The sequence below is a fragment of the Micromonospora sp. NPDC004704 genome, assembly GCF_053601675.1.
This window is the reverse complement of the sequence record NZ_JBSGCD010000047.1, coordinates 1-48624: the sequence shown is the minus strand read 5'-3', so window position 1 is coordinate 48624 and position 48624 is coordinate 1. Positions and strand designations below refer to the sequence as shown.

General features: G+C 71.5%; 37 protein-coding genes. 18 read left to right on the top strand and 19 right to left on the bottom strand.

Features of this window, described 5'->3' with window-relative positions:
• Both ACWEFB_RS34920 and ACWEFB_RS34915 read right to left on the bottom strand, forming a co-directional pair.
• Positions 1 to 139, bottom strand: a 139-nt coding sequence (locus ACWEFB_RS34920; protein ID WP_452292368.1) for a glycogen/starch synthase, incomplete at its 3' end; no start/stop codon positions are given.
• Positions 140 to 426: 287 nt separating this feature from the next.
• Positions 427 to 2361: an amylo-alpha-1,6-glucosidase gene (locus ACWEFB_RS34915; RefSeq protein WP_452292360.1), complete on the bottom strand. Its 1935-nt coding sequence runs from the start codon at positions 2359 to 2361 to the stop codon at positions 427 to 429.
• Positions 2362 to 2414: 53 nt separating this feature from the next.
• On the opposite strand from ACWEFB_RS34915, the gene ACWEFB_RS34910 reads away from it, so the two are divergent.
• From ACWEFB_RS34910 to ACWEFB_RS34890, 5 genes are all read left to right on the top strand, one after another.
• Complete coding sequence (locus ACWEFB_RS34910; protein WP_452292358.1) at positions 2415 to 5138, top strand: MGH1-like glycoside hydrolase domain-containing protein; 2724 nt, start codon at positions 2415 to 2417, stop codon at positions 5136 to 5138.
• Positions 5139 to 5307: 169 nt separating this feature from the next.
• Complete coding sequence (locus ACWEFB_RS34905) at positions 5308 to 5844, top strand: (2Fe-2S)-binding protein (RefSeq protein WP_452292356.1); 537 nt, start codon at positions 5308 to 5310, stop codon at positions 5842 to 5844.
• Complete coding sequence (locus tag ACWEFB_RS34900) at positions 5841 to 6833, top strand: FAD binding domain-containing protein (RefSeq protein WP_452292354.1); 993 nt, start codon at positions 5841 to 5843, stop codon at positions 6831 to 6833. Before ACWEFB_RS34905 ends, ACWEFB_RS34900 begins: the two co-directional genes overlap by 4 nt.
• Entirely contained in the window at positions 6830 to 9037 is a 2208-nt protein-coding gene (locus ACWEFB_RS34895) for a xanthine dehydrogenase family protein molybdopterin-binding subunit (protein WP_452292352.1), read from the top strand. Before ACWEFB_RS34900 ends, ACWEFB_RS34895 begins: the two co-directional genes overlap by 4 nt.
• Before the next feature lie 24 nt (positions 9038 to 9061).
• Positions 9062 to 9658, top strand: a complete 597-nt coding sequence (locus ACWEFB_RS34890) for an HD domain-containing protein (RefSeq protein WP_452292350.1) — start codon at positions 9062 to 9064, stop codon at positions 9656 to 9658.
• A gap of 46 nt (positions 9659 to 9704) precedes the next feature.
• On the opposite strand, the gene ACWEFB_RS34885 is transcribed toward ACWEFB_RS34890, so the two are convergent.
• Genes ACWEFB_RS34885 through pdhA form a run of 3 tightly spaced genes read right to left on the bottom strand, consistent with a single transcriptional unit; the run spans position 9705 to position 13404 of the window.
• Positions 9705 to 11138 (bottom strand): dihydrolipoamide acetyltransferase family protein, encoded by a 1434-nt coding sequence (locus tag ACWEFB_RS34885; RefSeq protein ID WP_452292348.1) that lies wholly within the window; start codon positions 11136 to 11138, stop codon positions 9705 to 9707.
• Positions 11135 to 12175, bottom strand: a complete 1041-nt coding sequence (locus ACWEFB_RS34880) for an alpha-ketoacid dehydrogenase subunit beta (protein ID WP_452292346.1) — start codon at positions 12173 to 12175, stop codon at positions 11135 to 11137. The genes ACWEFB_RS34885 and ACWEFB_RS34880 overlap by 4 nt, the downstream gene beginning before the upstream one ends.
• Positions 12175 to 13404 (bottom strand): pyruvate dehydrogenase (acetyl-transferring) E1 component subunit alpha, encoded by a 1230-nt coding sequence (pdhA, locus tag ACWEFB_RS34875; protein WP_452292366.1) that lies wholly within the window; start codon positions 13402 to 13404, stop codon positions 12175 to 12177. Before pdhA ends, ACWEFB_RS34880 begins: the two co-directional genes overlap by 1 nt.
• 72 nt (positions 13405 to 13476) lie before the next feature.
• Here pdhA and ACWEFB_RS34870 point away from each other — a divergent pair, with 72 nt between their 5' ends.
• A complete protein-coding gene (locus ACWEFB_RS34870; protein ID WP_326557093.1) occupies positions 13477 to 13983 on the top strand; it encodes an Lrp/AsnC family transcriptional regulator in 507 nt (168 codons plus the stop codon).
• 122 nt (positions 13984 to 14105) lie between these two features.
• Here ACWEFB_RS34870 and ACWEFB_RS34865 read toward each other — a convergent pair whose 3' ends face one another.
• From ACWEFB_RS34865 to ACWEFB_RS34850, 4 genes are all read right to left on the bottom strand, one after another.
• Positions 14106 to 14735, bottom strand: coding sequence for a DUF4291 domain-containing protein (locus ACWEFB_RS34865; RefSeq protein WP_452292343.1), 630 nt, complete (start codon positions 14733 to 14735; stop codon positions 14106 to 14108).
• A 114-nt stretch (positions 14736 to 14849) separates the two neighbouring features.
• The gene (locus ACWEFB_RS34860) at positions 14850 to 15839 is read right to left on the bottom strand and encodes a HoxN/HupN/NixA family nickel/cobalt transporter (RefSeq protein WP_452292341.1); all 990 of its coding nucleotides are present in this window, start codon (positions 15837 to 15839) and stop codon (positions 14850 to 14852) included.
• Positions 15836 to 16510 (bottom strand): hypothetical protein, encoded by a 675-nt coding sequence (locus ACWEFB_RS34855; RefSeq protein ID WP_452292339.1) that lies wholly within the window; start codon positions 16508 to 16510, stop codon positions 15836 to 15838. Before ACWEFB_RS34855 ends, ACWEFB_RS34860 begins: the two co-directional genes overlap by 4 nt.
• Before the next feature lie 58 nt (positions 16511 to 16568).
• Positions 16569 to 18260, bottom strand: coding sequence for a metallophosphoesterase family protein (locus ACWEFB_RS34850; protein WP_326557097.1), 1692 nt, complete (start codon positions 18258 to 18260; stop codon positions 16569 to 16571).
• A 256-nt stretch (positions 18261 to 18516) separates the two neighbouring features.
• Between ACWEFB_RS34850 and ACWEFB_RS34845 the strand changes: the two genes are divergently transcribed.
• The 6 genes from ACWEFB_RS34845 (at position 18517) to ACWEFB_RS34820 (ending at position 30712) form a co-directional block, all read left to right on the top strand.
• Positions 18517 to 19020 carry a hypothetical protein gene (locus tag ACWEFB_RS34845; protein WP_452292336.1) on the top strand — a complete coding sequence of 168 codons (504 nt, stop codon included), beginning with the start codon at positions 18517 to 18519 and terminating at the stop codon, positions 19018 to 19020.
• 391 nt (positions 19021 to 19411) lie between these two features.
• Positions 19412 to 21529, top strand: a complete 2118-nt coding sequence (locus tag ACWEFB_RS34840) for a hypothetical protein (protein WP_452292334.1) — start codon at positions 19412 to 19414, stop codon at positions 21527 to 21529.
• Positions 21529 to 24447: a hypothetical protein gene (locus tag ACWEFB_RS34835; protein ID WP_452292332.1), complete on the top strand. Its 2919-nt coding sequence runs from the start codon at positions 21529 to 21531 to the stop codon at positions 24445 to 24447. Before ACWEFB_RS34840 ends, ACWEFB_RS34835 begins: the two co-directional genes overlap by 1 nt.
• The gene (locus ACWEFB_RS34830) at positions 24447 to 26027 is read left to right on the top strand and encodes a hypothetical protein (RefSeq protein ID WP_452292330.1); all 1581 of its coding nucleotides are present in this window, start codon (positions 24447 to 24449) and stop codon (positions 26025 to 26027) included. The genes ACWEFB_RS34835 and ACWEFB_RS34830 overlap by 1 nt, the downstream gene beginning before the upstream one ends.
• Before the next feature lie 13 nt (positions 26028 to 26040).
• A complete protein-coding gene (locus tag ACWEFB_RS34825; RefSeq protein ID WP_452292328.1) occupies positions 26041 to 27576 on the top strand; it encodes a vWA domain-containing protein in 1536 nt (511 codons plus the stop codon).
• 37 nt (positions 27577 to 27613) lie between these two features.
• The gene (locus ACWEFB_RS34820) at positions 27614 to 30712 is read left to right on the top strand and encodes a tubulin-like doman-containing protein (protein WP_452292326.1); all 3099 of its coding nucleotides are present in this window, start codon (positions 27614 to 27616) and stop codon (positions 30710 to 30712) included.
• 101 nt (positions 30713 to 30813) lie between these two features.
• Here ACWEFB_RS34820 and ACWEFB_RS34815 read toward each other — a convergent pair whose 3' ends face one another.
• Positions 30814 to 31386: a snapalysin family zinc-dependent metalloprotease gene (locus tag ACWEFB_RS34815; protein ID WP_326557104.1), complete on the bottom strand. Its 573-nt coding sequence runs from the start codon at positions 31384 to 31386 to the stop codon at positions 30814 to 30816.
• 262 nt (positions 31387 to 31648) lie between these two features.
• Between ACWEFB_RS34815 and ACWEFB_RS34810 the strand changes: the two genes are divergently transcribed.
• The gene (locus ACWEFB_RS34810) at positions 31649 to 32323 is read left to right on the top strand and encodes an AMIN-like domain-containing (lipo)protein (protein WP_452292324.1); all 675 of its coding nucleotides are present in this window, start codon (positions 31649 to 31651) and stop codon (positions 32321 to 32323) included.
• A gap of 71 nt (positions 32324 to 32394) precedes the next feature.
• Here ACWEFB_RS34810 and ACWEFB_RS34805 read toward each other — a convergent pair whose 3' ends face one another.
• The 3 genes from ACWEFB_RS34805 to ACWEFB_RS34795 form a co-directional block, all read right to left on the bottom strand.
• Positions 32395 to 32673, bottom strand: a complete 279-nt coding sequence (locus ACWEFB_RS34805) for a hypothetical protein (RefSeq protein ID WP_326557106.1) — start codon at positions 32671 to 32673, stop codon at positions 32395 to 32397.
• A gap of 46 nt (positions 32674 to 32719) precedes the next feature.
• Positions 32720 to 33154 (bottom strand): hypothetical protein, encoded by a 435-nt coding sequence (locus tag ACWEFB_RS34800; protein WP_452292364.1) that lies wholly within the window; start codon positions 33152 to 33154, stop codon positions 32720 to 32722.
• A gap of 757 nt (positions 33155 to 33911) precedes the next feature.
• On the bottom strand, positions 33912 to 35825 hold the full coding sequence (locus ACWEFB_RS34795; RefSeq protein WP_452292321.1) for a chorismate-binding protein: 1914 nt from the start codon (positions 35823 to 35825) through the stop codon (positions 33912 to 33914).
• Positions 35826 to 36166: 341 nt separating this feature from the next.
• Here ACWEFB_RS34795 and ACWEFB_RS34790 point away from each other — a divergent pair, with 341 nt between their 5' ends.
• From ACWEFB_RS34790 to ACWEFB_RS34780, 3 genes are all read left to right on the top strand, one after another.
• Entirely contained in the window at positions 36167 to 37537 is a 1371-nt protein-coding gene (locus ACWEFB_RS34790) for an FGGY family carbohydrate kinase (RefSeq protein WP_452292319.1), read from the top strand.
• 140 nt (positions 37538 to 37677) lie between these two features.
• A complete protein-coding gene (locus tag ACWEFB_RS34785; RefSeq protein WP_452292317.1) occupies positions 37678 to 40248 on the top strand; it encodes a sensor histidine kinase in 2571 nt (856 codons plus the stop codon).
• Complete coding sequence (locus tag ACWEFB_RS34780; RefSeq protein ID WP_396816306.1) at positions 40245 to 40667, top strand: roadblock/LC7 domain-containing protein; 423 nt, start codon at positions 40245 to 40247, stop codon at positions 40665 to 40667. The genes ACWEFB_RS34785 and ACWEFB_RS34780 overlap by 4 nt, the downstream gene beginning before the upstream one ends.
• A 27-nt stretch (positions 40668 to 40694) precedes the next feature.
• Here the strand turns inward: ACWEFB_RS34780 and ACWEFB_RS34775 are convergent, their stop codons facing one another.
• Positions 40695 to 41702 carry a phosphotransferase family protein gene (locus tag ACWEFB_RS34775; RefSeq protein WP_452292314.1) on the bottom strand — a complete coding sequence of 336 codons (1008 nt, stop codon included), beginning with the start codon at positions 41700 to 41702 and terminating at the stop codon, positions 40695 to 40697.
• Between the two features lie 103 nt (positions 41703 to 41805).
• A complete protein-coding gene (locus ACWEFB_RS34770) occupies positions 41806 to 42513 on the bottom strand; it encodes an SDR family oxidoreductase (RefSeq protein ID WP_452292312.1) in 708 nt (235 codons plus the stop codon).
• Positions 42514 to 42633: 120 nt separating this feature from the next.
• On the opposite strand from ACWEFB_RS34770, the gene ACWEFB_RS34765 reads away from it, so the two are divergent.
• Entirely contained in the window at positions 42634 to 42999 is a 366-nt protein-coding gene (locus tag ACWEFB_RS34765) for a MerR family transcriptional regulator (RefSeq protein WP_452292310.1), read from the top strand.
• Positions 43000 to 43048: 49 nt separating this feature from the next.
• On the top strand, positions 43049 to 44785 hold the full coding sequence (locus ACWEFB_RS34760; protein ID WP_452292308.1) for a protein kinase domain-containing protein: 1737 nt from the start codon (positions 43049 to 43051) through the stop codon (positions 44783 to 44785).
• A gap of 41 nt (positions 44786 to 44826) precedes the next feature.
• Here the strand turns inward: ACWEFB_RS34760 and ACWEFB_RS34755 are convergent, their stop codons facing one another.
• The 4 genes from ACWEFB_RS34755 to ACWEFB_RS34740 form a co-directional block, all read right to left on the bottom strand.
• Positions 44827 to 45624 carry an SDR family NAD(P)-dependent oxidoreductase gene (locus tag ACWEFB_RS34755; RefSeq protein WP_452292306.1) on the bottom strand — a complete coding sequence of 266 codons (798 nt, stop codon included), beginning with the start codon at positions 45622 to 45624 and terminating at the stop codon, positions 44827 to 44829.
• A 183-nt stretch (positions 45625 to 45807) separates the two neighbouring features.
• Positions 45808 to 46404, bottom strand: coding sequence for a TetR/AcrR family transcriptional regulator (locus ACWEFB_RS34750; RefSeq protein ID WP_452292304.1), 597 nt, complete (start codon positions 46402 to 46404; stop codon positions 45808 to 45810).
• A 61-nt stretch (positions 46405 to 46465) separates the two neighbouring features.
• On the bottom strand, positions 46466 to 47002 hold the full coding sequence (locus ACWEFB_RS34745) for a hemerythrin domain-containing protein (protein WP_452292302.1): 537 nt from the start codon (positions 47000 to 47002) through the stop codon (positions 46466 to 46468).
• Positions 47003 to 47131: 129 nt separating this feature from the next.
• Positions 47132 to 48553, bottom strand: coding sequence for a GH1 family beta-glucosidase (locus tag ACWEFB_RS34740; RefSeq protein WP_452292362.1), 1422 nt, complete (start codon positions 48551 to 48553; stop codon positions 47132 to 47134).
• Positions 48554 to 48624: the final 71 nt, after the last annotated feature.

Genomic DNA, 48624 nt, shown 5'->3' with positions numbered 1-48624 from the left:
CGGCGGCGAGGGCGACGGAGAGGGCGTGGACGTGTCGGCCGAGTCCGCCGACGAGGACGGGTGGGTATTCCCAGGAGAGCATCAGAATCCGCTGCTTACGAGCCGACCGGATGTCTATTACCTCGGCGTTCGGTGACATGGACCGGCCCTCCAAGTCTGTTTCGGCGCAGGCTCCAGCGGACACCTGAGCGGGTGCCGTGGCGCGTCCTTTTGGGTTGGCCCAATCCTGCCGGTACGGAGATAACCAGCGAAGACGCGGCCGTTGCGGTCATGTAACGGCGATCGGTCAGTTTTGTCCAGCGGACCAATGAGGTTTTGCTCGACGGTATGAAATATGTGCGTCGGAACGTGGAAGATGCGCGTGAACCGGAAGTCGTGGGCGTGGCGATCGGATGACGCGGGTGTGAATTTGCCGGCCGTTCGCGCTCAGTGCCGGCGGACCCGCAGCACCTCGGCCACCGACCATGCCTGGAACGGGCAGCCGGTGGCGGTGTGCGGCGGTAGGCCGTCCGCCGTCTCACTGACCGAGCCTAGGCCAAATTCGGGCAAATGTGAATCTATGCCGATCAACATATCGCCGGTTGGCATACCCGCCCGGCGGGCGGCGTCCACGTACGGGCCGATCAGCCAGGGCCAGACCGTGCCCTGGTGGTACGCCCCGTCCCGCTCGGCCGGTCCGCCCCGGTGCCGGCCGAGGAAGCCGGGACCGTCCGGGGCCAGGCTGCGCGGGCCGAGCGGGGTCAGCAGCGCCGCCCCGAGCAGCCGTACGGTCGCCGGGTCCGGGTCCAGCGGCGCGTACGGCAGCGACCAGGCCAGGAGTTGGTTGGGGCGGACCAGGTCGTCGTCGTGCAGGACGGCCCCGCCCAGCGGGTAGGTCGGTGCGGGTGCGTCGACCACGTCGTAGAGCCAGCCCGCCGGGGTCGGGAACCGCTCCCGGAACGAGGCCAGCGCCCGCTCGTGTGCCCGGGGCGCGGCACCCGGATCCTGCCCCACCAGGTTCGCCAGCTCGGTGACCGCGGCCAGCCCGTTGACCCAGAGGGCGTTCACCTCGACCGGCTTGCCCGCCCTGGGCGTCACCGGGATCCCGTACACCCGGGCGTCCATCCAGGTCAGTGCCTCACCCGGGGCGCCCTGGGTGAGCAGACCGTCGACCGGGTCGGCGCCGATCCCGTACCGGGTGCCGGCGAGGTGACCGTCGACCACCGAGCGCAGGGCCGGCAGCAGCTCGTCGGCGAGGTCGGTGTCCGAGGTCAGCTCCACGTGCCGGGCCACCGCGTGCAGGAACCAGAGCGTGGCGTCGGCGGTGTTGTACTCCACCCGACCGGTGTCGGCGGTGTTCGCCAACATGCCCTCGGACAGCGTCGCCGCGTACGACCGCAGCAGGTCGCGCCCCTCGTCGGCCCGCCCGGTGTGCAGGAACAGCCCCTCGTACGAGGTCATCGTGTCCCGCGACCAGGCACCGAACCACGGGTAACCGGCCACCACGTCCGGCCCGGTACGGGTCTGCACCACGAACGCGTCGGCGGCCAGGGCCAGGGTCGCGTCGACCGGGTCGGCCGGCTTGGCCGCCGCCACCACCCGACGGTTGCGCGCCCGCGCCTGCGCGACGATCTCCACCGCCGGTGGCGGCTGCTCGCCCAGGTCGTCGGCCCAGGCCAGCACCGACACCGTGTCGCCGGGGCCGAACAGCTCGGCGGAGAAGGTCCCGGCGTGCCACAGGTCCTCCTCCGGGTGCAGTCCCCGGACGGCCTCCTCGCGGTGGTGCACCCCGTGCCACCACTGACCGGTCGGCTGCCAGCCCGGCCCGGACAGCCGGTACGCCCCCTCGACGACCGCCCCGTCGGCGACCTGCTCGACCCGGGGCGCCGGCCCGTCCGCCCGCCGTTCGCCGTGCGCGTCGCGCCAGGTGCAGGCGGCGGCCAGGTTCAGCCGTACCGGCCCACCGGAGATCAGCCGGTGCACCACGGCGACGCAGGACCGCCCGTACGCCATGGCCAGCTCGCGTTCGATCACCAGGTCGCCGATCCGCCACCGCCAGCGCGGCAGCCCGTCGACCAGGTCGAAGCGTTCGAGCAGTTCGAAGCCGCGCGGGTCGACCACCCCGGAGTGCCACTCGTGGGTGGCCAGCCGGACCTGGGTGCCGGTCGGAAGGGTGATCGCCGCGTCCAGGCTGGCCAGGCCGAGCCGCCGGACGGCCGGGGTGTCCCCGGCGACCACCAGCAGCCCGTGGTAGCGGCGGGTACGCAGCCCGCTGACCGTGCCCATGGCGTATCCGCCCCGACCGTCCGGTACCAACCATTCGCGGCTGGCACCCGCGCTCAGTTGGCCACAGACCTGCGGACCGAAGCCGATCTCGATCAATCTTCCTCCCGATGCACGCCCCACGAGGGTGTCTGTAACACGCCCCAGGAACAATGGCGAGTGTGGTCAAGTTCGTGCGAGGGATCTTCCAACGGAAGATCGAGAAGGTGGAGGTGATCAGCGACGTGCCGGCCGCCGCAGAACCGGGCAACGACGCGGAGCGGGCCCGGTTGGCCCAGGCCGACTCGGGGGAGCAGGCCTGGCGACAATGGGGTCCCTATCTGTCGGAGCGGGCCTGGGGAACGGTACGCGAGGATTACAGCGAGCACGGTACGGCCTGGGACTACTTCCCGCACGATCATGCGCGCTCCCGTGCCTACCGGTGGAACGAGGACGGCATGGCCGGCGTCTGCGACGATCGGCAGACGTTCTGCTTCGCCCTCGCGCTGTGGAACGGCGCCGATCCTATCCTCAAGGAGCGGATGTTCGGGCTCGGCAGTGACGGCGGGAACCACGGCGAGGACGTCAAGGAGTACTGGTGGTACCAGGACTCCACACCGACCCACTCCTTCATGCGCTGGCGCTACCACTACCCGCAGGCGCGGTACCCGTACGACGACCTGGTCTCGGTCAACGGCCTGCGGGGCCGCGACGAAACCGAGTACGAGCTGGTCGACACCGGCATCTTCGACGACGACCGCTACTGGGCGGTGACGGTCGACTACGCCAAGGCGTCGCCGACCGACATGTGCGTCCTGATCACCGTGGCGAACCGGGGTGACCAGGCGGCCCGACTGCACGTCCTACCCACCCTCTGGTTCCGCAACACCTGGGCCTGGGGACTGCCCGGCCGCGACGCCGTACCGACGATCACCGGCGCCGACGCCCGGCTGGTCGGCCAGCACGGCATCCTCGGTCAGATCGTCCTCCAGGGCGACGGCGACCCGACCGCCCTGCTCTGCGACAACGAGACCAACGCCGAACGGCTCTGGGACCTGCCCGGACGCAGCCTCTACCCGAAGGACGGGATCAACGACCACGTGGTCTCCGGCGCGGCCACGGTCAACCCGGCCGGGGAGGGGACCAAGGGGGCGCTGCACTACGTGCTCGACGTACCCGCCGGTGGGCAGGCGGAGATCCGGGTCCGGCTCACCCTGACCGCCCCGCCGCCGGGCACCGCCCCGGCCCCGGAACTCGACCTCGGCACGGACTTCACCACCACCCTGGCCGCCCGCCGGGCCGAGGCGGACGACTTCTTCGCCCGGATCATCCCGGCAGAGGTCCCGGCCCACGAGGCGGACGTCGCCCGGCAGGCCATCGCCGGGCTGATGTGGGGCAAGCAGTTCTACCACTTCGACGTGCAGCAGTGGCTCGACGGCGACCCCGCCTCGCTGCCGCCGCCACCCGGCCGCCGGCACGGGCGCAACAGCGCCTGGTGGCACATGAACAGCTTCGACGTCATCTCCATGCCCGACCCCTGGGAATACCCCTGGTACGCGGCCTGGGACCTGGCCTTCCACTGCGTCACCATCGCCCGGGTCGACCCGGGTTTCGCCAAGGCCCAGCTCGTCCTCCTGCTCCGCGAGTGGTACCTGCACCCCAACGGGCAGATCCCGGCGTACGAGTGGGCGTTCGCCGACGTCAACCCGCCGGTGCACGCCTGGGCGGCGCTGCGGGTGTTCGAGATCGACGGCGGGCGGGACCACGACTTCCTCGCCCGGGTGATGCACAAGCTGCTGCTCAACTTCACCTGGTGGGTCAACCGCAAGGACATCAACGGCAACAACGTGTTCGAGGGTGGCTTCCTCGGGCTGGACAACGTGGGGCCGTTCGACCGGTCGGCCGCGCTTCCGGTGGCCGGGGTGCTGGAGCAGTCCGACGGCACCGGCTGGATGGCCATGTACGCGCTCAACCTGCTCGACATGGCGCTCGCCCTGGCCCAGCACGACCCCACGTACGCCGACATCGCGACCAAGTTCTTCGAGCACTTCGCGTACATCGCGGGTGCGGCGTACAAGCAGGGGCTCTGGGACGACGAGGACTCCTTCTTCTACGACCAGCTCCGGCTCCCCGACGGCAGCAAGGTGCCGTTGAAGGTCCGCTCGGTGGTCGGGCTGCTCCCGCTCGCCGCGACCACCCGGCTGAGCGCGAAGACCCTGCACCGGTTGCCCGAACTGGCCGCCCGGCTGCGCTGGTTCCTCACCCACAAACCCGAGTACGCCGACGTGCTCGGCGCCCGCCGGCTCGCCCCGGACGGCCGCCAGCAGCGGCTGCTGTCCATGGTCGGCCCGGACCAGGTGGTACGCCTGCTCGGCCGGATGCTCGACGAGGAGGAGTTCCTCTCCCCGTACGGGCTGCGCACGCTGTCCCGACAGCACCTGGACAAGCCGTTCACGGTGTCGCTGGGCGGGCAGGACTTCACCGTCGGTTACGAACCGGCCGAGTCGACCAGCGGGCTGTTCGGCGGCAACTCCAACTGGCGCGGCCCGATCTGGATGCCGACCAACTACCTGCTGATCCACGCGCTGCGCGACTACGCGGCGTTCTTCGGCGACGACCTGTTGATCGAGTACCCGACCCGGTCCGGGACCAAGCGCACCCTGAGCGAGATCGCCGACGACCTCTCCAACCGGCTGATCTCACTGTTCGTACCGGACGACTGGGGGCGGCGGCCGATGTACGGGGCCTGCGACCTGTTCCAGCGCCACCCGGACTGGAAGGACCTGATCGCGTTCCCGGAGTACTTCCACGGTGACAACGGCGCCGGCCTGGGCGCCTGGCACCAGACCGGGTGGACCGCCCTGGTCGCCGACCTCATCCTCACCACCCGCCGCTAGCGAAGGACGCCGTCGGCAGCGAAGGGCACCTTCCGGCACAGAAGGTGCCCTTCCTGAGCGGTTCGGCCCGTCCTCGGCGGCCGACACCGGTACATTCCCGGCAGGGCGTTCGTCGTCCGTGCGCCTCGTGGACACCACCCCCCGAGCAGCACGCGGAGGGGTCGTATCCATGGCAGCCGGACATTCCCCGGGCATCGAGGTGACGTTGCGGGTCAACGGGCAGGCGCGGCCGTTTCGCCTGGAGAGCCGGGTCACCCTGCTCGACGCGCTGCGCGAACACCTCGGCCTAACCGGTACGAAAAAGGGCTGCGACCAGGGCGCCTGCGGTGCCTGTACGGTCCTGCTCGACGGTGAGTCGGTGCTGCCCTGCCTGGTCCTCGCGGCCCAGTGCGACGGCCGGGAGGTGACCACCGTCGAGGGACTGTCCTCCGACGGGCGGCTGCACCCGGTGCAGCAGGCGTTCGTCCGGCACGACGGGTTCCAGTGCGGGTACTGCACACCGGGGCAGATCATGTCGGCGATCGCGCTGCTCCGGGCGGGGCGGGCGGGTTCCGACGACGAGATCCGCGAGTTCATGAGCGGCAACCTGTGCCGGTGTGGGGCGTACCCGAACATCGTGGCGGCGATCCGGGAGGTCGCCGCGCAGGGTGACCGGGTCGAGGTCGTCGGAGCCGGTCGGGCCACGGCGGGCGGTGACCGGTCATGACCCTCTTCGAGTACGTACGCCCCGACGACGTCACCGGCGCGGTCGACCTGGTCAGCGCCGATCCGGGTGCCGCCTACCTGGCAGGTGGCACCACCCAGCTCGACCTGCTCCTCAAGGACGGTGTGATCCGATCGGACCGTCTCGTCGACATCGGCCGGCTGCCGCTGCGGGGGATCACCCGCGACGGGGACACCCTCCGGGTGGGCGCGTTGACCACGATGGATGCCCTGGCCGGCGACCCGGTGGTGGCGCAGCGGGTGCCGTTCGTCCGGGAGGCGCTGCTGGCGGGTGCCTCGCCGCAGTTGCGCAACATGGCGACGATCGGCGGCAACCTCCTGCAACGTACGCGCTGCCGGTACTTCCGGGACTCGGCGGTGGCGGCCTGCAACAAACGCGTACCGGGATCGGGTTGTGCTGCGGTGACCGGGGTGGCGCGGATGCACGCGATCCTCGGGGCGAGCGAACGCTGCATCGCGCTGCACGCCTCCGACCTCTGCGTACCGTTGGTGGCGCTCGACGTGCAGGTGCACCTCCGGGGCACCGGCGGGGAGCGGACCGTGCCGCTGACCGAGTTCTACCTGCCCTCGGGGGAGAGCCCGGAGATCGAGACCGTGCTCCGACACGGTGAGTTGATCACTCGGGTGGATCTGCCGTTGCCTGCGCCCGGAACCCGCTCGGGCTACCTGAAGGTACGCGACCGGGCCTCGTACGAGTTCGCGCTCACCTCGGCCGCCGCGGCGCTCGTGGTCGACAACGGCGTGATCACGTCCGCCCGGTTGGCGCTCGGCGGCGTCGGGACGATCCCCTGGCGGGCGCGCGCGGCCGAGGCGGTTCTCACCGGGGCGCCCGCGAACGTCGACACCTTCCGCGCGGCGGCGGAGGCGGAGATCCGGGACCCGTTCACCGTGCCCGGCACCGAGTTCAAGGTCGAACTGGCCAAGCGGACCATCGTCCGGACCCTGCGTGATGTGTCCGGGGTGCGGTCGTGAGCCCGGTGACCGTGGACACCAAGCTCCTCGGCGATCCGGTCGACCGGGTCGACGGGCCGCTCAAGGTCTCCGGGGCGGCCCCCTACCCGTCGGACGTCTCCTACCCGGGAATGGCGTACGCCGCACTGGTGCAGTCGACCATCGGCGCAGGCACGATCAACCGGATCGACGCCGCCGAGGCGACGGCCGTGCCGGGCGTCCTGACCGTGATCACGTACGAGAACACGCCCGCCCTCCCGGACGGGCCGATGACGATCCTCGGACCCTCGGCCCGCTTCCCGTTCAAGGACAACCGGATCGTGCACTACGGCCAGCACGTGGCGATGGCGGTCGCGGAAACGGCCGAGCGGGCGGTGGCGGCGGCCCGGCTGGTGAGGATCGACTACGACCCGACGACCCCGGTCCTCGGCATCACCAACCCGGACGCCCCGGTCGAGCAGAACGCGTGGGGGCTCGACACGACGCGCGGCGACGTCGAAGGCGCACTCGCCTCCGCCGAGGTGACGTACGACGAGACCTTCACCATCGCCCCCGAGACCAACAACCCGCTCGGCCTGTTCGCCACCGTGGCCCGATGGGAGGGCGGTCGGCTCGTCGTGCACGAGTCGACCCAGTGGCCGATCATGGCCCGGCAGACCCTGGCGACCGTGTTCGAGCTGGCCGAGCAGGACGTCCGGGTGTTCGTACCGTTCATCGGTGGTGGGTTCGGCGCCGGACTCCGCTTCCCGCCGCACGCGATCCTGACCGTGCTCGCCGCCCGGATGCTCGACCGCCCGGTCAAGCTGGTGCTGACCCGGCCGCAGATGTTCACCTCCATCGGCCACCGCCCCGAGACCAGGCAACGCGTGCGGCTCGGCGTCGCCCGCGACGGCCGGTTGCTGGCCATCGACCACGAGGCGACCTCGACCATCGGGATCGAGGAGACCAACCTCGAACCCATCACCCAGACCACCCCCAGCGCGTACGACTGCCCGAACGTCGCCACCCACGAACGCCAGGTACGGCTCAACATCCCGAACCCCGGCGCGATGCGCGCCCCCGGTACCGCCCAGGGCAACTTCGCGGTCGAGTCGGCCCTGGACGAGGTGGCGTACCGGCTGCGGTGCGACCCGATAGCGCTCCGGCTGCGCAACTACGCCGAGGTCCAACCGGGCACCGGGCTGCCCTGGTCCAGCAAGGCGCTGCGGGAGTGCTACCGGGTCGGTGCCGAGCGGTTCGGCTGGGCGGACCGCAATCCCGAGGTCCGGTCGATGCGCGACGGCGACTGGCTGATCGGGTACGGGATGGCCGGGGTCACCTTCGACTGGTACCAGGCCCCGTGCCGGGCCAGGATCTCGATCCGCCGGGACGGCACCGCGTACGCCCGCAGCGCCGCGACCGATCTCGGCACCGGCACGTACACGATCGCGACCCAGTTGACCGCGCAGTTGCTCGGCCTCGACCTCGACCGGGTCCGGTTCGACCTCGGTGACAGCGACCTGCCGCTCGCCCCGCAGTCCGGCGGCTCGGGGCTGGCGATGTCGCTGAGCGGGGCGTTGCACCAGGCCGCCGGCAACCTGGTGGGTGCGTTCCTGGACGTGGTCGCCGACGACGCCGGGTCACCGCTGCGGGGCAGGGGAGCCGACGACGTCACCGCCACCGGCGGGCGCCTGCACCTGGTCACCGATCCGTCGGTCGGGGAGACCTACATCGACATCCTGGACCGGCACGGGCTCGACGAGCTGACCGCCGACGGGGCGGTGGACCCGAAGCCGGAGGGGGCGGGCATGACGCCGGCCGGCGGGTTCGCCGCCCGGTTCGTCGAGGTACGGGTGGACGAGGACCTCGGCGTGCTGCGGGTCGCCCGGGTGGTGACCGCCATCGACGCCGGCCGGATCCTGAACGAGAAGACCGCCCGGAGTCAGGTCCTCGGGGCGACCGTGATGGGCATCGGGATGTCCCTGCTGGAACAGACCGAGTTCGACCCCGGTACGGGCAGGGTGGCCAACGCGACCCTCGGCGACTACCTGATCCCGGTGAACGCCGACGTACCCGATCTCGACGTCGTGTTCGTCGGGGAGCCGGACCGGTTCAGCCCGGTCGGGATCAAGGGCATCGGTGAGATCGGCATCGTCGGGGTCGCCGCCGCCATCGCCAACGCGGTCCACCACGCCACCGGCCGGCGGATCCGGTCGCTACCGATCACCATCGAGAAGTTGTTGTAGGCGGCAGTCGGTACCCTCGCCCCGGTGACGAACACGGTGCTCGACAACGCGCTCACCGACACGGACATACGGTTGCGTCCGCTGCCGGACGAGGTGGTCGACCTGCTCCGGCGCCTGGACGCCCCACCGCGACTGGCCGCGCACCTGCGTGCCGTACACGACGTCGCGGACCAGCTCACCGACCTGGTCACGGGCCGCTTCCCGGAGCTTGCGGTCGACCGTCCGGCGGTGCTGTACGGGGCGGCGACCCATGACATCGGCAAGGTCATCCACATCGACGAACTCTCCGGCCCCGGTACGGCCCACGAACCCGCCGGTGAGGCCCTGCTGCTGGCCCAGGGTGTGCCCGCCCGGCTGGCCCGCTTCGCCGGCAGCCACGGCAGTTGGATCCGGACCGGGATCACCGTCGAGGACCTGCTCGTCAGCCTCGCCGACAAGATCTGGAAGGCGAAGCGGGTCACCGACCTGGAAACCCTCGTTCTCGACCGGATCGCCGACACCGCCGGGGTGCAGCGGTGGCAGGCGTTCCTGGACCTGGACGACATCCTCGACCGGTTGGCGGCCGACGCCGACAAGCGCCTCGCCTACCAGGGCAGCTACCCGATCCGTACGCCCCGCTGATCGTCGCGCCGGCCCCGGAGCGGGGCCGGCGCGTCCGATTCTCCGGTCAGGAGTGGGCGATCAGCATCGCCGGCTGCTCGACACAGTCGGCCACGTGCCGCAGGAAGCCACCCGCGACGCCACCGTCACAGACCCGGTGGTCGAAGGTGAGGCTGAGCTGGGTCACCTTGCGCACCGCGAGTTGGCCGTCGACCACCCACGGCTTGTCGACGATGCGCCCGATGCCGAGCAGCGCCGCCTCCGGGTGGTTGATGATCGGGGTCGACCCGTCGACACCGAACACGCCGTAGTTGTTCAGCGTGAAGGTGCCCCCGGTCAGGCGGGCCGGCGGCAGCGTACCGGCGCGGGCCGCCGTCGTCGTCTCCGCGAGCGCGGTCGCGAGTTCGGTGGTGGTGAGCGCGGACGCGTCCCGGAGCACCGGTACGAGCAGGCCCCGGTCGGTCTGCGCGGCGATGCCCAGGTGCGCGGCGGCGGACTGGATGATCCGCTGGCCCTCGGTGTCGACCCGCGAGTTGAGCTGCGGGTACCGGCGCAGTCCGCTGAGGCAGATCCGGGCCAGCAGCGCGAGGATGCTCACCGGTTGCTCGGGACGAGCGGCGTTGATCGCCGTCCGGGTTTCCAGCAGCGCGGTGGCGTCCACGTCGACCCAGATGGTGACCTCGGGGATCTCCCGCCGGCTGCGGGAGAGCTTGTCCGCGATGACCTTCCGGACCCCGGTCAGCGGGATGATCACGTCCGCGCCGGCCGCGCCGTCGACGGGTCGGGGCGTACCCGGAAGTGTCGTCGCCTCGGGCTGCGGTGCGGGTTGCGCCGCGGCGGCGATCGCGGCTTCGACGTCGGCCCGCCGGATCACGCCACCGGGTCCGGTGCCGCGCACCTCGGCCAACTCCAGCCCGTGTTCCCGGGCCAGCCGCCGCACGATCGGGGACAGGACCAGCGGCGCCCCGCCCGCCATCCGCACCGGCTCGGTGACCGGCGTGACCGTGGTTGCCGGGGCGGGCGTGGCAGTCGCGACGGGGGCCACCGGCTGCCGGTCGGCGTCGGCGCGGCTCTGCTGTTCGGATGCCGGAACGGGCTGCTCCGGTGCCGGGCGGGGACGGCGGCGGCGACGGCCGGAGCCGCCGTGTCCGGTGCCGTATCCGATGAGGACGTTGCCGGAGCCGGCCCGCTCCTCCTCCCGGTAGGTGGCGTGCGCGGCAGGTTCGGCCGGGGTGTCCGGGCCGGCGTCCAGTGCCGCCACGGAGATCAGGGGCTGGCCCACCGGGCGCACCTCACCGACCGCGCCGTGCAGGGCGACCACCCGACCCGCGTACGGGCAGGGCACGTCGACCACCGCCTTGGCGGTCTCCACCTCCACCACGCTTTGGTCCACGGTCACCACGTCACCGACCGCGACCCGCCACCCGACGATCTCCGCCTCGGTCAGCCCCTCGCCCAGATCGGGCAGCAGGAAGACCTGCGGGGCGGCCACGGCACTCACGCGGTGCTGCCTTCGAGTGCGGTGCTGCCGGCGAGTGCCGGCAGCCAGCGCCGGTCGGGCTGGTCGTCCCACTGGAGCCGGGCGACCGCGTCGAGCACCCGGTCGACGCTCGGCAGATGGGTGTGCTCCAGCATCGGCGCCGGGTACGGGATGTCCAGCCCGCTGACCCGCAGTACCGGTGCGTGCAGCGAATGGAAGCACCGTTCCTGGACCCGGGCGGCGATCTCGGCGCCCACACCCGCGAAGCTCTGTGCCTCCTGGATCACCACACACCGCCCGGTACGGCGTACCGAGGCGCTGATCGTCTCGTCGTCGAACGGCACGATGGTGCGGCAGTCGATCACCTCGAGGTCCCAGCCCTCCTCGCGGGCGGCCTCGGCGGCCTCCAGTGCGACCGGGACCGACGGCCCGTACGCGATGAGGGTGGCGTCCCGTCCGGGGCGGCGGACCACGGCCCGGCCGAACGGCTCGGCGGTCACCGGCAGGTTGACCTCGTCACTTGCGAAGTAGAGCTTCTTCGGCTCCATGAAGACCACCGGGTCCGGATCGGCGATCGCCTCCCGCAGCAGCGAGTACGCGTCCTCGACGGTGGCCGGGGTGACGACCTTCAGTCCCGGGGTGTGCGCGTAGTACGCCTCGCTGGAGTCGCAGTGGTGCTCGACCCCGCCGATCCCCCCGGCGTACGGCACCCGGATCACGATCGGCACGCTCAGCGCGCCCCGGGTCCGGTTGCGCAGCTTCGCCACGTGCGACGCGATCTGTTCGAACGCCGGGTAGGCGAACGCGTCGAACTGCATCTCGACCACCGGCCGCAGCCCGGACATCGCCATCCCGACCGCGAACCCGACGATCCCGGCCTCGGCCAGCGGGGTGTCGAAGCAGCGTTGGTCACCGAAGCGGGCCAGCAGCCCGTCGGTGATCCGGAAGACGCCGCCGAGTTGGCCGACGTCCTCACCGAAGACCACCACCCGGTCGTCGGCGGCCATCGCGTCGGCGAGCGCGGCGTTCAGCGCCTTCGCCATCGTGGTGCCGGCCATCAGCGTGCTCCCCGTTCGTCGTGTGCGTCCCGCTCGTCGGCGGCCTGCTCGGCGTCGGCGGCCAGCTCGGCGCGGACCTGTTCGCGCTGCTCCCGCAGTTGCGGGGTGGGCTCGGCGAAGACGTGGTCGAAGAGGGTGAGCGGGTCGACGGTCGGCTGCACGTTCATCCGGGCCCGCAGGTCGGCCGCGTACGCCTCCGCCTCGGCCGCGATACCCGCCTCGGCCCCGTCGTCCAGCACACCGAGATGCCGCAGGTAGGCGGCCAGCCGGGCGATCGGGTCGCGGTCGCGCCAGGCGTCGACCTCGGCGCCGTCGCGGTAGCGGGTGGCGTCGTCCGCGTTGGTGTGCGGCTCCATCCGGTACGTGTGCGCCTCGACCAGGAACGGCCCGTTGCCGGCCCGTGCGTGGGCGACGGCCCGGTTCAGCACCGCCAGTACGGCGACCGGGTCGTTGCCGTCGACCTGCTCGCTGGGCACCCCGTACCCGACACCCTTGTACGCCAGCGACGGCGCGGCGGTCTGCCGGGACAGCGGCACACTGATCGCGTACCGGTTGTTCTGCACGAAGAAGACCACCGGCGCCTTGAACACGGCGGCGAAGTTGACCCCCTCGTGGAAGTCGCCCTCGCTGGTCGCCCCGTCACCGATGAACGCCAGCGCCACCGTGTCCCGCCCCTGGTACGCCTCGCCGTAGGCGACCCCGGCCGCGTGCACGGTCTGGGTGGCCAGCGGGGTGCACTGCGGGGCGGTACGCCGGGCGGCCGGGTCGTACCCGCAGTGCCAGTCGCCGCGCAGCAGGGTCAGCACCTCGACCGGGTCGATGTCGCGGGAGACCAGGGCCATCGACTCCCGGTAGGTGGGGAACACCCAGTCGGTCGGGCGGACCGCGAGCATCGCCCCGACCTGGCAGGCCTCCTGGCCGCGCGAGGACGGGTAGACCGCCAGCCGACCCTGCTTGGTCAGGGTGGTGGCCTGGAGGTCGAACCGCCGGCCGATGACCATGCGCCGGTACAGCTCGCGCAGCGCGTCGGCGGGTGGTTCGGGGTAGTCGGAGCGCTCGGGCAGCCGGTTGCCCTGTTCGTCGATCATCCGGACCGGTTCGGGACTGGGCAGCAGGGCGCGGGCCGGGTCGGGCGGGGTGACCGCCCGACGGGTACGCGGGGATGCCCTGCGGACCGCCTGGGGTGTGGTTGTCACGGCGGGGACCTCCTGGACGTGTGGTGCGCCTATGCTCACGCCCACGGATGATTGACTCAAGATCCTCAGGAAACGCGGGACGAATGGCAACGGAGGCGTACGGAGATGGACCAGGAGGACCGGGAGCAGGGCCCGTTCGCCGCCGACGCGGGACGATCGGCCCGACCCCTCGACGAGGTCGACCGGCGGATCCTCGACGAACTCGTCCGTGACGGCCGGACCTCGATCCGTACGCTCGCCGAGCGCATCCACATCTCCCGGACCAACGCGTACGCGCGGGTGGAGCGGCTGGTGCAGGACGGCGTGATCACCGGGTTCCGGGCGCAGGTGGTGCCGGAGCGGGCCGGGCTCGGCACGTCGGCGTACATCGCGCTGAAGATCGAGCAGAACAGTTGGCGGGAGGTGTCGGTGGAACTGGGCCGGGTGCGTTACATCGAACACGCGGCCCTGCTCGGCGGGGACCACGACGTACTGGCGCTGGTCCGGGCGCCGGACAACGCCGCCCTGCGGGACGTGGTGCTCAACCGGGTGCAGGGCATCGCCGGGGTGCTCTCCACCCGTACCTGGCTGGTCTTCGAGGAATTCGACGGCACCACAACCCCCTGGACCTGACCCCCACCTCCACCCCCGTCCCCGTCCCCACCCCGATTCCCTCGACGATCTTGCACTTGTGGCGCCCGGATTTGTGGCACTCACCCGGATTTGTGTGCCACCACAAGTGCAAGATCGTCGCGCTAGGGGTTGGGTAGCGGCGTGCCGGGGTTGACGGGTCCGGTTTGCAAGGGGTGTGCTGCGGTTTCGTCCAGCGGGTACGGGCGCTCGTCCGGCAGCAACTCCGTCGCGCCGCGTTCGTCACCGGCTCGCAGCAGCGACTTGATCTCGCGTACGGCCGGGGTCTTGTCGGTGATCGTGACGGTCCAGTCGTCGACGTAATGGTGGACGGCCTCGCCGGAGAGCCCGACCTGAAGGGAGCGGTGCGGCAGGGGTTGCAGTCGCAACGACCGCTCGGGATCCCACTGGACGCGTACCGGGCTGGCCTTCAACTGTCGGGACCATTCGGCCCGGTCGGTGTGCTCGGTCCGGTCGAAGTGACTCAGGCACGCGTGCGCCAGCGCCCACTCGAACCCGGCACGGGTGATCTCGATCGCGAGCACCCGTTCCTGGCCAGGCTTTTCGGCCCACCCGCAGCGGTACATCATCCACAGGAACGACGGCTTGATCCAGGTCATCCGCTCCCGCTTGAACGGACCCGCGAACCGCCCGGCGGCCAACGCCGCCTCGGCGATCTCCGCCCGGTACGCCTGATAAACGGTGATGGTCTCGGCCGTGTACAAAGCCCGGACCTGCCGAGCGGGAACCTCCACAACAACATGCTCCCCGACCCCCAGCCCTTCCCGCACCACGGTTTCCCGTGATCCGGAAGAGTTCGGCCGGCTATGGCGAGCCGAACTCTCCCGGATCACGAAAAGGCGCGGGAGTCAGGTGAGGACGGTGATGGCGGCCAGGAGGTAGAGGCAGCCGCCGATGGCGACGACAACTCCGGCGGCGGCGGGGACCCAGCCGATCACCTTCGCGAGCGGCGACCATGAACGGGCTCGGCCGGCGAGCAGGGCGTACCCGCGGATGGTCAGCACGCCGACCCCGGTCAGGGTGACCGCCATGCCGATCCCGAACACGATCACCAGGATCACCGCGTCCAGCGCGCGTCCGGTGAGCAGGCCGCTGACCAGCACCAGGAACGCCGACGGTGAGGGAAGCAGTCCACCGGAGAGTCCGAGCGCCAGCAGCCCCCGACGCGACCACGGGTCGGTCATCTCGGGCGCGTCGTGGTGGTGATGATGATGCCCAGGCTCGGTAGTGGTGACCGGGGCGGCGGTGAGCGTCGCGGTGGCGGTCGCCGCGTGCGCCCCGTCGACCGCGTGGTCATGCGAGTGCCCGGTTACCGGCTCCGGCTCGTGCGCGTGTGAGGGCCCGGCCGCCGGCTCCGGCCGGTGCGCGTGCGAGGGCCCGGCCGCCGGCTCGTGCGAGTGCGAGTGACCGGGGGCGTGCGAGTGCCCGTGGCCGTGGTCGTGGGAGTGGCCGTGCGTGTGGGAGTGGCCGTGGCCGCGCAGGTGGCGGTAGGTGAGGTGGACACCGACACCGATCACCACGAGCCCGGCGAGGACCTGGAGCCAGGCGGTGACCGACTTGGTGCCGAGACCGGCGGCGCCGGTCAGACCCACCCAGACCAGGGAGAGAATGAGTACGGAGAACGTGTGCATCAGCGCGACGATGGCGCCGAGCCGTACCGCGTCCCGATACCGTCCCCGGGTGCCGACCAGGTACGCGGCCGTCACGCTCTTGCCGTGTCCGGGTGCCACCGCGTGCGCGGCGCCGACGCCGAGCGCCACCAGCAGGGCCAGCCAGAACACCGCCCCGCTGTCGAAGAGCGCGATCAGGTGGTTGTCCAGCCCGTTGATCCCGGTCATGCGTTCCTCCTCGTCCGACGCCGCCGGTTCACCAGCATCCCGGCGAGGATGGCGACCGCGGCGATGCCCGTACCGGCGGCGACCGTGCCCACGGCGGCCGGGCGACCGGAGCCGCCCTCGCCCGCGGTCAGGCGGACCTGGTGGCTGCCCTCGGTGGCGGTGAAGAGCGCCTCCGTCGGGGTCATCGGCACGTCGGCGGTGAGCGCCGTCCGGTACGCGGTGTTCAGGTCGGTGAGCGCGCTGACCGTCACGTCGAGGTCGGTCACCGGCTCCGGGCAGTCGAAGGTGAGCCGGGCACCCTTCTTCACCAGCTGTTCCAGGGTGTCGAGGCGGCTCGCGCACGGCGTGCCGGTCTGGCTGACCGTGATCCGCTTCAACAGGTAGTCGCGTACGGCGGGGGAGCGTTGCAGCTTCTGTTCGCCGGTGAGCCCGGTGTCGACCCTGCCCGTCGCGGGATCCTCGAACGCGCCGAGGGACTGGCCGAGGGCCACCCAGTCGTCCTCGGCGGCGAGCCAGTTGATGGTCACCCGCGTACCGTCGGCGCTGATCCTGGCCGTGGCCGGTGGGCCGAACGGGTGGGCGGAGGCCGGGCTGGCCGGCCCGGTGACCGCGACCAGCGCGGCCAGGGCGCCCAGCAGCGTGCCGGCCAGTGCGCGCGTACGGATGCTCACAGAGGCTCCTGTCCGGGGCGGACCGGGTGCGGGCCGGCGGGCCCGCACCCGGAACCGGCTACTTGCTGATGGTGATCACCGGGGTGGTGATCTTCTGGTTCTCGCTGACCAGGTAGACAACCTGGGTGCTGCCCTTCTTGGTGCCCTCCGGCACGGCGAAGGTGTAGTTGAACTGGCCCAGCTCGTCGGCCTTCTTCGAGGCGATCAGGACGCCAGGCTTGCCCTCGCCGAGGGTGGTGCTGCGCAGGTACACGCTCACCGTCTCGTTCGGGTCGTAGTTGTACGCCTTGACCTGGACCTTCTCGCCGACGGCGACGGTCTTCTGGGCGGTCAGGGCCCGCTCGCCGGTGGTGTTCTCCGGGGTGCGGAACTCGTTGACGGTACGGGCACCCGCGTCGTTCTTGCGGATGAGGAAACCGTCCTCGTACTGGCCGTTGGCGGTACGCGCCTCGAACCGGATCGAGTCCTTCTCGACGTCGATCATCTGGTAGAGCTGGACGTTCTCGTCCCGGTCGGAGAGCTCCGCGCCGTTACCGGTCCAGTTCTCGCCACCGTTGAGCTCGTACATTTTTCCGCCGGAGACGGAGACCACGTAGACGACACCGTTGTGCACGGTGCTCGACTTGCGGTTCGTCGCGACGTTGCCCCGGGCGTACGAGTGGTCGTGGCCCTGGAGGACCAGGTCCACGCCGTACTTCTCCAGCAGCGGGCCCCACTGGTCGCGGACCTGCGGGTTGTTGCGGGAGCCGGTGTTCGAGTAGACCGGGTGGTGGAAGGTGACCACGGTCCACTTGTTCGGGTTGTCCTTGAGGACGCTCTCCAGCCACGCGGTCTGCGCGGCCATGACCTCGGGGATGCTCTGCACGTTGCTGTTCAGCCCGATGAACCGCACACCCTGGTAGTCGGTGTAGTACGCGGTCTTGTCCAGGGCCGACTCCATCCCGGCCGGCCACTGCGGGCCGTTGGCCGGGAACGGGAACTGCGGTGCCCAGAACGAGGACAGCGACGAGCCGCTGTACTCGTGGTTACCGGGGATCGCGATGTTGTTGACCTGGCTGTTGATGAAGCCGTCGGCGTCGTGCCACTGGCCCCACTGTTCCTCACTGTTCGCGCTGTCGATGAGGTCACCGGCGTTGACGACCATCTTGGCCTCGGGCCGGTCGGCGAACGCCTGCCGGAACACCCGCGGCAGCGCCGAGTCGAGGTAGTTCTGCGCGTCACCGTAGTAGATGAAGGAGAACGGCGAGAAGCCTTCGCCCGCGGTGGTGAAGTCGGACCACTCGCCCCAGTTGGTGCCGTCGCCGACCCGGTAGGTGTAGCGGGTGTTCGGCTTGAGCTCGGTGAACTCGACCGTGTGGTAGGTCGAGGCGTAGCCGAGCGAGGTGTTCACCGCCGAGTTGGCGCTCGCCTTGACGGTGGTCACCGCGCCGGCCGCCGGCGCGACCTCGCCGAGTGCCTTGGGAGCCTCGAGGATCTGGGCCTGGGCCCACTCGGCCGACGCCTCGGCCCGCCAGGTCACCTTCTGGGAGGTGGCCGGCGTGGCGGTCGGCGTCAGGATGACGCGGTCGGGCATCGGGGAGGGCTTGTAGATCTCGGCCGCCGGGAACTTGGTCGGCGCGGCGTCACCGAACGCCGACGGGCCGAACGCGAAGCCGCCGACGATGAGCGCGGCGGCGCCCACGGCGGCGAGTTTCGCCCGCCGTGAGCCCGTGTTCCACGGTCGCTTGTTGTCGTCCAAGGTAGGGGTCACCCCTCAAGAGAAGTGGATCGTCCACCAGCGGGAGCGCGGCGGACCTCCGCATTGAGTCGGAGCAGGCCGACCACCACTCGACGGTTGGCTTGCCACCAGGTGAACTGATGATCACTACGGCGAAGCACACGCCGGGCGTCATCCGGCGGTCGTCGGGCGGACGGCTCACGTCTCCTGTTGGTTAACCAACGCCCGCCTACCATGCGGCGGGGCCCGTCCGGTTGCCCGTACCACCCGCCCAGAACAGGCCGCGTCGATGACTCTCGCCCTGCCGAATCCACTGCTTCAGCGCCGTCGCCGGTGGGCCGCGGTGGCCGCCGTCGCGCTGATCGCGGTTTTCCCGAAGGCCGAGCCGGCGCAGCCGATCGCGGTCAAGGGTGACGACTTCATCTCCGCGGCGACCACCGGCATTCTCAACATCGAGGGGGGCGAGTGCTTCTCCGATCCCGCCTATTCGAAGCGGTCGAACGACGTGGTGGTGATCTACAAGGAGTGTGAGGAGCGGGCCGACAACGAGTCGTACGGGTTCGTGCACGTCGCGGACGGGGAGTGGGACCGCCCGGCGGTGGCCGCGTACGGGTGGGCCGAGTGCGGCAAGGACTTCCAGCGCCGGTGGGGCACCCCGGAGGAGTCCGGGCTGAACTTCTTCCCGATCCTGCCGACCGCCGAGACCTGGGCCGACGGCGACCGGGACATCATGTGTGTGGTCTACAACCCGGACGGCAAGATCACCCGGAACATGGTGCCGCTGGTGCACTGAACCGTCGGGCCCGTCCGCCGGATTCGGGACACCGACCAGACGGACAAATCCGGTGTGGTGAGCCGGACCGACCGTCCTGTGTGGTGTCCCGCGCTCGACAGTCCAATCCCATCTGATGATGGCGAGCGCGATCGCACGATCCGGTGCAATAGCGGTATGGCAGCCTCGAAGCTCATTCTCACGCGTACGCCGTCGGTCCTTTCGGTTGATTCGGAAGGTCCGTACGGCGTTTTTTGCTGATTCCGTCCGCTGAATTGTCAGCTTGCTGACATCCGCATTTCGTCGGTGGGCCCCCGCATTCCTCCGCCCTTCCCCTCCGGGTAAACCGTGACGCCACCAACGTGTCGGCGGCGGCGTCGCGGAACACCGTACGAGCAGTCAGGAACAGCCCGTGGCCAGATCACCAGACTCGGCAGCCCAGTTCCGGGCGCGGGCCGAGCAACTCCTCCGACAGGTCGACACCGCAGCCCCGCCGGGTTCGCCCACCGCCGGGCTGCTCGAACCCGTGCACCTGGCCGGCGCGGCCGTACGCGACGCCGTGGACGCCCCGCTGTCCGTGGCGGTGCTGGCCGAGTCGGCCGGCGACGACCGGGTGGTCAGCCACAACCTCTGGGGGCAGATCCTCGGCGACCAGGAGGTCCGGATCAGTCCCGAACGGACGATCACCGGCTACGTCACCGTCGTACGGCTGCAACCCGTCGACAGGCCGGCGGTGACGCTCGGCCCGGCCACCGTCGACATCCTGGACCGGGACGCCCTGGCCCGGTGCCGCCGGGACCTGCTCGCGCGGCTCGACTCCGGCGGTTGGGGTTCCCTGCCCGCCGACGCGGGCTGGCCCGAGGTGGTCGCCCAGGCTCGACGGCTCGGGCCGGCCACGGACTCGGACAGTCGCGGGTGGCTGCGCGAACTCTACGACCTCTACCGGGCGGAAAGCTTCGCCGAGCACCTCCTCGGTACGACGGACCGGCCGGTCCGGCTGGCCACCGTGCACCACGCGGCGATGCCGTTCGCCCGCCCCGACGCAGCGCTGCGCCAACCCTTCGCCGAACTCGACCCACCGGCCGTCGCCCTGCCCGCCGAGACCGGCCTGACCGACGGCGTCCTGCACCGGATCCTGCCGGCCGTCGCACGGGTGGTGGTTCCGGTGCAGGTGCCGGCGTCGCTCTGGGACCTCGACGCCGAGACGTTGGACCTGGTCGACCTGCCGATGCTGCACCCGCACCGACCCGCCGGGCGGGAACGGCACCTGATCGAGACCGAACTCGTCCGGGCCGGCGCGGTGGTGGTCCTGCCCGGCCCCGACGCCGCCGTGTCCCGGTTCACCGCGACCCTCAACGGCGCCACCCCGTCGACCGTGCTCGACGGGCCGGAGAGCCGGTCGGTGCTCGCCGGGCGGGTGCCACCGGACCGGTACGAGCAACTGCGCGACGCCGTGACCGGCACCGGGCGGGCCGCCGCCCTGGCCGTCCGCGCCGAACGGGCCCGCCTCGCCCACCTGGGCCTGCGCGGAGCGATTCGGGAGGTGGTCGTCGCCCTGGACCGGGCACCCGCCGAACAGCCCGCGCCGGCGGCCCGGCCCGAGGACGACCTGCGGGAGGTGCTGGGACGGATCGCGCAGGAGACCGCCGCCCTGATCGACGACGTCGAGGAGGGAATCACCGGCTCCCGCGCCCGCCTGGCCACCGGAATGACCCCGCAGGACGCGGTACGCCAGGCCGTCACCGCCCAGGTCCACGCCTGGCCCCAGTGGTCGGTGCTGCTCGCCGCCCTGAGCCAGCAGACCGTGAAACGCGGCACCGGGTTCGGTCGCGACGAACTGCCCGACACACCGGACGTCTTCGAGGCCCGGTTCCGAGCCGCGGTCGGGGAGAGCGCGGCCACCGTGGAACAGGTCGTGGACGCGGTGGTGGCGAACTGGTTGACCCGCCGGGCGGCCAGGGCGGTCGAGTTGAAGGCGACCCTGCTGGAGCGGGTCGAACCGGTCCGGGGCCGGTTGGTGCGCCCGACCGGGGAACCGGTCCTGCCCGACCTGCGACGGGCCGTGCAACTCGACTGGTTGGCGCAGGTCCGGCCCGAGGACGACAACCCGACGGGAAGCACGGCGGCGGGGGTGCCGCGTACGGCGGCGGAGCGGCAGGCGTTGCGTCAGGCGTTCCCGCTCGACCCGGTACGGCCGCTGCCCTGGGCGGCCGACGGTGGGCTTCGCACCCCGTCCCCGCACGGGAACCACCAGGTGGCGGTGATGCGGCTGCGCCGCGAGCTGGTCGAGGCCACCCGGCGGCTCGCGCTGGCCCGGCTCGCGGTCGAGCTGCCCCGGCGGGCCGAGGCGATCCACCGCAGCCTGCGCGCACTGCAACAGCGGCTGCCGCGTACCGACGGTGAACTGCGGGCCCTGGTCGACGGGCCGGACGCGCACCTTCCGCCGGAGCCACCGGCCACTGTGGCGCGGCGGCTGGAGACGGCACTCGACCACGACGACGACTGGCCCACGCTCTCCGAGGAGCGCTGATGAGCGACAGCACCGACACGACGGATCGTCTGATCCTGCCGTACCCGCGCTACTGCCCCGACCGCCACGGCGGGTTCGCCGCGGTGGACTTCGGCACCACCAACTCGACCGTCACCCTCTACGATCCCAGCCGCCCCCGGCCGTCGCTGCCGTTGCCGGTCGACCAGCGGGCCGCACTGCGTCGGGAGACGGCCGACCTGTTGCGCCGTGAACCCCGTGCCGAGGAGCTCACCGAGCCCCGGCAGGCGCAGTGCCGGGCGGAGTGGTCGGTGCTGCGTACCCGGATCGCGGCCGACCTGGCCCAGGTGGACCCGCAGGCGTTGGCCGACCTGGTCGCCGTCGACGAGTCGACGAACGGGCCGCTGCTCTACGACGTGCTGCTCGCCCTGGACAACGCCCAGATCGGTTGTACGCCCCAACTCGGCGCCTGGCTCGCCGCCCGGCTGCACCACTGCTACGACACCGCGTTCAGCACCCCCGCGTTGGCGCACCACTCGCTCTACCCGGTACGCCTGGACAGCGCGACGGAACTCGACGAGGTGTCGAGCCGGCTGGACGTCACCGACGTCGACCCGTACCTGCGCGTACGGCTGGGGATCCCGCTCGCGCACGGCGCCTCGTACGGAACCGTGCTCGGTCTCAAGCACCACCTCAACGATCCCGACTACGCGTTGCCGCTGCGCGACGACCCGCGCCGGGTCGGTTTCGACGCGTTGCTCGGCGCGGCGGTCGGGTTCCTCCTCCAGGAGACCGACCGGTTCACCGGGGCGAACCCGGACCGGCTCGACGGGGCACCGGTCGACCACGTGGTGGCGACCTACCCGACGATGGCTCCGCCGTCGGCCCGACGCCGCCTGGACGAGGTGATCGGTTCCGTGCTCGGCGTCGGCGACGTCGACCTCAGCTACGACGAGGCGATCTCGGCGGCGCTGTTCTTCCTGATGCGCGACCTCGGCACCGACTACGAACTGGGCATCGAGGCGCTCCGGGCGCGTTTCCGGCCGGTGCCGGGGGAGGAACGGCACTGGACCGAGAACATGCTCGTCATCGACATCGGCGGTGGCACCACCGACATCGCCCTGGTCACGGTCCACCTGCACGACGGGACCCCGGAGCTGCCCGACGTCGAGCCCGGCACCGCCGGGCGGTACTACAGGGTGGTCCCGCAACTGCGCGGCACCAGTGGTCGGAACCGGCGCGGCGGCGACTTCCTCACCCTCCAGGTCTTCCACTGGCTGAAGGCGGTCATCGCCGACCACCTGCTGACCATCGCCTGGCCGGAGCAGACCGGGTTCGGCGAGAGCCGGGAGTCGTGGCGGCAGTGGCAGGACGGGGTGACCGCGAACCTGGAACGGTCCTACCAGGACGACAACGGCCGGTACGTTCCGGGCAGCCTGGTCGAGCGGACCCTGGAGGCGCTGCGCCGGGACACCGACGTGCCGGACAGCGACGCGGCGCAGCGGGTCCGGGACAACGTCGAGCGGGTGGTCGGCACCCGGTTCGACCCGCACCGGATCGGACCCGGCTCGAACCAGGTCCGCGAGCAGACCTTCTGGGCGATCTGGCGGCGGGCCGAGGAGGCGAAGAAGCAGATCGCCCCGGGTACGCCGTACCGGCTCGCCACCGATCACGTGCAGGACATCGTACGGACGCTCGACAGCGTCCCCACCGACCAGCCGACGGAGATCGGCCAGGGCCCGGTGGAACTCGGGTACGGGTCGTTCGCCGGCGCCGCCACGCCGATGCTGGTCGAGATCAGCAAGCTCGCGGCGGGGCTTGCCGCGAGCCGGCTCGACGCCACCGAGCGGTTGGACCGGATCATCCTCACCGGCAAGGCCAGCCAACTCGCCCTCGCGGCCGAGGTGGTCGCCCGGGAGTTCGCCGCCCGCCGTCCGCGTGGCGAGCCGGCCGTCGAGGTTGTCGTCGAGCGGACGTACCCGAAGAACGCCGCCTCGATCGGTGCGGCCTGGGCCGCGTCGATCAGCTCGCTGGGTGCCCCGGACGCGGACACCGAACTGCTCCGGCAGGGCGTGACCGAGGTTGCCGTGGAGGTCGACAACCTGCTCCTGGAGCTGCCCTGCGCGCTGGCGGTACGCAGCCGGGCCGACCGGAACCGGGTGGTGCTGCCGGCCGGGACACCGTTCGAGGAGTTCGCCGACGGCCGGCTGCGGGCCTTCGCCCAGCTCGGTGTCCTCGGTGACCGGTGTGTGATCGAGCGTCAGGTCGACGGGGGCCATCCGCTGCCCTGGGGTTCGTTCCAGTGGCGGGACCTCGACGCCCGGATCCGGGCCGAGGATCCGGGACTGTCTCTGGACCGCAAGCTCTGGCCGGCGAGGATCAGTGCCGGGATCGAGGTCGACGGCAGCCTGAGCCTGGAGTTGCTGCTCTGGCAGGGCAGCCGGCCGTACCTGCGGATCGACGAGTCGCAGGCGGCGGTGCAGGTGCCGGTGGGACCGTCCGGCGCACCGGCGGAAGTGCTGCGGCTGGCCGACCGGATCCTGGTCGAACCGCCCGACGGGCAGCCGCCCCGACCGGCTTTCGGAAGCGGCACCGGCAACCGGGCCTTCACCCGCGAGACCTTCGTCGACGAGTTGGGCGAGAGCCGACCCGGCGTACTCGGACACCTTCCCCTGCCGCCCCCCGACGACTCCGGGGGCTGGACCTTCCTGCTCCGTGCGGACGACGGCGGTGAGCGGCCGATCGGGACGCTCGACGCGGCGTTCGACACCGAGGCGACGTACGTGGTCAGCCTGGACGCCCGTGGGGCGGTCCGGGTGCACGCGGGCGCACCGCCACTGTGGACCACCTCGACCGTCCTGGACATCGAACACGAGCGCGGCCTGGTCTTCCGGCTGCCGCTCGGCACCCCGCAGTCCGACTTCGACGACCATGACAGCCCTTTTGACGGGACACACTGATGGACAACCAGACCGAGTCCACCCGGCACGGCTTCGAGGACCTGCTGGGCGAGGTGCTCCGGGACGCCGGCCCGGCGGCGGACGCACTCCGTGCCCATCTGCCACGGGTCGCCGGTGCCGTCTACGCCGCGATGCTGACCGAACGGATCGAACGCCTCGCCGCCGCCGGCAACCCCGACGACCCGGCCGATCGCGCCGATCCGTGGCGTCGGATCCATGAACTGGGCGCCCGGCTCTGGCAGCTCACCGAGCCGGCTGCCGTAAAGTCGGCCCCCGCGAAGGCGGCCGCCGTCGAGTCGGATGCCTTCGAGTCCGGCGATGCAGTGACGGACGTTTTCGAGTCCGGCGATGCCGTGACGGACGCCGTTGAGCCCGGCGATGCCGTGGTGGACGCCTTCGAGCCGGACGTCTTCGATCAGGACGCTGCCGAGTCGAGTGCTGCTGGGTCGGCTGCCGGGTCGGGTGCCGCCGGGTCGGCGGCTGCTGGGCGGGCGGGTGCTGCCGGGCCGGGTGGGATGGATCGGCGGGGGACGCCGGACCGTACCGGCGGGACGGCGTCGGTGGGGACCCCGGTTCGTACCGAGCGGGTGACGGCCGGGACCGAGGCGTACGACCGGACCGGAGGAACCCGGCAGGAGGTCGGGCTGGCTCTGATCGCGGGGCAGGTCGAGCAGGTCCTGGCCAGATTCGTCGCCGACGACCGGGTACGGGTGTGGCTCGGCAACACCCCGGCTCCCGGTGGCACCCTCGCCGCCCGTTGGCGCAGTTTCCATCTCGGCCTGCTGCGGCTACCGGCGTCCGTCGCCCGGGAGTGGGCCGACGATGCGGCCCGGGTGGTGCCGAGGGTCTGGTACGTCGCGGACGAGCGGTGGACCATGCTCCAGCACGTCTACCTGCACCGGGTGATCATCCCCGGTTGGGGTGGTGAGCCGGGGGTGTGCCTGGACCCGCAGGGCGGCGTCTCGCCGGGGGTCCTCGCCGCGTCCGGCTCCGCCTTCGAGGAACACTTCCGGGTCACCTCGTACGCCACCCAGGTCGAGTGGCTGGTGGCCAACGACCTCACCGCCCTGCACGTACGCGACGCCAAGCTGGAGCCGCTGCGTGACAAGGAGGAACAGCGGCGGTACCGCAAGCGGCTCCACGACGCCCTCCAGTCGTACGCCGGGCAACCGAACGCCTCCACCGGGAACGGTGACCCGGCACAGCGGCTGATCCGCGCGGCCGGGCTCGCCGAGGTGCTGCGTTCGGTGGTGCACCAGCCACTCGTCGCGCCGGACAGCTGGTGGGGGAGCTTCCGCAGGGAGGTGTCCGGCCTGGTCGACGACACCGTCCAGCAGCTCGATCGGCAGTTCGGCCGGGAGCCCGAGCGGCAGTTCGACCAGCGATTCGAGGCCACGCACCTCAAGGGGTGGTACCGCGACCTGATCCAGCAGCAGCACACCGAGCGGACTCTGGACGTACGCCTGCCGGCGCCCCCCACGGCCAGGACCGGCGAGGTGCTCGACTGCCTGCGCCCCCGCCTGGTCCTCGGTGAGACCGGGACCAGACCGGGCGTGGTCATGTACGCCGACGAGGCATGAGGGGGAGGACGAGATGACACACCTCGACCGGGCGTACCGGAAGCTGTTGCCGCTGTTCGCGGCGACGCTGGCGGTCGCCGTCAACGTGCTGTCCGTACCGGCGGCACCGGCCGTTCCGGCACGGTTCGCGCCCGCCCAGGCCGGGCTGGCCGAGGTGCTGCGCGACCTCCGGGTCGACCGGCTGCCGGCGGACTACGTCGTGCTGGTCGACGTCTCCTCCTCGATGCAGGACGGCGCCGACCTCTACCGGGCGGCCAAGGACGCCTTGCGCCCGTTGCTCGCCGAACTCGACCCGGTCGACCGGCTGCACCTGTTCGCCTTCGCCAACCGTCCCGACCCGAAATTCAGCGGGGCGGTCGGCGGTGTCGGCGCCGGGGCGCTCGACCGGATGCCGGTGACGGCGGACGGCACCGCCACCGACATCGGGGCGGCCGTCGAAGCGGCGCTCGACATCGTCGAGGAGGCCGGCAACACGGATCCCGCGACCGTGATCCTCCTGACCGACGGCCGACACGATCCGCCGGCCAACTCCCGGTACGCCGGCAACGCGTCCCCGGCCTTCGCCCGGCTCACCGAGCGGGCCCGCAGGGTCGAGCAGCGACGCAACGTCCGCGCGTACGGCGTACCGCTCGCCGGTCGGACCGACGTGCAGCTCCTCGACGAGGTCTTCGAGAACACGATCCTGATGGACCTGCCACCGGACCAGGTCGGCAGCTATCTCGACCGGATCCGGGGCCGGGTGGCGGTACAGAAGGCGGCCGCGTACGTGGCCCGGGACCAGCTCACCGCCACCGCCGCGCTGCCGTCGGGCGGGCTCACCGTCGGCGCCGAGCCGGTCGAGATCGTCGCCAGGTTCCGCAGCTCGGCGACCCGGGTCCCGATCACGGTCGGCGACCTGCGGGTCGAGATCGACGGCGTCGAGCTGCGTGCGGTGCCGGAACGGCCCGAGGTGCTGCTCACCCCCGCCGAGCCGGAGCAGGAGGTACGGATCCGGGTGGAGCCGGTCACGACCACCGAACGCCGGATCGGCGGTGAGCGTACGCGCGACGGCGAACTCCGGGTGACCGGGACGGTCGACTCGCCGTGGCGCGACGTCATCACCCGTGATCTCGAGTTGGCGTTCACCCCGGCCCCGGTGAGCGCGACGGCTCCGGCCCGGCACACCACCACCGGCTTCCCGATCTGGCTCCTGGTGCTGCTGCTCGTGCTGCTCGCGATCGCGGTCGGGCTGGCCTTCTACCTGCCGGCGCGGCGGTGGAAGGCGATGGGCGGCGGTTCGCTGTCGATCAGCGAACCCGAGCAGAAGGTTCCCTACCGCCAACCGCTCAGTGGTCGGACGGTCCGGTTCCCGAGCCCGCTGGGCAGGGGCGGCGAGCTGTCGGGCAGCGGCACCGTACGCGCCCGCCGCCTGCGCCGCGAGACCGGTTCGGGCCGGGAACTCGTGCTGTACGTCGACTACCGACGGGACGGGAAGCGGCACCGGGTGACCTGCCGGCCCCGGCAGACCGAGTCACTGCGCGACGGCACCACGTTCACCTACCAACCATGACGACCCGGGCCCTAGGACGGCGGACAGGAGGTTCATCGTGCTTCCCGCACTGGTGATCGGACTCGGCGGCACCGGAAGCGATGCCGTGGCACATCTGAAGCACCGTCTCGCGATCGAGCAGCGGTGGCGGGACCTCCAGCAGGACCCGGCGGCCGTCGAGCGGAGCAACGGCAACCGCTACGACTGGCCGGTGCTGCTGCGCGCGGTCGACGTGGACCGCAAGAACCGTCCCAACGTGGACGGACTCACGCTGGACGTGGACGTCGAGGATCTCTACCTCAACAGTGCCGTGGGCGGGATGATCGACAAGATCCGGCAGGGCCCCGAGGTCGCGGAGGAGTTCTACCCGACCGTCGCCCCGTGGTTCGGCCCCCGCGACGCGGCGCAGATCCGGGAGGACGAGGCGCTCGCCTTCATGGTCGAGGGCGCGGGACAGATCAGGTCGTTCGGCCGGATGTCGTTCTTCGCCGACGTACTCGGCTCGACACCGGCGATGCGCCGGATCGAGCACGCGTTGGACCAGCTCACCCGGACCGACGCCGACACCACGCCGAACATCTACGTGGTCAGCTCGACCGCGGGCGGCACCGGTTCCGGGATCCTCCTGGACGTGCTGGCGTACCTGCAACAGATGCGTCTGGTGCAGGGCGGTGGCTTCTCGGTGACGCTGTTCTGCGTACTGTCCGGTGCGTTCGGGCGGACGCTCGAGGGACCGCAGCGGATCAGGAGCGAGGCCAACGGGTACGCGCTGCTGCGCGAGCTGGACCGGGTGATGAACGTCGAGCGGAACAATCCGGCCGAGTTCCGCTGGGCGCCCCGGCACAGCCACGAGATGACCGCCGCGCCGGTGCAGTACACCTACCTCGTGGACGGGCGGCGCAGCCGGTCCGCCGGGCGGCGGCTGGAGGGCTTCGACGCGGGTGCGGTCTGCCCGGTCGCCGTCGCCGACGCGATCTACGCGCACCTGTTGCCGACCGTCGGGCCCGCGTTCAGCAGTTACCGGGTGAACGCGCGTCCGTACACCCGCAACAGCACCGACATCTACTCCACCTTCGGCGCGTACCTGGTGGAGTACCACTGGGAGTCGGTGCTGCGCGGCTTCGTCAGCCGGGCCGGGGTGGACGTACTGGCCCAGTTGCCGGACCGGGTGCCGGACCTCGGTGCCGAGGTGGGCAACTTTCTCACCGGCACCGATCCGGAGGCCGACGGGGCGCAACCGCCGCCGGTGTTCAAGGACCTGGACAGTGAGGCGGCCCGGGAGGGGCTGCTCTCGCCGACGTCCACCTGGCTGCTCGCCGCGGGCAAGAACACCGAGCTGCCGGATCCGCCGAGCCTGTTCGCCCCGTTCGAGGACATCACCCCGTTCCGTACGGACCACCGTGGTCAGTTCGTGATCGACCAGACCAGGGCGAGGATCCGCGCCTTCTGGGGCGAGAGCGGGGTGCGGTTGGCGCCGAACAACGAACATCAGTGGTATCCGGTCGCCGAGGACCACGAGCGGGAGATCCGGCGCCAGTGGGAGGTGGCGCTGCGCCTCGTGGTGGCGCAGGTGATGTCCCGCCGGGACGGCGGACCGCTGGCCGGGCTGGCCTTCGTCGACCTGGTCACCCAGCGTCTGGAACTGTTCGGCCAGCGGGCCGAGCTGTGCCATCGGGCGGATCCGGCCCGCGCCCGGGCCGCGCTGGACCAGGCCGAGGACCGGGTACGTGAGGACAAGGGCCTGCGTCGGGGCAAGCATCAGCTCAACTACCTCGGCGCGGAGCGGAACCTGCTGCTCGCCCTGATCCAGGAGGACTGCTACGACCGCACCCAGCGGACGCTGAAGCGGCTCGCCCAGGTCGCCGCCGAGGTCCGTGCGGAGGTCGAGGCGTGGCGGTTGGCGGTCGAGGAGGCCAGCCGGCAGCTCGTCGGTGCGGTCGAGGCGGTCGCCAAGGAGCGCCGTGCGGCCGAGCGGTTCCCGTTGCGGCGGATCGTGCCCCGGGTCGACGACCGCGACACCGAGGATTGGCTGTACACCCACTACGCGGGTACGCCCGACCCGGAGCGCGGCCGGTCCGGTCTGGCCCCGGTCGGGGAGGCGCTGCGTTGGCGGGTGTCGACCGACGGCGGCCGGCCGGTGCTGGCCCTGCGGGGAGACACCCGGGTCGCCGGTCCGGGTCTCGTGGACGCGCTGGTCGACGGTCTCCGTAGGCGGGCCCGGCCGGTTTTCGGCCCGCTGCGGGAGCGGTCGGTGTTCGAGATCCTGGAGCACTCGGGGGAGTCCGGTGAGGCGCTCGGCCGGGAACTGCTCGACGGTAGCGAGTGGTTGGTCAGCTACGACGACGAGGAGCACCGCCGGCTGGTCAACCTCAACCAGGACGACGACGGCGAGGCGCAGCAGCAGGTGTACGCCTTCGCGGCGCTGCCGGGGAGCGGGGCGCCCGGCGCCGCGCTGAGCCGGAGTCTGTGGACCTTCCTCGGCGAGCAGCGGGTGGATCTCAACGACATCGTGCCGTCGAACGAGTCCGAGGAGCGTCCAGCGACCGACAAGATCATGCTTTTCGCGTCCCGGCACTCGCTGCGTCTGGGGGCCTTTGCCGGCTTCTCCGACCTGCGTCGGTCCTACCACCAGCGGCGCGGCGGCCACCCCTCGCCGCACGTCCTGGCCGAGGAGAAGACCGCGGCGGCGCTGGAGGCGAAGGCGGATGAGCTGTACGGGGAGGGGGTGATCCGGGAAAAGCTCGGCCCGTTGACCGGTCGGGCGCTGCTGTTGTGCCGCAACGCCGATCTGCTCCGGGCGACCGCGATCGCGCTGGCCAACGAACGGCTGGTGCCGACGTACCATCCGCACCACCCGGACCAGGTGACGGGCTGGTCGGTGCGGTCGTACCGGGGTGGGCCGGACCAGGAACTCGGCGACAAGGCCAACCTGGGGCAGGTGCTGCGCGATCTGACGCTGTCCGGTACGAAACTGGCGTCGACCCGGATCGGTGCGGTGCGCTCGGCCGCGCAGGAGGTGATCGACGACGGCCAGGACTGGGAGTACGGCACCCGGCGCTTCTACGGGCTGCCGCCGGCCTACCCGCTGGAGCCCGGTCTGTGGCAGATGTTGACCGTCGCCGCCTATCTGAGTATCGACGAGCAGCGGCGTCGTTGAGCGGTCCGGTACGAAGCGGAGGGCCGACGGTTCGGTCGGCCCTCCGCTTTCCTACCTTCGTCCGCCGCGGGGAGGGGCGGAGGACAGGGTGGGGACCGGGCTCAGCCGACCTTGACGACCGAGGCCGGCCAGCTGTCCTGGAACACCTGGCTGCCGGTGTCGCCGCTGATCCGGGTACCGGCGAAGAGGTTGCTCACCCGGTTCGCCTCGGCGGTGCTCGGGTACGGGTTGGTGCAACTCGTACCGGCGCTGCCGCCGGACATCAGCAGGGAGCAGTTGCCGTTGTAGTTGTCGGGCAGGCCGAGGATGTGGCCGATCTCGTGCGTCATGATCCGCAGCGGGCTGTACTGCGCGGCCTGCTGGGTGTCGATGTAGACCCGGCCGTTGCCCAGGCTGGTCCGCACGGCGTACGAGCCGCCGCCGGTGATCTGGTAGATCCGCAGGTTGGACCCGCAGCCCGAGGAGAGGGTGAGGTTGACGGTCGCGTTGTTCCAGATCGTGGCGGCCTGGTTGGCGATCCCGGCGTAACTGCCGGCCTGGCTGGTGTTGTAGCAGACCGTCGCCTGGATCGACACGTCCGCCGATGCCGGCGGGCTGGCGACCGTGGCGCCGATCATGGCACCTGCCGTCGTCACGATTGCGACCAGGAGCCGGCTGACTCTTCGTGAGGTCATAGCTCACTCTCCAATGCTTGCCGAGGGGTGCCAGGATCTTAAACATTTAGATATGTCGATTTCAATATCCTCTTATGTCAGATGATCTGGTATGAGAGGGCTCCTCTGTTGATCTGCGGGGATCAGGACGGGCTCACGGCGGCGGGGAGCGGGTGCTCGGTGCCAGATGGCGAAACTTCCAGGTCGGTGTCGAGGTAAACCCCGGGCGGGGGCTATGCGTCAAAGGTGCATGACACGCCAGCGCGTACCATTTCTCGCATTTGTGGTTGTTGTGCTCGCCGCCGGCTGCACGACGGCCGGCCGGGGCGGCCCGGCCACCCCGCAGCCGACCGGCGGCACGCCGGCGGTCGGACCGTCGTCGCCGCCCGCCGACCCAGGGGAAACGCCGGACACCCCGACCGGCTCCGATCCGTCCGTCACCGACTACCGGGTCACCTACGGCTGGGGGGTGCCGACCCGGGAGGCGCGGATCAGCCACCAGGTCCGGCTGCCGGTCGTGCCGGCGCCGGGCCCGCCGCTGCCGCTGCTCGTGGAGGTACGGGTCGGTGACCATCCGGAGGAGAACCTGACCCGGATCACCTTCGCCTTCCGAGGCGGTCCGCCCTCCTACACGCTGGCCTACGTGCCCGGGGTGGTGGCCGACGGCACCGGCGATCCGGTGTCACTGGCGGGCAACGCCTTCCTGCGGATCCAGTTCGACCCGGCGCAGGCGCACGACGAGCACGGTCGCGTCTCGGTGAGCGAGTCGCCCGGACCACGGTTGGACTACCCCACCCTGCGCGGGTACGCCCTCGCGGGCGACTTCGAGGGGCACGTCACCCACGGCCTGGGCCTTCAGGTGGCGCCCGGCAGCGACCAGGCGTTACCGGTCCGGGCCCTGGAACTCACCCGCCCGGACGGCACCCGGGTCGTCGCCGTCGACGTGCGCCGGGGCTGACCGACCGCGGCCGATCAGCCCGCCACCGGTGTCCCGCCGTGGCGGGCGGGACCCGGATCAGACGGCGCGGTTCAGTGGTGCGCCTCCCGCCGTACGATCGCGATCGCCACCCGGCAGAGCTCGTCCATGTCCGGCGCGAAGCCGGCCGCGATGTCCGGGTGCAGACCGGCCCGGGTCTCGTCGAGCAGCCGCCGGCAGACCTCCTCGACCGGCTCGCCGTCATACCCGGCGCGGACCCGTTCGCTGGCCACCCGCAGGGCCGAGTTGAGCTGATCCTCCAGCGGTTCGCGCAGGCTCTCCAGAGCCGGGCTCAGCCCGCTCGGGTCCAGCGTGATGTGTGGCTCCGACATCGGTGCTCCCTTCGTCGGGTCCGCGGTACCCAGTCGCGGGCGCCGCTCAACCTGCCGCCGGTATCGCGGCGACTCGAACCTCGTACGACGTCGTCTCCGCCGGCTCCTCCCGGAACGACAACCGGCGGATCTGCCGGTTGTCGAGGTACAGCTTGACGTCGACCAGGGCGCCCAGGTGGGCCAGACCGATGTTGACCGCGTGTCGCTTGTCCTGCAGTACGGCGCCGACCCCGCCGAGCAGGGTTGCCGCGTCGGTGCCGTGGTGCCCGGGTGGGCAGTGCAGGACCAGGTCCAGTTCGATCGCCTCGGTCAGTGGTGTCCAGCCGCTGTCCTGGGCGGCGGCGCAGGCGGCCTCGAGCAGTGCCCGCACCCGGTTGGCCTGGCGGTGCCCGGCCGAGAAGATCGACAGTGCCTCGGTCCTGACCGGGGGCAGCCCGCTGACCTGGAAAGACAGCGTACGGGTCGGAGTGTCTCTGCTGATCGCGGCCGGGTTCACCGCCGTGACCACAGCGGTCCGAGTGTCCTGCACAGCGGCACCTCCTCGTTGATGACGATCCTGCCGAATGGATCGTCGGTACGGGGCGCGTTTCGCCGATCGGGCGCGCGAGCCGGAGGGCTTGGTCCGGGCGGCGTGCCGAGAGCGGGTCGGATCCGGGTCCTGCTGGTTGGTGGATCCGGGTGCGCCGGGATCCGGGTGAGCTGGCCGGCGTCGGCGGCGACCCGCTGTGATCGGAGAGCTTTCGACCACGGTATCCGACCGGCCGGCCACCGGGAATACCACTGTGGACCGGCTGAATGATCGATTTCGCTGGCCAGGACGGGGGTGAGGGGGCGCCGGGCTGGTTCGATCCTGCCGTCCGGTCGGCGCCGACGCTTCCTCCGGGTGGTGCCGCCGTACTCCGGCCGGTATGAGTCGATGTTTCTTCGCGTAATCAGCGGGTAGGTCGCAGTCAGGACAAAGCGGGCGAGGGGCAGGGCGGGCGAGGGGAGTTACCTGATGGCGAGCCGGACCAGCGCCGCGCCGAACCTGCGCGCCGGCCACCGTCGGCCGCCGGGAACCGGTCCGGGACCGGGCCGGCGACGGTGGCGGAGGCTGGGGTGTCGTGGCGCGGGCCGGCGGACGGCGCCTGACCACGGAACGTGAACCGGTGGCCCGAGCGAGGGCTCTCAACCCGCTCGAACCACCGGCCCACAGAAGCCCTACCCAACATCCGGGCAGATATGCCGAACCGGATCGTTCACCGTGCCGGTGCCGCCGGGGTCGGCAGCAACTCGCCGAGCAACTCGCCCAGGACCGCCAGGCCGTCCTGGCTGAGTACGGACTCGGGATGGAACTGCACCCCGGCGAAGGTCGGACCGCGCAGGGCGTGCACCGCCCCGTCACCACCGTCGCGGGCGACCCGGACCGGCCCGTACGCGGTGACCAGCTCGTCGGCCCCGGCCAGGGCGGTGAAGGTGGAGTAGAACCCGACCCGCCGTACCGTCCCGAACAGGTCGACCTCACGTTGCAGCCCCTGGTACGGCGCGTCCCGCCGGTGCAGGCGCAGCCCGAGCAGCCCGGACAGCAACTGGTGACCGAGGCAGATGGCGAGTGTGGGCCGACCCTGCTCCAGCAACCCGGTGAGCAGGCCCCGCAGGGACGCCATCTTCGGGTCGTCGACCTGGTTCGGGTCACCCGGACCGGGTCCCACCACGACCAGGTCGGCCCGGTCCGCCCCCACCGCGTCACCGGCGTCGTGCCAGGGGCGCAGCTCGACGGCGAGGCCGAGGGCCCGCAACTGGTGGGCCAGCATGCCGGTGAAGGTGTCCTCCCCGTCGACGATCAGCGCCCGCCGGCCGGCCAGCGCCGGCACCAGGGCGGCGCCGGGGGCGCGCTGCTCCAGCCAGAACCGGGCGAGCCGGTCGTTGCGGGCGGCCAGCGCTGCCCGTACGGCCGGGTCGTCGGCCAGCCGGTCCGGCAGCCCCGCGGCCCGGACCGGGGCGGCCGGGCGCAACCCGAGTGCGGCGAGCACCCCGGCCGCCTTGGCATGGGTCTCGGCCACCTCCCCCTCGGGCGTCGAGTGGCGGACCAGGGTCGCCCCGACCGACACCCGCAACGCCCCGGCCGGGGAGATCTCCGCGGTACGGATCAGGATCGGCGCGTCGAGGGTCTGCCGTCCCTCGTCGTCCACCCCGAGCAGGGCCAGCACCCCGGCGTAGTAGGCCCGTCCCCGTCCCTGCTCCCGTCGGGCGATCACCCGGCAGGCGTTCTCCATCGGGGAGCCGGTCACCGTCGGGGCGAACATCGTCTCGCGCAGCACGTCACGTACGTCCAGCGAGCCACGGCCGGCGAGCAGGTACTCGGTGTGGACCAGATGCGACATCTCCTTCAGGTACGGCCCCACCACCTGACCGCCCTGCTCGGCCACCGTCGCCATCATCTTCAGCTCCTCGTCGAGCACCATGTACAGCTCGTCGGTCTCCTTCGGGTCGGCGAGGAAACGCAGCAGCGCGTCCCGGTCCGCCGGTCCGTCCGGGTGCCGGAAGGTGCCGCTGATCGGGTTCATCATCGCCAGCCCGTCCTCGACGCTGACGTGCCGCTCCGGGCTCGCCCCGACCAGGATCCGGGTGCCGGTGTGCACCACGAAGGTCCAGTAGGCGCCGCGTTCGGCGGTCAGCAGCCGGCGCAGCGCGGCCAGGGCGGCGGTCAGCGGCGGGCCGACCAGGTTCGCCCGATAACTGCGGTGGATCACGAAATTGGCGCCCTCGCCCCGGCCGATCTCCTCCCGCAGGACCTGCCGGGTGATCTCCGCGTACTCCTCGTCGGGGAGGTCGAAGGCGCCGCCTTCGGTGCGTACCGGCTGGTCCGGCAGGGCCGCCAGGGCACGGTCCAACGGAACCCGCTGGTGCGCGCCGATGGTCAGGCACTCCAGCGGGGCGCCGTCGTCGACGCAGGCGAACCCGCGCTCGGCGATCTGCCGGTACGGGACCAGCGCCAGGGTCCGGGCACCGGCCGGGCCGCCGGGCAGGGGGATGTCGGCGAGCCGGTCGACCGTACGCAGCTCCCCGGTGTACACCTCCAGATCCGGGGCGTCGGCGCGCCGGATGATCGCGAACGGGCCGGGGTCGGTCCCGGCGGCGATCGTGGCGAGCAGGTGCGGGAGCAGGTCCATGGGCGTCTCCTCGGGCCGGGGGCCGTCCGGCGCGGCGGCCGGGGAGTGAGGGGAACGCTGGCGGCCGCCGCGCTGGGCGGCCGCGTGGAAGAACTACGCGCGGAGGTCGGCCGCCGGGTTGGCGGGCCACCAGAATTCGGATCGCGCGAGCATGTTCCGGACGCTACGACCCGCGCTGGCCGGCGCCGGTCACCGGCCCGCCCGACGTCCACCAGGTGGACCGGAATCGCCCAGCCGATCGTCGGGGATCGATGCGGTACGGGTGTTCGCGGTGCCGGTCGGGTGCCTGCGGCCGGCGCCGTGGGCGTACCGGCGACACCCGTTGGGTACGGTGGCCGGCGATGAACATTCTCGCGCTCGACCTGGGCACCTCGTCGGTACGGGGGCTGGTCCTCGACGGCGACGCCGTCCCGCTGCCCGGTGCCCTGGCACGCCGGAAGATGACCATCACCATCGGCGACGACGGTGCCGCGACCCTGGACGCCGCCGACTACCTGGCCGCGCTCGAAGCCTGCCTCGACGAGCTGAACGAGGCCGGGCACCTCGACCACATCGGCCTGGTCGCCACCGCCGCCCAGTGGCACTCGGTGCTTCCGCTCGACCAGCACGGAAACCCGCTCGGCCCGGTGCTGACCTGGCTCGACAGCCGCTCGTCGCCACCGGCGACCCTGCCCGGCCCGGCGGACCCGGCGGACTTCCACCACCGTACGGGGACCTGGTGGCACCGGTTCTACTGGACCGTACGGCTGCCCTGGCTGCGCGAGTCGCTGGGACTTCGCCCGGCGCGTTTTGTCGGACTGGTCGAGTACGCCTTCGGCGCCCTGCTCGAACACGCCCCGATGTCGGTCTCCCAGGCCTCCGGCACCGGCCTGCTCGACCTGCGCACCCTGGACTGGGACGCCGAGGCGTGCGCCCTGGCCGAGGCGGGTCGCACCGAGCTGCCGGAGCTGGCGGCGGTGGACTGGACCGGCCGGCTGAGCGCCGAGTACGGCCGCCGCTGGCCGGGGCTGCGTGACGTACCGTGGGCCGCTCCGACCGGCGACGGGGCAGCGTCCAACGTGGGGTCCGGCTGCGTCGACCCGTACCGGGCGGCGGTCACCGTCGGTACGTCGGCGGCCGTCCGGTTGGTCCAGGCGGCGCCGGCCGGTGCCATCCTGCCGCCGTTGCCGGAGGGGCTCTGGCGGTACCGGGTGGACCACCGGCACGTGGTCACCGGCACCGCCTACTCGGCCGGCGGCAACCTCTTCGCCTGGGCGAAGAAGGTCCTGCTGCTGCCGTCGGGTGCGGAACTGGAAGAGGCCCTGGCCGCGATCGAACCCGGCGGAGGTCTGGTCGCCGACCCCCGGCTGGGTGGGGACCGGCCGCCGGGTCTCGCCCCGGCCGGCTCCGGCAAGGTGTACGGCCTGAGTTTCGGCACCCGGGCGGTGGACATCTTCGCCGGCCTGATGGAGGCCCTGTGCCGGCAGGTGGCGGCCGACCTCGCCGAGATCGAATCCACCGTGGACTACCCGGTCGAGGTGGTGCTCGGCGGTGGTGCGGTGGCCGCGTCACAGTGGTGGCGGCAGGCTTTCGTGGCCGCGCTGGCCCCCCGCCAGGTCAGCCACGTACGCAATCCGGAGATCGGTGCGACCGGAGCGGCATTGATCGCGATCGGTCGCTTCCACGACGGGGTCGGTCTCGAACGCATCAGCCGGACGGATGAGGGCCAATAGGCGACTCCGACACCAGGGGCTGGGCCGCAGTATCCTTCCTGTGCCGCGCTGCTGTTCGGATGGTTGACAGGGCTCTCCTACCTGGTTGAGATGAACCCCGCTCCTCGACGTGCCCGGCATCGAGGAAAGTAGGAGGCGTGGTGGCTGCTGCTCTTGACCCCTCGGGCAGCGGGGTGCCCAACCACCGTCGCCGCCGGCTTGACGTGCGGGTCGTACCGCATCGACGGCGGTCTCCGCTGCGCCTGCGGGACTGGCGACTGCGGGTCAAACTCGGCGCCGTGCTGATCATCCCGTCGGTGGCGTTCCTGGTGCTGGCGACCGTGCAGACCGGAACCCTGCTCGGGCAGGCCAACGTCCTGGGTGAGTTTTCCCAGGAGGTCACCATCGGCCGGCAGATCACCGCCCTGGTGCACGAGCTGCAGCAGGAACGGGACCGGACCGCCGGTGAACTGGCCGGTGCGGCGGCCTCGGCCAGCGGGCGCGGTGACCCCGCCCAGATCCAGGCCGCCCTCAAGTCGACCTACGACGCTGCCAACCTGGCGACGACCCGGTTGCAGGAGGCGGCGGCGCCGCTCGCCGACGCGGACGCCTCCTGGCGGGTCTCCTACTCCAGGGCCCTGGACGCGCTGCGCCAACTGCCCGACGTGCGGTCCGCGGTCCCGGCCGGCGTACTCAGCGTCAACACGGTGCTCGGCACGTACAACCGGGCCGTCGACGCGCTGCTGACCCTGCTCGCCGAGCCGTCACCCGGTGACGACGAGCAGGACCTGACCGACCGGGTGCTGCGCTACGTCCAGATCGCCCGGGTCAAGGAGATCAGCTCCCGGATCCGGGGCACGCTCTACAGTGCCGCCCGCGCCGGCCAGTACGACCTCGACGACGCGGTGGAGCTGACCGACCTGCGGGCCCAGCAGCTCACCGCGCTCGGTGACTTCCGGGTCGCGGCGACCACCCCGCAGATCCAGCTCTACCAGCAGGCGTCGGCCGATCCCGGGTTCAAGACGGCGATCGAGATGGAGGAGGACACCATCACGGTCGGCGCCAGCGGGCCGCAGGTGCTCGTCGCCGACACCTGGTGGCGGGTCAGCCAGCAGCGGCAGGAACTGCTCCGTCAGGTCGAGGCGGCGGTGCTCGGGGACGCCGTACGCGTCGCGGAGGACCGCAGCTCCGACCAGTTGCGCCGAACCCTGCTCGTTGCCGGCGGGGTGCTGGCCGTACTCCTGATCGGTCTCGCCACCTCGATCATCATCGGCCGGTCGCTCAACCGCTCGCTGCGGATGCTGCGGGGTCAGGCCCTCCAGGTGGCCCAGATCGATCTTCCGGAGGCCCTGGAGCGGCTCCGTACGGTCGAATCGGGCGTCCCGCACATCGAGGTACCACCCGCCATCGTCCGGTCCATGGACGAGATCGGGGAGGTGGCCGAGGCGTTCGTGGCCGTACACCGCAGCGCGGTCACGGTCGCCGTCGAGCAGGCCGTGATGCGGCGCAACGTCAACGCCATGTTCGTCAACCTCGCCCGCCGCAGCCAACTGCTGGTCGAACGCCAGCTCGAACTCCTCGACGAACTGGAACGGGAGGAGGGCGACCCGGACCAGCTCGACAACCTGTTCAAGCTCGACCACCTCGCCGCCAGGATGCGGCGTAACGACGACAGCCTGCTGGTGCTCGCCGGCACGGAGTCGACCCGGCGCTGGAACCGGCCGGTGCCGCTGTCCGCGGTGATGCTCGCCGCGGTCGCCGAGGTGGAGCAGTACCAGCGGGTCCGGCACGAGAGCGCGGACCAGCTCTACCTCGTCGGGCACGCGGTCGCGGACCTGGTCCACCTCCTCGCCGAGCTGTTGGAGAACGCCGCGACCTTCTCCCCACCGGAGACGGTGGTACGCATCTCCGGGCGGGCACAGGCGCCGGGCGCGGGTCTGATCGAGATCGTCGACGAGGGGCTGGGGATGAGCCCGAGCGCCATCGACGAGGCGAACGCGCTGCTTGCCGTACCACCGGCGGCCGACGTCGCCGCGTCGGAGCGGATGGGCCTGTTCGTGGTCAGCCACCTGGCGGCCCGCCAGCACGTCGAGGTACGACTGTCCGCCACCGAACACGGTGTGATGGCCTCGGTGCTGCTGCCGCCGGCACTGATGGCCGCCCAGCCGTCGCAGGCGGAGTTGGACCAGGCACCGAACCGGCGGATCCTGGCCGGGCTGCCGACCAACACGCCGCGCAACGGCTCCGGGGCGACCAGGGGGCTGCCGAACCCCGACGAGCTGCCGGTCGCCGGCCGCCCGCCGGGTCGCGGCACCTCCCGTCGACCCGCCCGCAGCGTGCCGACCCGCGCCGAGGACGTGCTGGCCCCGGCGGCCGGCGTAACGGCGGCGAACAGCACCTGGTGGTCCCGGCAGGGCAAGGCCGGCGGATCGTCGTCCGGCAGGGCGACGCCGGCCGCCGCTGCCGCACCGGTGCGCGCGGAACCGGTCACCCAGGTCACCGTGGCGGTGAACGCGAACGGCCTGCCGGTACGGGTGCCGATGGCGCAGTTGCCCTCGGCCAACGAGCCGACGCCGCAGGTCGTACCGGTGCAACGGTACGAACCGGATCCGGACGCGGTGGGTGGCATGCTGTCCAAGTTCTACGGCGGCGTACGGCGGGCCGAAGCCGAGGAGACCACCGAGATAACCATGGCGCCGGCCGGCGCGGGCAAGGAAGAGGAGCAACAGTGACGACGCTGAGTCAAGCGGCACGAGACCTGAACTGGCTGGTCAGTGGTTTTGCCGAGCGCGTGCCCGGAGTGGCGCACGCGATCGTGGTCTCGGCCGACGGGCTGCTCGTCGCGGTCTCCGACCACCTGCCGCGCGACCACGCCGACAAGCTGGCCGCGGTCACCTCGGGGCTGATGAGCATCACCGCCGGTGCGGCCCAGATGTTCGACGGTGACATCGTCAAGCAGACCGTGGTCGAGATGGGCCGGGGCTACTTCCTCGTCATGCAGGTACGCGACGGTTCGATCCTGGCGACCCTCGCCGCCACCGACGCCGACATCGGCGTGGTCGGCTACGAGATGGCCCGGCTGGCCAAGCAGGCGGGTGAGATGCTGACCCCGGCGCTGCGCGCCGAGTTGCAGCAGGCCCTGCCCCGCTGACCGGGAACGATTCCGTGGCTGGCGTGATCAGCGGAGCTGGCCGAGCTGGGCGACCAGCAGCTCGGCCAGCCACCGCTCGAACTTCTCCCGTTCCGGCCCCTGCCACCCCCGGGTGGCGCCCTCCACCGACATGATCAGGTAGAGGTAGCAGGTGTAGAGCGTCAGCCGTCGCCGTACACCCGGGGTCGGGTCGATCGGGTGGTGGCCGGCGGTGTTGTAGGCGGCGAGCAGGTCCGGGAGTTCGGCCGGATCCCGGAACAGGGTCATCGCCACGAACTCGGCCACCGGGTCGCCGTAGAAGGCCCGCTCGCCGTCGATCAGCCCGGTCAGGGTGGCGCCGCCGGTGCCGTCGGGCAGGACGAAGACGTTGCCGTCCCAGAGGTCGAAGTGGACCAGCGCCGGCCGGTCGACCTCGTCCAGCACGTCGAAGTGCCGCCGGAGCCGGTCGCCGATCTCGTCCGCGCCGATCGGCAGCGCGGTGCCCAGGCGCAGGGCGTCGTCCAGGATGTCCTGCACCATCGCCCCGAACGCCGCCCGCCACGTCGGCTGCCAGGTGCGGCTGTTGCGCAGCGGGTACCCGTACGCCGGGCCGGTGATCGTGTGCAGGCGGGCCGTCTGGGCGGCGGCCTGCGCGCGCACGGCGGCCAGACCCGCCGGGGTCAGGTCGTCGCGCACGGTGTTCAGGGCCACCCCGTCGATCCGGGCGAGGAACACGAAGTCGCTGCCGACCAGGTCCCGGTCGACGTCCGCGAAGACCACTTCGGGTACGGCGACGCCGGCGGCTCCGGCCCGGCGGAAGAACTCCACCTCGGTACGCATCAGGTCGACCTCGTGGCTGAGCAGCTTCAACGCCGGGGGTGGCGCGATCTTGAGGATCAGGTCGGCGCCGTCGGCCAGTCGGATCGCGTAGGCGACGTTGTAGTGCCCCTCGGTCAGCTCGTGCCACCGTTCGATCCGCGCCGAGGGGCCGAAGCCCCGGCGGACCAGCACCCCGAGTTCGGCCTCGGTGACCCGCAGCTTCGTCAGACTCTCCACGTTGCCCCTCCACCGCAGCCGCCCCGTCCCAGCCGAACGCGCGTCTCCGTACGGTAGCGACCCCGGGGGTGGGTGTGGGTACGGGTCACCCCCGGGAGCATCGTCAGGAGGCCGACGGGACCTGGGTGTAGAACAGGCTCGGGTCGGCGGCCAGGGACGCCTTGATGTGTGCACTCCACTCGTCGACGATCACCTCGAACCTGCCCGCCTCGATGCCGTCGAGGCCGGCGCGTACGACCTCGGCGGGGTCGACCTTCGGGCCGTTGTAGTCGGCCATCATGTCGGTGTCGGCGGCGCCGAGGTGCAGCCCGGTGACCAGGGTCCCCTGGGCGGCGAGTTCGAGGCGGATCCCGTTGGTCAGGTTCCACTGCGCGGCCTTGGCCGCCCCGTAGGCGTTGGCTCCGTCGTAGGCGAACCACGACATCGCCGACAGGATGTTGAGGATCGCGCCACCGCTCGCCGCCAGTACGGGGGCGAAGGCGCGAACCATGTGGAGGGTGCCGTAGTAGTTGGTGTCCATCTCGCGGCGGATGGTGTCGAGGTCGCCGGTGACCAGGTTGGTGCCGGTGGAGATGCCGGCGTTGTTGACCAGGAGGGTGACGTCGGGTGCCGCCGAGGCTGCGGCCCGTACCGAGGTGGGGTCGGTGATGTCGAGTTGCAGCACCTCCACTCCCGGCAGGTCGACGAGTTCGGGGCGTCGTGCCGTCGCGTAGACCTTCTTCGCGCCCCGCTCCAGGAGTTGGCGGGCGAATTGCCGGCCGATGCCACGGTTGGCGCCGGTCACCAGGGCAGTGGAACCAGAGATCTTCATCGCTACCTTCTCGTGGCGGATATCGAGGACTGTGCTGCGCAGCGGTACGCGGGCTACGCTAAAACTTGACGTTGACGTCAAAGGCAAGTGGTGTGACCCACGGCACACGAGGAGAAGCTGATGCGCATCGGCGAACTCGCCGACCGGACCGGCGTGAGTACGCGGGCCCTGCGGTACTACGAGGAGCAGCACCTGCTCGCCTCCGAGCGCAGCCCCAGCGGGCAGCGGACGTACCCGGAGGTCGCGGTCGACCGGGTCCGGCTGATCCAGCAGCTCTACGCCGCCGGCCTGGCGAGCAGGTCGATCGTCGAGCTGCTCCCGTGCGTCGTGACCGGTGTGGCGTCACCGGAGCTGCTCGACCGGTTGGCGGCGCAACGGGCACGCATCGACGGCCAGATCAACGACCTGATCGACACCCGGGAACGGCTCGACCGGATCCTTCTCGCGGCGGCCGAGAGCGCCCACCAGCCCTGCGCTCCGATGTAGCGGGCGCGCGGGGTGTAGCCGCGGTGGCGTCTGGGCAAGAGATCAGGTCATGGCGGGTGTGGGGAACTACGGTACGGAACTGCTCGGCGGCCGTTACCGGTTGGTCGAGCGGCTCGGCGCCGGTGGGATGTCGGTGGTCTGGCGTGGTTTCGACGAGGTGCTCGGCCGCCAGGTCGCGGTGAAGGTGCTTGCCTCACGGCTGGCCAGCGACCGGGCCTTCCGGCACCGGCTGCGGATGGAGGCCCAGGCCGCGGCACGGCTGCTCCACCCGAACATCACCAACGTGTACGACTACGGCGAGTCCGTCGAGGGCGGGCTGACCGTCCCGTACGTGGTGATGGAGCTCGTCGACGGTGGCTCGCTCGCCACCCGGCTGGGCCGGGATCGTCAGCTCCCGTGGCGGGAGGCGGCCGGGACGGTCGCCGAGGTCGCGGCGGCGCTCGCCGCCGCCCACGCGCGCGGGGTCGTCCACCGGGATGTCACCCCGGGCAATGTCATGCTCACCGGCTCCGGGGTGAAGGTGGTGGACTTCGGCATCTCGGCGCTGGTCGGTGAGAGCGAGGCCGGACCCGACGGCCAGATCTTCGGTACGCCCGCATACCTCGCCCCGGAACGCCTGGACGAGGGGCAGGTCTCTGCGGCGACCGACGTCTACGCGGTCGGCCTGCTGCTCTACCGGACGCTGACCGGCCGGCTCCCGTGGCAGGCGAGCACCACCACCGAGATGCTGCGGGCCCACCTCTACGCGGATCCGGCGCCGATGCCGCCGGTCGAGGGTCTGCCCGACCAGGTGGTCGAGCTCTGCTCCCGCTGCCTGGCCAAGGCGCCCGAGGACCGGCCCACGAGCGCGGAGGTGGCCGCTACGCTCGCCGCCGTGTCCGGCCGACCGGTGGCCCTGCCGGTCCCGTGGCAGCCGGCCGGGGTGACGGACGCGGACGACGACTCGGCCGAGCTGGCCGCCGCCGGCACCACGATCCTGCCCTGGTCGACCACGACCGGTGCGCTCTGGTCCGCCGCACCGACCTCCGTTCACCGGAACCCTCTTCTCCGGAACCCTCTTCTACGGAACGCGGTGGGGCGTCGCCGGTTCAGGGCTGCCGTGGCCGGGGTGGGTCTGCTCGCGCTGACCGGCGCGGTCTGGGCCGCCGCCGCGTCCACCTCGTCCGACGGCGGGGGCACTCCCGTACGCGCCGACGCCGGTACGGCCGAGCCGAAGCCGCCCACCTGCCAGGCCGGGTACGCCCTGCGTAGCGACTCGGGGCGGGCGTTCGACGCGGAGCTGACCGTGAAGAACACCGGTGACCAGCCGGTCCGTGACTGGCAACTGGCCTTCGCCTTTCCCGCCGACCAGGCGATCACGGGAACCGAGCCGGCCCAGTGGCAGCAGCAGGGCCGTGACGTGCTGCTCCGCCCGGCGGACGGCGCGACCGACCTGGGTCCGGGCGCCTCGGTGGCGGTCCGGATCACCGGCACGTACGCGGGCGCCAATCCGCTGCCGGTGCGTTTCCAACTGGGGGAGTCGGTCTGCGATGTGCAGGTGTCGGGGGTTGCCGGCACGAGCGCACCGGCGGGTGGCAGCTCCGCCGGACCGGTCGCGACCGTACCGGCATCCGGGGGAGGCAACCCGGTTGCCCCGCAGCCGCACCAGGTTGCCCCGCAGCCACCGGGTCCCGCCGTGAAGGGCAAGGACAAGCCGAAGCCCGAGCCGAAGAAGCCGCCGACCAGGCACACCGGGGACGACGAGGAAGAAGACGAGGATGAGGACGAGGGCGACGAGGACGAGTGAGGTGCCCTCGTCGCCGGCCTCGGCCTGAGCGAACGGGTGGTTCAGTTCCGGTAGCGGTCGGCCGGGACCGACCGGGACAGGTTCGGGATCATGGCCTGACGGGCGGCGTCGAACCTGTCCCAGTCGGCGATGTCCGGCAGGGACAGCAGGGTCATGGGTTCGCCCGCGTCCAGGCCCGCGAGCGCGGCGTCGACGGCGGCGTCGGCGGACATGACCGCCTCCTGCGGGAACGCCGAGATCTCGATGCCGGAGCCGTCCCAGAACTCGGTACGGACCCCGCCGGGGAAGACCGCCTGTACCCGGATGCCGGATCCGGCGAGTTCCTGTTGCAGGGCCTGGGTGAACGCCACCACGTAGCTCTTCGTTCCGCTGTAGACGGCGCTGACCGGAAGGACGTTGAGTGCCAGCGCGGATGACAGGTTGACGATCGTGCCGCTGCCCCGCCGGGTGAATCCCGCGAGTACGGCGGTGGTCAGCCGGGTCAGCGCGGTCACGTTCAGCGTGACGAGGTCTTCGAGCTGGGACGGATCGGCCTGGGCGAGTGGACCGAAGGTGGTGCCGCCGGCGTTGTTCACCAGCAGCGAGATCGACTCGTCGGAGCGTAGGCGGTCCTCGACCGTGGCGAGTTGACCGGGGTTGGTGAGGTCCGCGGTGAGTACCTCGACCGTCCGTCCGGTGTTCGCGGTGATCTTCGACGCGACGGTGTCGAGCCGGCTCTTGTCGCGGGCGACCAGCAGCAGGTCGTAACCGCGGCGGGCGAGCCGGTCGGCGTACACGGCGCCCATGCCGGCGGAGGCTCCGGTGACCACGGCAATACCCCGCGTGTTCGTGTCAGACATGGAGGCGATTTCCTTCGGGATCGGGAAGGCGGTCACCCGATGGGCGCCGCGTTGCTCCGTTTAGATTATCCCTGTCATCTAAAAGTCGCAAGCGGGGTCGCCAAGGCGGTCAGCACGGGAAAATGCGGTGCAAAAAAGCGCCCGCCAGGTGGTCCGGCGGGCGCTTTCGTGCTGCGGGTCGATTCAGTCTTCCGGGCGAGGTGGCGTCTCCCGGGCGGCGGCCGGGCCGGGCAGCGCCTCGTGGGCGGCGGCCAGGATCCGCTCCGACAGGTCGGATCCGGCGGTGGCGCGGGCGAGCGTGAGTGCGCCGACGAGCATCGAGAGGGTGGCGAGATCCTCGTTGCCGTCCGTGGAGAGCCAGCGGGCGAACAGTCCCACGCCTTCGGCGTAGGCCGGTCGGGCGGTACCTTCGACGTCCTCGTTCGCGATGTCCGAACTCAGGCCGGTGGTGGGGCAGCCCTGGCCGACGTCGTCCCGGTGTTCCGTCGACAGGTAGTAGTCGATCAGATCCTGGCGAGCCGAACCATGGTCGCCCGGATGTCGGTCGTCGAATCCGCCGAGCAGCGCGGCAAGATCGGCGAACGCGTGTACGGTCGCCTCGGTGAGCAGCGCCTCCTTCGAGGTGAACTGCCGGTAGAAGCCCCCGTGGGTGAGCCCGACCTCGGCCATGAGATCGGCGACACTCACCGCCTGTACGCCCCGTTCGCGGAACAGTCGCGCCGCCGCGGCAACCACCTGCCTGCGGTTCTCCTGCGCCTGGGCCTGCGATACCCGCCCCATGATGCACCTCCTCCACCAGTATAGATGAGCAATCTCATCTATACTGCTCGCCGGCGGGCGGCTACGCCGGGTACGTGTCCCGGGGGTCGCCGTCCCCGGCGAGCAGGAAGGCCGGCCGATCCGTACGCCACTCCGGCACGTCCATCGAGTTCAATACGGAGATCAACTTCTTCTCCTCGTAGATGAAGTGCGTCTCCATGATCGCTGCCAGACCCTCCAGTTCCTCCCGTACCCGGGTGGCGGTGGCCGGGTCCGGATCGGTCGGCAGGTCGCCCAGGAGCCGCTGGAGGCTGCCCAGGATCCAGTCGATCCGGTTGTGGTCGGTCTTCAGCTCGGTGATCACCTGGCGCAGTTCGGGGAACTCCCGCGCGATCACCGGGAACGCCCCGCCGTCCTCGCCCGTGTGGTGCCGGGTCAGTACGGAGCAGAAGCCGAGGCAGTACGCCCGCAGGTCGCGCGGCGGCAGACCCTCGCCCGCGAAGTACGCGTCGACGTTGTCCCGCAGGTCTTCGAGCTGTTCCCGTAGCCAGATGTGCACTTCGATCAACTGGTTGCCGAAGGCGGTGAGGCGACTGCTCGCCTCGAAGTCTGAACCCATGCTCTCCCCAGGATCGGCCGGCACCGCCACGGCGCGCACCGCAGTCGGTCGATCCAGTATTCCAACGCGACACCGGCCGCGCGGGGGCGCATCCCGTCGCCGGAACACGCCCCCGTGCGGCCGGGAGGCTCAGACCTGGTTGTCCTTGATCACTTGCCGGTACCAGTGCGCGCTGCGCTTGAGGATGCGGCGCTGGGTGGGGTAGTCGACGTAGATCAGGCCCCAGCGCTGCTCGTACCCCTCGTTCCACTCGAAGTTGTCCATCAGCGACCAGACGTGGTAGCTCTCCAGTCGTACCCCGTCGGCGATGGCCCGGTGGGCGGCGGCGAGGTGGTCGCGCAGGAAGCCGATCCGGCCCGGGTCGTCGACCCGGTCGCCGTCGAGCGTGTCCGGGGTGGGCAGGCCGTTCTCGGTGACGGTGAGCGCCACGTCACCGTAGTCGCGGCGTACCCGGGTCAGCATGTCGTACATCCCGTCGGGATAGATCTGCTGCCACTCGGCCTCCGTGGTGGGCCACTTCTGTACGGTGCCGCCGCCCGGGGTGACGTAGATCGGGGTGTAGTACTGCACCGCGAGCAGGTCGACCGGCGCGGAGATGATCTTCAGGTCGCCGTCGCGGATCGCCCGGACCATGCGGCTGTCCGGGCCGAGGTCGTCGAGGACGTCGGTGGGGTAGCTGCCCTTGAAGATCGAGTCCAGGTAGAGCCGGTTCTCGTACCCGTCGTAGAGCCGGGTTGCCGCCTCCGCCTCGGCGCCCTCGACGGCGGGGTAGCAGGGGTGCAGGTTGAGCGCCGGCCCGATCCGGCTCTTGCTCCCGGTGGTGCGCAGTGCCGCGACGGCGAGCCCGTGCGCGAGTTGCAGGTGGTGGGCGACCAGGTAGGCAGCGTCCGGGTCGCGGTGGCCGGGGGCGTGGTGCCCGTGCAGGTAGCCGTTCTGCACCACCGTCTTGGGTTCGTTGACGGTCAGCCAGACCGGCACCTTCTCGCCGAGCGCCCGGAACACGTGGTCGGCGTATTCGGCGAACCGGTACGCGACGTCGCGGTTCTCCCAGCCGCCGGCATCCTGCAGCGACTGGGGGAGGTCCCAGTGGAAGAGGGTGGCCATCGGGGCGATGTCGCGGGCCAGCAGCCCGTCCACCAACCGCCGGTAGAAATCGAGTCCGCGCTGGTTGGGCGCGCCGGTACCGTCGGCCTGGATCCGGGACCAGGAGATGGAGAACCGGTACGTCCTGAGCCCCAGGTCCCGCATCAGGTCGAGATCGGACTCGTACCGGTGGTAGTGGTCGGCGGCGACGTCGCCGGTGTCCCCGCCCCGGACCTTTCCCGGGGTGTGGCTGAAGGTGTCCCAGACGGACTCGCCCCTGCCGTCGTCCTTGGCCGCCCCCTCGATCTGGTACGCCGAGGTGGCCGCGCCCCAGCCGAAGCCGTCCGGGAAGCGGAGGCCGAGCCGGGTCTCCGGACTCGGGCTGCGGTCCCGGTCGGAGTCGGTGTCGGCGTCGCAGGCGGCGGTGACGGCGGCGCTCGCCGCGACGGCGGCCGTCGTCGGACCCAAGCGCGGGCGGCCAACCGGCGGATGTCGGCGGTTGACCGCCCCGGCGCCGTAGGCGTCCGGGGCGGCGTAGA

What these genes read in the sequence shown, in the direction of transcription:
- ACWEFB_RS34870 (WP_326557093.1), top strand. Translation starts at nt 13,477, where the DNA reads ATGGACCAGGAGGACCGGGAGCAGGGCCCGTTCGCCGCCGACGCGGGA.
- ACWEFB_RS34900 (WP_452292354.1), top strand. Translation starts at nt 5,841, where the DNA reads ATGACCCTCTTCGAGTACGTACGCCCCGACGACGTCACCGGCGCGGTC.
- ACWEFB_RS34835 (WP_452292332.1), top strand. Translation starts at nt 21,529, where the DNA reads ATGAGCGACAGCACCGACACGACGGATCGTCTGATCCTGCCGTACCCG.
- ACWEFB_RS34910 (WP_452292358.1), top strand. Translation starts at nt 2,415, where the DNA reads ATGGCGAGTGTGGTCAAGTTCGTGCGAGGGATCTTCCAACGGAAGATC.
- ACWEFB_RS34845 (WP_452292336.1), top strand. Translation starts at nt 18,517, where the DNA reads ATGACTCTCGCCCTGCCGAATCCACTGCTTCAGCGCCGTCGCCGGTGG.
- ACWEFB_RS34765 (WP_452292310.1), top strand. Translation starts at nt 42,634, where the DNA reads ATGCGCATCGGCGAACTCGCCGACCGGACCGGCGTGAGTACGCGGGCC.
- ACWEFB_RS34815 (WP_326557104.1), bottom strand. Translation starts at nt 31,386, where the DNA reads ATGACCTCACGAAGAGTCAGCCGGCTCCTGGTCGCAATCGTGACGACG.
- ACWEFB_RS34750 (WP_452292304.1), bottom strand. Translation starts at nt 46,404, where the DNA reads ATGGGGCGGGTATCGCAGGCCCAGGCGCAGGAGAACCGCAGGCAGGTG.
- ACWEFB_RS34770 (WP_452292312.1), bottom strand. Translation starts at nt 42,513, where the DNA reads ATGAAGATCTCTGGTTCCACTGCCCTGGTGACCGGCGCCAACCGTGGC.
- ACWEFB_RS34825 (WP_452292328.1), top strand. Translation starts at nt 26,041, where the DNA reads ATGACACACCTCGACCGGGCGTACCGGAAGCTGTTGCCGCTGTTCGCG.
- ACWEFB_RS34830 (WP_452292330.1), top strand. Translation starts at nt 24,447, where the DNA reads ATGGACAACCAGACCGAGTCCACCCGGCACGGCTTCGAGGACCTGCTG.
- ACWEFB_RS34760 (WP_452292308.1), top strand. Translation starts at nt 43,049, where the DNA reads ATGGCGGGTGTGGGGAACTACGGTACGGAACTGCTCGGCGGCCGTTAC.
- ACWEFB_RS34745 (WP_452292302.1), bottom strand. Translation starts at nt 47,002, where the DNA reads ATGGGTTCAGACTTCGAGGCGAGCAGTCGCCTCACCGCCTTCGGCAAC.
- ACWEFB_RS34905 (WP_452292356.1), top strand. Translation starts at nt 5,308, where the DNA reads ATGGCAGCCGGACATTCCCCGGGCATCGAGGTGACGTTGCGGGTCAAC.
- ACWEFB_RS34755 (WP_452292306.1), bottom strand. Translation starts at nt 45,624, where the DNA reads ATGTCTGACACGAACACGCGGGGTATTGCCGTGGTCACCGGAGCCTCC.
- ACWEFB_RS34790 (WP_452292319.1), top strand. Translation starts at nt 36,167, where the DNA reads ATGAACATTCTCGCGCTCGACCTGGGCACCTCGTCGGTACGGGGGCTG.
- ACWEFB_RS34805 (WP_326557106.1), bottom strand. Translation starts at nt 32,673, where the DNA reads ATGTCGGAGCCACACATCACGCTGGACCCGAGCGGGCTGAGCCCGGCT.
- ACWEFB_RS34795 (WP_452292321.1), bottom strand. Translation starts at nt 35,825, where the DNA reads ATGGACCTGCTCCCGCACCTGCTCGCCACGATCGCCGCCGGGACCGAC.
- ACWEFB_RS34880 (WP_452292346.1), bottom strand. Translation starts at nt 12,175, where the DNA reads ATGGCCGGCACCACGATGGCGAAGGCGCTGAACGCCGCGCTCGCCGAC.
- ACWEFB_RS34860 (WP_452292341.1), bottom strand. Translation starts at nt 15,839, where the DNA reads ATGACCGGGATCAACGGGCTGGACAACCACCTGATCGCGCTCTTCGAC.